Here is a 54,700-nt window from a genome sequence, read left to right on the forward strand (position 1 = left end):
CCCGCAGCACAGCCTGACCCGCAGCACAGCCTGACCCGCAGCACAGCCTGACCCGCAGCACAGCCTGACCCGCAGCACAGCCTGACCCGCAGCACAGCCTGACCCGCAGCACAGCCTGACCCGCAGCACAGCCTGACCCGCAGCACGGCCTGAACAGACAGGTGAAAGCATCGAGGCAAGAACGCGAGGCGAAGACGAGGATGCAACCCGCAGTGTGGGCTCCGTCGGCGACCCAGGTCCGGGCGGTCATCGGCGTCGAGGGCGACCGGATCGAGGAGCTGGCGCCGGACCCGGCCCGGCCGGGCTGGTGGCAGCTGGACGCCGAACTGGTGCCAGGCACCCGGTACGGCTACCTGCTCGACGACGAGGACACCCCGGTGCCCGACCCGCGCTCGCAGCGGCTGCCCGACGGCGTGCACGGCCTGAGCGAGGTCTATGACGAGACCGCCCATCACTGGCAGGACGGCGCCTGGACCGGCCGTCAACTGCCCGGAGCGGTGATCTACGAGCTGCACATCGGCACCTTCACCAAGGGCGCCACCCTGGACTCGGCGATCCAGCGGCTGGACCACCTGGTGGATCTGGGGATCACCCATGTCGAGCTGTTGCCGCTGAACGCGTTCAACGGCGTCTGGAACTGGGGCTACGACGGGGTCGCCTGGTACGCCGTGCACGAGGCCTACGGCGGCCCGGACGCGCTCAAGCGGTTCGTCGACGCCTGCCACCGGCACGGGCTGGCGGTCATCCTGGACGTGGTCTACAACCACCTCGGCCCCAGCGGCAACTACCTGCCCAAGTTCGGGCCCTACCTCAAGAGCGGGCGCAACACCTGGGGCGACCTGGTGAACCTGGACGGTCCGGGCAGCGAGGAGGTCCGCCGCTACATCCTGGACAACGCGCTGCGGTGGTTGCGCGACTTCCACATCGACGGCCTGCGGCTGGACGCGGTGCACGCCCTGGTCGACTCGTCCGAGACCCACCTGCTCAAGCAGCTGGGCATCGAGGTGGCCGAACTGAGCGCCCAGCTCGACCGCCCGCTGCCCCTGATCGCCGAGTCCGACCTCAACGACGCGATGCTGATCACCCCGCGCGAGGAGCCCGGCGGTTCGGAGGAGCACGGCGGTTCGGAGGAGCACGGCGGTTCGGATGAGCCCGGTGGTTCGGAGGAGCACGGCGGTTACGGGCTGGACGCCCAGTGGGACGACGACGTCCATCACGTCCTGCACGCGATGCTCTCCGGCGAGCGGCACGGCTATTACGCCGACTTCGGCTCGCTGCCCAGCCTTGCCAAGGTGTTCACCCGGGCGTTCTTCCACGACGGCACCTACTCCTCCTTCCGGGGCCGCAACCACGGCAAGCCGGTGGACACCGAACGCGTCCCCGGCTGGCGGTTCGTGGTCTTCATGCAGGACCACGACCAGGTCGGCAACCGGGCGGCCGGTGACCGGCTCCCCGAGATCACCACGCCGGGCCTGCTCAAGGTCGGCGCGGTGCTGCTGCTCAGCTCGCCGTTCACCCCGATGCTCTGGATGGGTGAGGAGTGGGCGGCCAGCACCCGGTGGCCGTTCTTCACCTCGCACCCGCAACCCGAGCTGGGCCAGGCGGTCAGCGAGGGCCGGCTGGCCGAGTTCGCCGACCACGGCTGGGACGTCTCGGCCATGGTCGACCCGCAGGACCCGGCCGCCTACCACGACTCGGTGCTGAACTGGGAAGAGGCCGAGACCGGCGAGCACGCCGAGATGCTCGAGCTGTACCGCACCCTCATCCGGCTGCGGCGCGAGGAGCCCAGCCTGGCCGAGCCCTGGCTCACGTCGGTCAAGGTGGACTACGACGAGGGCCACAACTGGGTGGTGGTGCATCGCGGCCCGCTGCGGGTGGTGGCCAACCTGGCCAGCCAGCAGCAGAGCGTGCCGGTGCCCGGGGCCAGCGAGATAATCTTCGCCACCGACGCCGCCAACCTGGTTCCCGACACCGCGGATCCGGCGGCCGGTGGCCTGCGGCTGGCTCCGGAATCAGCGGCTATCGTCCGGGTCGGCTGAGTCGTCGCGGAGCCCGGTCGACCGGCCCGGGTGTGCCCGGCGTGAGCGCTTACAGCACGTGGCAGACTCGGTTCACAGGCTGAGGGGAGCCAGGCCGCACACAGCGTGCGGCTTTGTCAGCGGTAGGTCAATCGTGAGGAGCGTCGGCATTGGAAACCGAACTGAACCATCCCGTCTCCGACGTGCCTGATCCCGAATGGTTCAAGCGCGCGGTGTTCTACGAAGTCCTCGTCAGGGGCTTCGCTGACTCCAACGGCGATGGCACCGGCGACCTCAAGGGCCTGACCGGCAAGCTCGACTACCTGCAGTGGCTCGGGGTGGACTGCCTCTGGCTGCCCCCGTTCTTCCCCTCACCGCTACGCGACGGCGGCTACGACGTCGCCGACTACACCGACGTGCTGCCCGAGTTCGGAACCATCGAGGACTTCCGGGACTTCCTCAACGCCGCTCACGACCGCGGCATCCGGGTGATCATCGACTTCGTCATGAACCACACCTCCGACCAGCATCCGTGGTTCCAGGAGTCGCGCAAGGATCCCGAGGGCCCGTACGGCGACTTCTACGTCTGGGCCGACGACGACACCCGCTACCCCGAGGCCCGGGTCATCTTCGTCGACACCGAGCCGTCGAACTGGACGTTCGACCCGGTGCGCAAGCAGTACTTCTGGCACCGGTTCTTCTCCCACCAGCCGGACCTGAACTTCGACAACCCCGCGGTGGTCGAGGCGATCATGGACGCGCTGCGGTTCTGGCTCGACCTGGGCATCGACGGCTTCCGGCTCGACGCGGTGCCCTACCTGTTCGTCCGGGACGGCACCAACGGCGAGAACCTGCCCGAGACCCACCAGGTCCTCAAGCAGATCCGCAAGGAGGTCGACGCCAACTACCCCGACCGGGTGCTGCTGTGCGAGGCCAACCAGTGGCCCAACGACGTGGTGGAGTACTTCGGCGACTACTCGGTCGGCGGCGACGAGTGCCACATGGCCTTCCACTTCCCGGTGATGCCGCGGATCTTCATGGCGGTCCGCCGCGAGAACCGGTACCCGATCTCGGAGATCCTGGCCCAGACCCCGCCGATCCCGGACAAGTGCCAGTGGGGGATCTTTCTGCGCAACCACGACGAGCTGACCCTGGAGATGGTCACCGACGAGGAACGCGACTACATGTGGAGCGAGTACGCCCAGGACCCGCGGATGAAGGCCAACATCGGGATCCGGCGGCGGCTCGCGCCGCTGCTGGACAACGACCTCAACCGGATCGAGCTGTTCACCGCGCTGCTGCTGTCGCTGCCCGGCTCGCCGGTGCTGTACTACGGCGACGAGATCGGGATGGGCGACAACATCTGGCTCGGTGACCGCGACGGCGTCCGGACCCCGATGCAGTGGACGCCCGACCGCAACGCCGGCTTCTCCAGTTGCGACCCGGGACGGCTATACCTGCCGGTCAACCTCGACTCGATCTATGGCTACCAGGTCACCAACGTCGAGTCCCAGACCCGCAACACCTCCTCGCTGCTGCACTGGACCCGGCGGATGATCGGCCTGCGCAAGGCCAATCCGGCCTTCGGCCTCGGCACCTTCACCGACCTGGGCGGGTCCAACCCGTGCGTGCTGTCCTTCGTCCGGGCCTTCGGCGACGACGTGGTGCTGTGCGTGAACAACCTGTCCCGGTTCCCGCAGGCGGTCGAGCTGGACCTGCGGGCCTGGCAGGGCTCCGAGCCGATCGAGATGACCGGCGGCAGCCACTTCCCGGCGATCGGCGAGTTGCCCTACCTGCTGACGGTGGCCGGCCACGGCTTCTACTGGCTGCGCATTCCGGTGCACCAGCTGCCCGGCGGCAGCGGCCTGCCGGCGGCTGCCGGAGTGCTGGACTGGCCCCAGGAAGGCGTGGAGCGGGCCCGCCGGGAGTGGGAGCAGCACGGCGACGCCAGATCGGGCGGCTCGGGCGAGAGAGGGGATGACCGATGAGGGTCGAGACCACCGAGGTGAGCCGGGTGTTGCGGGACTGGCTGACCCACCAGCGCTGGTTCGCGGGCAAGTCCCGGGAGTCGACGGTGCAGGCCCGGCTGCTGGCCACCCTGGCCGATCAGCCGCACCTGGTGCAGATCTGGCTGGCCGACGTCAGTTACGCCCAGGGCGTCGAGCATTACCAGGTGCCGCTGGTGCTGCGCACCGAGGCGGCCGAGCAGCTGAGCCATGCCTTCGTCGGCTCGGTCCCCGACGCCGACGGCGGGCGGCCCATCGAGCTCTACGACGCCCTGCACGACAAGGAGGTCACCGGGCTGTGGTTGCGGGCGATGGCCCAGCAGAGCACGGTGGACGGGGTGAGTTTCGTCCGGGTGGTCGAGCCCGAGGAGATCCCGGTTAGCGAGTGGAGCCTGGCGCTGAGCGCCGAGCAGTCCAACACCTCGCTGGTCTTCGGCGATGTGGCCATCATGAAGGTGTTCCGGCGGCTGGAAGCCGGCTTGAACCCCGACATCGAGATCCACGCCGCACTGGGCGAGCTGGGCGGCCGGCACGTGGCCAAGCTGATGGGCTACGTCACCGCCGAGCTGGACTCCGAGACCTGGAGCCTGGCGATGCTGCAGGAGTTCATGACGACGGCTTCGGACGGCTGGCAGCTGGCCACCAGCAGCGTCCGCGATCTGATGGCCGAGGCCGACCTGCACGCCGAGGAGGCGGGCGGTGACTTCGCCGCCGAGGCGAACCGGCTCGGGATCTCGACCGCCGAGGTGCACGCCGACCTGGCCGCCGCGTTCGGCATCACCGAGTTGGACCAGGCAGAGCTGGCCGACCGGGCGGCCGCCATGAACGCCCGGCTGATCGCGGCGCTGTCGGAGGTGCCGGAGCTGGCCGAGGTCGCCGACGGCCTGCGGCAGGCCTACGCCGAGTTCGCCGAGCTGCCCGGCAAGGTGCTGGCCCAACGGGTGCACGGCGACCTGCACCTCGGACAGGTGCTGCGGACCGCCTACCGCTGGGTGATCCTGGACTTCGAGGGCGAGCCGGCCAAGGCCATCAGTGACCGGCAGGCCCCCGACTCCCCCATCCGCGACGTCGCCGGCATGCTGCGCAGCTTCGACTACGCGGCCCGGCACCAGCTGATCGACATGGGCAGCACGCCGCAGTCGGAGTTCCGCGCCGCCGAGTGGGCTGAGCGCAACCGCGCCGCGTTCTGCGCCGGCTACGCCCAGGCCGGCGGCCAGGACCCGCAGGAAGCGGCCGTGCTGCTGCGCGCCTTCGAAGCCGACAAGGCCGTCTACGAGTCGGTGTACGAGGCCCGCAACCGCCCGAACTGGCTGCCCATCCCCCTGGCGTCCCTGCACCGATTGGCAGGCAAGGCATGAGCAAGAGGCAGAACCCCGCCGGCGGAGCCAAGAAGCCCGGGGCCTCGCCCGGGTCCGGCGCGGGGCCGAAACCGCCTCCCGCCACCGGCATCCCGCCCACCGCCGAGATCCCGCCCGCCGCCGCTGAGACGGCAGCCGCCGCCCAGGCGCCAGCCGCTGAGATCCCTCCCGCCGAGGCGCCAGCCGCCGAGATCCCGGCCGCCGAGGCGCCGGCCGCCGAGATCCCGACCGTCACCGGGCCGGCGACCACCGACATCTCCACCCCGCCGCAGCGGCCGGTCCCGAGCCCGAGCCCGGCCCAGACCCAGGGCACCGCGCCGGCGCCCGAGGAGCGGCCGGCCCCGGAGCCCAGCCAGCACGACCTGGAGCGGGTCGCCACCGGTACCCACTCCGGCCCGCATTCGGTCCTCGGCGCACACCCGGCCGGCTCGGGCAAGACCGCCATCCGCACCCTGCGCCCGGAGGCCAGCGCGGTCAGCGCGGTCATCAAGGGCGAGCGCTACCCGCTGGAGCAGCTGCATCCCGGCGGGGTCTTCGGCGCGGTGCTCGACGTCAGCCCGACCGACTACCGGCTCGAGGTCAGCTACGGCGACCAGAAGATCATCGTCGATGACCCGTACCGGTGGCTGCCCACGCTGGGCGAGCTGGACCTGCACCTGCTCGGCGAGGGCCGTCACGAGCAGCTGTGGGACGTCCTGGGCGCGCATGTGCGCAGCTACGACACGCCGTCCGGCCAGGTCACCGGCACCTCGTTCGCGGTCTGGGCGCCCAACGCGCGGGCCGTCCGGGTGGTCGGTGACTTCGACTACTGGTCGGGCCGGGCGTTCCCGATGCGCTCGATGGGCGGCCCCGGCATCTGGGAGCTGTTCGTGCCCGGGGTGGGCGACGGCTGCCGCTACAAGTTCCAGATCCTCGGCGCCGACGGCGAGTGGCGCGACAAGGCCGACCCGATGGCCTTTGCCACCGAGGTGCCACCGGCCACCGCCTCGGTGGTGTTCACCTCCTCCTACGTCTGGGGTGACAGCGACTGGCTGGCGGCCCGCGCGCAGACCGCCTGGCACGCCGCCCCGATGTCGATCTACGAGGTGCACCTGGGCTCGTGGCGGCTGGGGCTGAGCTATCGCGAGCTGGCCGAGCAACTGGTCGACTACGTCCGCGACACCGGCTTCACCCACGTCGAACTGCTGCCGGTGGCCGAGCACCCGTACGGCGGCTCGTGGGGTTACCAGGTCTCCTCCTACTTCGCCCCGACCTCTCGGTTCGGCAATCCGGACGACTTCCGCTACCTGGTCGACGCGCTGCACCAGGCCGGCATCGGCGTCATCGTGGACTGGGTGCCGGCGCACTTTCCGAAGGACTCGTTCGCGCTGGCCCGCTTCGACGGCACCCCGCTCTACGAGCACGCCGACCCGCGCCGGGGCGAGCAGCCGGACTGGGGCACCTACGTCTTCAACTTCGGGCGCAGCCAGGTCCGCAACTTCCTGGTCGCCAATGCCCTGTACTGGCTGGAGGAATACCACATCGACGGCCTGCGGGTGGACGCCGTGGCCTCGATGCTCTACCTGGACTACTCGCGCAAGGCCGGCGAGTGGCTGCCCAACATCCACGGCGGACGCGAGAACCTGGAGGCGGTCGCCTTCCTGCAGGAGATGAACGCCACCGTCTACAAGCGGGTGCCCGGCGTGATCACCGTCGCCGAGGAGTCGACGTCCTGGCCGGGCGTGACCCGCCCGACCCACCTGGGCGGTCTCGGTTTCGGCTTCAAGTGGAACATGGGCTGGATGCACGACACGCTCGGCTACATCGAGCACCAGCCGATCCACCGGCAGTTCCACCACCACGAGATGACGTTCTCGATGGTCTATGCCTACTCGGAGAACTACGTGCTGCCGTTCAGCCACGACGAGGTGGTGCATGGCAAGGGCTCGCTGCTGAACAAGATCCCCGGCGACCGCTGGCAGCAGATGGCGACGCTGCGGGCGCTGTATGCCTTCATGTGGGCCCATCCCGGCAAGCAGCTGATCTTTCAGGGCTCGGAGTTCGCCCAGGGCGGTGAGTGGAGCGAGGGCCGCACCCTGGACTGGTGGCTGCTCGACGGCGCCGATCATGCCGGCGTGCGCAGGGTGGTCAGCGATCTGAACCGGCTCTACCGCGGCGAGCGGGCGCTGTGGTCCCAGGACACGCTGCCGCAGGGCTTCGGCTGGATCGACGCCAACGACGCCAGCGGCAACGTGTTCTCGTTCCTGCGCTGGGGTGACGACGGCTCGGTGCTGGCGTGCGTGGTCAACTTCTCGGCCACGCCGCACGAGCACTACCGGCTGGGCCTGCCCCGCGAGGGCCGCTGGGACGAGGTGCTCAACACCGACGCCGAGATCTACGGCGGCTCCGGGGTGGGCAACCTGGGCGCGGTCACCGCCGCGGGCGGCAGCTGGCACGGCCAGCCCACCTCGGCGACCGTCCGGGTGCCGCCGCTGGGTGCGATCTGGTTGCGGTACGACGCCGCCACGTCGTTGGCCGGGGCGGGGCTCGCCGAGGCAGGGGTGGCCGATGTGGCGCAGACCGGCGCGGCGCTGGCCGACGCCGGCCAGGCTGAGCTGGGCCACGCTCCCGCTGGTCAACCTGGCACGGCGCAGGCCCGCGCGGCGCAGGCTGACGAAGCGCAGGCTGACACCGCGCAGGCCGACGCGGCGCAGGCTGACACCGCGCAGGCCGACGCGGCACAGGCCGACGCGGCACAGGCCGACGCGGCGCAGGCCGACGCGGCACAGGCTGACGAAGCCCAGGTCGACGCGGCCCGGATCGCGGACGAGCTGCCCGACCTCGATCAGCCCTAGGAGCCGCTGCACGCGCGCTCACTCACGACTGGGCCGCACACCCGGCGCTCAGATCCGGCGGCTTCGATAGTCCGAATTGCTTGACCTCGCGCCGAATACCGAGTATGCATACTCAGTATTCATCCCCTGAGGAGACGCCATGTCGGTCAAGCACGCGCTGCTCACCCTGCTGGACCGCGCTCCCATGCACGGCTACCAACTGCGCGCCGAGTTCGAGGCCTCCACCGGGGCGACCTGGCCGCTGAACATCGGCCAGGTGTACTCGACGCTGGCCAGGCTGGAACGCGACGGTCTGGTGACCCCGATCGAGGGCGGTGACGAGTCACAGCGGCTGTACGCGATCACCGAGGCCGGCCACGCCGAGGTGGCGAACTGGTTCAGCACCCCGGTGGCCGGTGAGCCGGCCCGCAACGAGGTGGCCATCAAGCTGGCCTTTGCCGCCGGCACGGCCGGACTCGACGTCGCCGAGGTGGTGCAGATCCAGCGCCGGGCCACCATCAAGGCGCTGCAGGACTACACCCGGGCCAGGGAACGGGCCGGGGCGGACCTGGCCTGGCAACTGGTCGCAGACTCGCTGATCTTCGCGGCCGAGGCCGAGATCCGCTGGCTCGATCACTGCGAGACCAGGCTGGCTCGCGCCGCCCGGACCAGGCCCGAGAACGGCTCGGGCGCACCGGTGGCCGCTGTGAGCGTCGAGCAGCCGGGCAGCCGTCGATGAGCGGCCGGCGATGAGCGGCCGGCGCAAGCGGCGCGACCAGGCCGGACCGCCGGTGGCCACCTTCGATGAGATCGGCTCCGCCAGCACCGCGGTGCTGGCGCTGCGCGAGGTGACCCGCACCTACGGCAGCGAAGAACTGGCGGTGCACGCCCTGGGCGGGATCACCCTCAGCGTCGCCGCCGGTGAACTGGTGGCGATCATGGGGCCCTCCGGCTCGGGCAAGTCCAGCCTGCTCGCCATCGCCGGCGGCCTGGACCGGCCCGGTTCCGGCGACGTCCTGCTCAGCGGCGAGAGCCTGCTGAACATGAGCCCGCGGCAACTGGCCGCACTGCGCCGCCGGTCGATCGGCTACGTCTTCCAGCGGCTGAACCTGATCCCGTCGCTGACCGCCGCCGAGAACGTCATGCTGCCTCGCGAGCTCGACGGGGTTCCGACCCGGCAGGCTCGCGCCGAGGCGGATGCGGCGCTGGACGAGGTGGGCCTGGCCGGGCTGGCCGACCGGTTTCCCGACGAGCTGTCGGGCGGCCAGCAGCAACGGGTTGCCATCGTCCGGGCGCTGATCGGCGACCGGAAGCTGATCCTGGCCGACGAGCCCACCGGGGCGCTGGACTCCCAGACCGGCGAGGACGTGCTGCGGTTGTTGCGGGCCCGCTGCGACGCCGGCGCGACCGGCCTGCTGGTGACCCACGACGCCCGGCATGCCGGCTGGGCCGACCGGGTGGTGTTCCTGCGCGACGGCGTGGTGATCGATCAGACCGAGCCCTCTCCCGACTCGGACTCGCTGCTCAGTCAGACCGGTCGATGACTCCGATCAGCCCGGCCTGGACGGCGCTGCTGCGGATGGGGCACCGCCAGGTCCGGCGCAACCGGCTGCGCAGCGTCCTGATCGTGGCGCTGATCGCCTTACCGGTCGCCTCGGTCACGCTGGCCGATGTGCTGATCCGCAGCACTCCACTGGACGCCGGACAGCGTGCCGAGAAGTTGCTGGGCAACGCCGACGCCCGGCTGCACTTTTACGACGACGAAGCGATCGTGCAGAGCCTGGACGGCCTGCAAGGCGGCTTGAACCTGCCGGGTTTCGGCTTCGGCTCCGTCGGTACCGGGGTGCCCTACAAACCGCCGAGCACGGCACAGGTGAGATCCTGGTTGCCGCGCAGCAGCCTGGTCCAGCCCGAGCGGAGCGAGCCGGCGGTGCTGAAGACCAGGGCCGGAGCCACCACCATCCAGCTGACCGGCCTGGACCTGACGGTCGCGGCCACCCGGCCGGCACTCACCCTGGTAGCCGGCTCTTGGTCGGCCGGACCGGCAGAGATCAGCCTCAGCGAGGACCTGGCCCGCACCGCCGGCCTGAGCGTCGGCGACACGGTGACCCTGCGGCAACCGGCGGCGACCCTGAAGCTGGTGGCCATCGTGCATGACCGGTACGCCCACCACTACCGGTTCGCGGCGGTCTCGCCGGCCACGCTGGCCACCCTGGTCCCCGCCACCCGGTCGGGCAACCCGAACAGCTGGATGGATGACCCGACCAGCTGGATCGTCGTGCAGCCCGGCGGCGTCAGCTGGAGCGATGTCCTGGAACTGAACCGGCACGGCCTGCTGGTCACCTCCCGGTCGGTGCTGCTCGACCCGCCCCCACCATCAGCGGTCCCCCGCCACCACCAGCAGCCGGCGGGCGGCACCAGCAGGTCCACCGTCTTGATCGGGGCCGGGGTCGGGCTTGCCGTCCTGCAACTGGCGCTGCTGGCCGGCCCGGCGTTCGCGGTCAGCGCGCGCCGTCGCCAGCACGACCTGGCGCTGATCGCGGCCATCGGCGGTGACCGCAAGGTGCTGCGGCGCACGCTGCTCGTCGAAAGCCTGGTACTCGGTGCGGTGGCCGGCGGGCTGGGCTGCGCGTTGGGCATCGCGACCGCGGTGGCCTACCGCGGCTGGCACGACGGCATCCTCGGACCGCTGCGGCTGCACCCTGCCGAGCTGGCCGGCATCGCCGTGCTGGGCCTGTGCTCGGCCATGGCCGGTGCGCTGTTACCGGCCCAGTGGGCTGCCCGCCTCGATGTGGTGGCGGCCCTGTCCGGCCGGCGAGGGGTCACCCGGACACCGTGGCGGCTGTCGCTGCTCGGACTGCTGGCAGTGGGAGCCGGCTTGCTGGTATGGGCGATCGGAATGTCACGGGGCGAGGTGCTGGTGATCCTGCCCGGCCTGGCGCTGTGCGAGCTGGGCGTGCTCGCCCTCACCCCGGGCCTGCTGCGCCTGGCCGGCCGGCTGGCGCCCCGGTTGCCGGTGGCAGTCCGGATCGCGTTGCGTGATGCGGCCCGCAGCCGCTCGGCGGCGGTGCCGGCACTTGCCGCGGTGCTGGCGGTGACGATCGCCAGCACCGCCATCGCGATCTACCTCTCGTCGGTGTCGGCGCGGGAGCGGATGCTGTACCGCCCGCAGTTGCCCTCGGGGGTGGCGCTGGTGCGTATCCCCGTTGACCGGCCGGACGCCGCGCCGCCAGCCGGCAAGGCGTTGGCCACCCACCTGGACACGCGGCGAACAGCCGTCCTGAACACCCCCGGCGGCTGCTCCGACTGTGGCGGGGTGAGCGTCCTGCGGCCAGAGGTCAACCGGTGCCCGGAACCCTACAACCGGCAGGATCTCCGCTGCCAGGACGCGGAGGTGCAGGGCTACGTCGCGTTCGACAGCCCGGTGCTGGTGCTCGATCCTGATCAACTGGCGGTCCTGGTAAGTGGGCCGGACCCCGCCGACGTGGCCGCGCTACGGGCCGGCAGCCTGCTGCTCACCTCGGCGCTGGATCTCACCGGTCCTGACCACGCCGTCATCACCAGCCAGGCCGACACCGAACCCGGAACCCTCAGGGTGCCGGCGGCGGTGCTGCGTTCGGCCACCGACTTCCACTTCTCCGCCGTGATGTCATCGGCCACCGCGGCCAAGCTGCGGTTTCAGGTGGTGCCGATCGCGGTGATCGCCCAGCTGGCCGGTCCGGCCACTGGCAGCCAGGAGGAGGCATTGACTGCCGCCCTGGCCGACAACGACCTGCAGGTGCAGATCGAGCACGGCTATGTCGACGACTTCCGCGCCGGCCTGCTGGCGACGCTGCTTGCTGCGCTGATCATCGCCATGGGCGCCACCGTCCTGGCCACCGCGCTGGCGGTGGTCGATTCCCGACCGGAGCTGGCGACGCTGTGGGCGATCGGGGCCAGTCCCGGGCTCCGGCGCCGGCTGAGCGTGGCCCGGGCCGGCGTGGTGGCCCTGCTCGGGGTGCTGGTCGGCACTGCATTGGGTTTCCTGCCACCGCTGGTGGTGATCGACGCCCGCCGGCGCACTGCGGGCCCGCCCGTCGATGACCCGTATCCGCTGTCTATCCCATGGTGGCCGAGCATCATCGGCACCGCCGTGCTGATCCCGCTGGCGGCCATGCTGATCGCGGGCCTGATGACCCGGGCCAGGCCGCCCGAACCACTGCGCGCCGGCAGTGCTCCGTGACGGGCGACCGACGCGCATCGGCAGTGCTCTGGAACTGGCGGCGCGCTTCCGGCCTTGAACTGATCGCGCCCAATGTCACGGATTGTGACTAACGTCGAACCCCTCCTAGCCGATTGGTTACTAACCGTAATCGATATCTCATGGAGGAGTTCGATGAATCGCTTGTCACGACCGGTTACCGCCGGCGTTGCATTTCTTGTGAGCTGCACAGTTCTCGGAGCCGGGGGCAGCGCCGTTGCCGCCGGTGGCCATGGCAAGGCGACCAGCAAGGTCACCGCCCACAGCAAGGCCACCGCCCACAGCAAGGTGACCAGCAAGCCGACCGCGCGCAAGCCGGTGGACAAGCTGGCCGGCGTACGCAAGGGCGCCACCAAGGCGCTGGCCGCCGACGCTGCCCGGCTGCGTCGGATCGCCGCCGCCGAAGCCGCCTCGACGATGCTGTCCGCCGACGACAAGGCCGCCCTGCTGGCGGCCACCACCGCCGCCGCCGCGGCGTTGAGCGCCGATGCCGGCGCGGTTGCCGCCGCGACCTCGGCGAAGGCCATCCAGGCCGCCGCCCAGGCCGGCACCCGCACCGTTCAGGGAGCTGACCTGCAGTTCAAGCTGGTCACCGCCGTCGCGCGGGCTGAGGGCATGGCCGCCGCACTGACTGCCGAGGCCACCGCCCTCAACGACCAGGCGACGGTCTTGGAGGCAGCGGGTACCGACATCAGCACCGTGGCCACCCCACTGGCCGGCGTTGCCACCCAGCTGGAGCTGGCCCTGGCAGCCGCTGAGAGCGCACGGGCCGGCGCGCTGGCGGTTCCGGCCGCGCCGAGCGCCGCACAGCTGCGTACGAGCAACGCCGGCGCTCGCGCCAGCCTGGCCGAGGCGGGGCTGTCTCTGGCCGCCGCGGTCCAGGGTCTAGCCGACGCCACCGCGGCGCTCGCCGCGCTCGAGGCCGCGGAGATGGAGCCGGCCCCGGAGCCCGAGCCAGCTCCGGAGCCCGAGCCGGCTCCCTGAGCCACGCTCCTGGATCCACGGAACACCGCTGACCGCCGTACCCGGGCTACTGGCCGGGTGCGGCGGTCAGTCTGGTTCGGCACGGACCACGAGAGATACTTCGCCGTATGCGCTGGCTTGAAGAGAGCAAGCCGCACACGGGCCGCTGTCCGACTGCGGTCACGACTGGGCTGAGCACCTTCCTTCCGAATCCTGCTCGGAGTGCCGTTACGAGATCGAGCACCAGGATCCGGACGCGCCTGCCTCGGCGTGCGAGCGCCCGATCCCGGGTTAGGAGTGGATTTGGTCGGGGTAGCTTCCCGGCGCCATTCGGCCCGGCATTCAGTGCGGGGCGTCACAGCGCCCGTCGCTTAGCTGCCGGCCCTCCCGGTCGATACAGCTACCACACGCACTTGACCTGGAGGGTCTTTGATGAGTCGCTCGTTTCGCCCGGTAGCCACGGGAATCACCGTTCTGCTGACCTGTGGAATCCTCGGCAGCGCCAGTCCCGCATTCGCCGAGAAGGTCGCGAAGCTGGGCACCGACGACAAGGTCGCGGTCATCGCTGTGGTCGACGACAAGGTCGCCAGGACCGATGACAAGGTTGCCGGCACCGACGACAAGGTCGCTGGCACCGACGACAAGGTTGCCGGCGTCACCGGCACCGATGACAAGGTCGCTTGCACGGACGACAAGGTCGCCGTTGTCACCGGCACCGACGACAAGGTCGCCTAGGTAATCGCGATACCGGGTCGCTGCGCCTGACGCGGGCGCGGCAGCCGGCTGTACCAACCCACGCCGCACATTGGAGCCGTTGACGCGACTCCGGTGTGCGGCGTGACGCACTATGGAATACATCCCACCGGGCCCAGGTTTGAGCATGTAGTTGCAGATGCAACGAAGCTTAGGAGGCTTGAGAGATATGGCAGCCGTTACCGCTGACACCATGACCCTGCCCCGGGTGACCGGAGCCGCGCTGGGTGACGTCGAGCGCCCGGTGCTCGCGGTGTCCTCCGCACCGGCCGGCATCGAGGGCGAAGGCTTTCCGGTGCGCCGGACGATGGCGGGCATCGATTACCGCTACCTGGACCCGTTCATCATGATGGACCACATGGGCGAGGTGGACTACGCCGCCGGCGAGCCCAAGGGAACCCACTGGCACCCGCACCGCGGCTTCGAGACGGTGACCTACCTGATCGAGGGCCAGTTCATCCACCAGGACACCCACGGTGGCGGCGGCGTGATCACCGAGGGCTCCACCCAGTGGATGACCGCCGGCGCGGGCCTGCTGCACATCGAGACCCCGCCGGAGAAGCTGGTCGAAGAGGGCGGGCTGTTCCACGGCTTCCAGCTGTGGGTGAACCTGCCGGCCAAGGACAAGTTCCTGACGCCGAACTACCAGGGCATCGAGGCCGGTCAGATCACCCTGCTGGCCAGTGCTGACGGCGGCTCGCTGCTGCGGGTCATCGCCGGCGAGATCGACGGGCATCAGGGCCCGGGATCCACGCACACCCCGATCACGCTGCTGCACGCCTCGATCGCGCCCGGCGCGCAGCTGTCACTGCCGTGGCAGCCCACCTACAACGCGCTCGGCTACGTGATGGCGGGTTCGGGGACGATCGGCCCGAAGGCCGAACCGATCCACGCCGGCCAGCTCGCGGTCTTCGGCCCCGGCGACCGGATCACCGTCAGCGCCGACACCCGCCAGGACACCCGGACCAGCTCGTTGGAGATCATCCTGCTGGGCGGCGAGCCGATCCGGGAGCCGATGGTGCAGTACGGCCCGTTCGTGATGAACACCCGCGCCGAGTTGCAGCAGACGCTGGCCGACTACCAGGCCGGCCGGCTGGGCGTGATCCCGCCGAACGCGATCATGCCCCACGTCCCGCACGGCCAGCGCAACCCGCTGGAGGACTGACCCGCGGCGAGGCCCGCGACCGGGACGGCGTCCGCAACTGGGACGGCGTCCTGGTCGCGGGTCAGCCCGGGCTGCTTGCGCTGGCCCGGCCAGCTCGCTCACCGGCTCCACCGCACTGATCAGGCGGGCACCAGCACCGTCCGGCAGCCGAGGGTGGCGGTGCTGCCGATGCCGTAGATGTTGCGCGCGTAGGCACACACCTCGTGCAGTCCGGGGTTGGCTCGCATCAGCACCTTGAAGCCGTGCGCGGCGCCCCAGCGCGGATAGCGCTCGGCCACGTCCTGCCTGGGCTGGTTCGCCCAGATGCCGACCTGGCCCCCTGGCCGCTGGTACACCGCCACCGGCACCGGCCGGACGCTGCTGTCGGGGTCAAGTGCCCAGCCGGTGACGAGAATGCCCTGCCCGGACGGCACCACCGAGTCCAGGTGCCCGATCGGGGTGCCGCTGACCAGCACCGTCCGGCAACCCAGCAGCACCGTAGCGCCGGCCCCGGCGGCGTTGTGCGCACGTACGCACACGGTGTGCCGGCCCGGACTCGCATTCAGCGTCAACCGGTAACCATGGTTGCTGCCGTATCCCGGATGGCTGCGGCCGACGTCGTCGCGCCGGCTGTCGGCCCGTACCGTGATCGCGCTGCTGTCCAGTTGGACGGTCACCAGGGTGGGCGCCGAGGTGTCCGGATCGATCGCCCAGCCACGTATGAAGATCGCCGCCAGCCCCGGCACCACGTTGTCCACGCTGCCCACCGGGTTGCCGGTGCGGATCGGCACGCCGCGCGAAGTGGCCAGCCGCTGTCGCTCGCTGGCGGTCGGCCAGGAGTTCGGACGGCAACCCTGCATCGAGATGGACTGCTGCTGCATCACCGGCGCCAGCTGGCCCGAGCCGCCGCAGAACGAATGCCCGAAGCCGAGCCAGTGGCCGGTCTCGTGGTTGAGGACCATGTGCCGGTAGCCGGCCAGCGAGGCTCCGGTGGCGTTCCAGGACGGCGAGCCGGTCAGCCAGCGGGTCTCGTTGATCACGACGTTGCGGCCCACTCTGCAGGAGTAGCTGCTGTCGCAGGGCGACCCGAAGCCGGGCACCCGGTTGGCGGCGGCCAGCCAGAGCGTGAAGTTCCCACCCGAGGCGACCCTGCGGAAGGCGATCGAGCCGCCGAGGTTCCATCCGCGCGAGTCGGCGTAGTTGCTCGCCGCCGCGGCCGCGAAGGATTCCAGGTTGCTGCTGTTCGCCAACCCGCGCACCTCGTAGGTGTAGACGATCTGGGGCGCGGCCGCGGCCGACGGCTGGCTGAAACCGACGAGGCAGCCGGCTACGCAGAGCAAGGCCACAGCCAGGGTTCGGATGGGTTGACGGTGCATCGACTACTCCTGCCGCCTCGAAGGCCTCGTGGGATCAGCCCGATGCTGCCAGCCGGGCCCACGCAGCTGCCAGGCGAACGAGGCCGACGTTGCCAATCCGTTGCCCAGCCGGCTGGGCGTCATCCCGCCGGACGATCATGCCGCAGGTGCCGCGCGGCAGCCTCACCGCCGCATGGCGGACAGGACATGGTCCGTCCCCCCATAGCTGATCGTCATGCGGCTCCTTTCGCGCCCGAGCCATGATCGTCCGGCCTCTAGTGAGAATTTTCCTTGCAGGTAGGTCGTTGCCAACCCCACCAGCTCTTCGAGAAGTCCTGCCTGTTCCGACGCCCCCAGCTCCAAGGAGAACAGCTGGTACCCGCGATCGACGTTGAGGGAGAAGACCTCGTCGCCCAACGTGATCCGAGCCCAGTGATCTGACCCGGAGCCTTGGGAGATGATCACCGCTGGGTACCTGCGCGATAGATCGACGTCAGCCCTGAAATCTCCATGCGGTCGAACAGCAGCTGCTATGAAGCTGCACATGGCCGATACAGGCATCGGCAGCAGCTCGTCATGCATCGTTCAGAACAGGGCGTTGGCCAGCTCGCGACGGGTCGGCGGCACCCGCGGGTCGTCCGGGCCGAGCAGTTCGAAGTACTCCACCAGCCGGTCCCGGACCGGCATCCGATCCTCGCCGCGCAGCCGCCGCACCAGCCCGACCAGCCGGCTGAAGGCAGCCTCGATCTGGTTGTTCGCCAGCTCGGCGTCGGCGGCGGCCAGCTGGGCCTCGACATTGTCCGGCTCCGCGGCCGCCACCTGCAGCGCGTCCCGCGGCAGGGCCGAGAGCCGGCGCAGCAGCCCGACCTGGCGCAGGGCCAACTGCGCTTCGACGTTGGCCGGCTCGGCGTTCAGGATCGCCTGGTAACGCTCGGCGGCCAGGTCGAAGTTCCCGGCCTCCAGCGCGTCCTCGGCGGCGGTGAACCGCTCGTCCTCAGGCGGCTCGGGGGCGGCGGCCGGGCCCGCCGTGCCGTCCGGAGCCCCGGCCACGGCGCCAGGACCTGCCAGGCCGGCCTGGCTGGCAGCCTGCAGCAGCGCCGTCAGGAACTCGCGCACCTGCGCCTCGGGCAGCGCCCCCTGGAAGCCCGGCACCAGCTGCCCGCCGATCACCGCGAAGACCGTGGGGATGCTCTGCACCTGCAGCATCTGCGCGATCCGCGGATTGGCCTCGACATCGACGGTGGCCAGCACCCAGCTGCCGCCGAACTCCTGGGCGAGGCGCTCCAGCAACGGTGAGAGCTGCTTGCACGGCTCGCACCAGTCCGCCCACAGGTCCAGCAGCACCGGCACCTGGAAGGAGCGGTCCAGCACCTCGGCCTGGAAGTTGGCCTCGGTCGCCACTACCACGAACTGCCCGGCCGACGGCGGCGGAGCGCTCGCGGCCCGGGCAGCGGCCTCCGAACGTGCCTTCACGGCGGCCAGGTCGACCGCCCCGGACATCGCCGCGACGGCGGCCGGTGACGGGGCGGGCGCAGCGGACTTGGAGCGGGCGGGACGGGAACCAGGACGCATGGCACTCATTTTTCCAGTCGCGGCTCAGCGACCGGTCAGCGGCCCGGGCGCCTCAGCACGCCAGGGCATTGACAAGCCGTTCACCGATCAGGACGGGGGTGTCGGAAGCGGGCAGGCCCGCGGTGTCAGAACCGGGCAGGCTCGCGGTGCTCGCCCCACAGCGGCTTGAACGCGTTGCAGATCTCGCCCAGGCTGGCCTCGGCGCGCACCGCGTCCAGCATGGCCGGCACGGTGTTCTCATCCGCCTCGGCAGCGGCCACCATCCGCTTCAGCGCCTCCTCGACGGCGGCGTCATCGCGCTCGGCACGCCGGCGCTGCACCAGCTCGCGCTGCTCCAGCTCGACCTCGTGGGACACCCGCAGGATCTCCAGCGGCTCGCCGTACTCGCCCTGGTGGACGTTGACCCCGACCACTCGCTTGTCGCCCTTCTCCAGCGCGACCTGGTAGCGGAAGGCGGACTCGGCGATCTCGCCGGTGAACCAGCCGTCCTCGATGCCGCGCAGCAGGCCGGCGGTCATGGTGCCGTCGCCGCCCATCTCCTTGATGTGGGCGAAGATCTTCTCCGCCTCGGCCTCGATCTTGTCGGTCAGCGCCTCGACGTACCACGAGCCACCGAGCGGGTCGGCGACGTTGAGCACGCCGATCTCCTCGGCGATCACCTGCTGGGTGCGCAGCGCGATCTGGGCGGACTTGTCGGTGGGCAGCGCCAGCACCTCGTCCAGGGCGTTGGTGTGCAGCGAGTTGGTGCCGCCCAGCACCGCGGCCAGCGCCTCGATGGCGGTCCGGACGATGTTGTTCTCCGGCTGCTGGGCGGTCAGCGACACCCCGGCGGTCTGGGTGTGGAACCGCAGCTGCTGAGCTTTCACGGTCTTGGCGCCGTAGACGTCGCGCAGCCACCGGGCCCAGATCCGCCGGGCTGCCCGGAACTTGGCGATCTCCTCGAAGAAGTCCAGGTGGGCGTCGAAGAAGAACGACAGGCCCGGCGCGAACTGCTCGATGTCCAGGCCGCGGGACAGGCCCAGCTCGACGTAGCCGAAGCCGTCGGCAAGGGTGAACGCCAGCTCCTGCGCGGCCGTGGCCCCGGCCTCACGGATGTGGTAGCCCGACACCGACAGCGGCTTGTAGGCCGGAATGCCCTCGGCGACGAACTCCATCAGGTCGCCGATCAGCTTCAGGTGCGGCTCCGGTGGGTAGATCCACTCCTTCTGGGCGATGTACTCCTTGTAGATGTCGGTCTGCAGGGTGCCGTTGAGCCGGGAGATGTCCACGCCCTGGCGCTCGGCGGCCACCATGTACATGCAGAACACCGGCACCGCCGGGCCCGAGATGGTCATCGAGGTGGTGACCGAGCCCAGGTCGATGCCGTCGAAGAGGGTGTCCATGTCGGCGGCCGTGTCGATGGCCACGCCGCAGTGCCCGACCTCGCCGAGGGCCCGCGGGTCATCGGAGTCCCGGCCCATCAGGGTCGGCATGTCGAAGGCGACCGACAGCCCGCCGCCACCGGAGGCCAGGATCATCTTGTAGCGCTCATTGGTCTGCTGGGCGTTGCCGAAGCCGGCGAACTGCCTGATCGTCCAGGGCTTGCCGCGGAAGCCGCTGGCGTGCAGGCCCCGGGTGAACGGAAACTCCCCCGGCCAGCCGATCCGCTCGAAACGGGGGTCGGAGCTGCCCTCGGGGGGTCCGTAGACCGGTTGCACCTCGACGCCGGACAGGGTGGTGAAATCGCGCTCGGCGATGCGGGACTTCTCGTAACGCTGCTGCCAGCGGGCGCGGCCCGCCTCGATCTGCTCGGGATCCATGAGCTGATACTACTAGGACGTCCGACTAATATGCTAGGACGTCCTAGTAGTCCTCAGCGTTCTCTTCACTGGGACGACTAGCGCACGGCCTCGGTCAGTTCGGCGACCTGCTCGTCGGTCAGCCGCAGGCCCGCGCCACCGATGTTCTCCTCCAGGTGACTCACCTTGGACGTGCCCGGGATCGGCAGGGTGACCGGCGACGTGGCCAGCAGCCAGGCCAGCGCCACCTGGGACGGCGTCGCCCCGGTCGCCCGCACCACGTGGTCGACCGCGCCGCCGGGCTTGGCCAGGTCACCGGCGGCGATCGGGTACCACGGGATGAAGCCGATGCCCTCGGCCTCGCAGTAGCGCAGCACATCCTCGGACTGCCGGTTGGCCAGGTTGTAGAGGTTCTGCACGGTCGCGATCTCGGCTATCTCGCGGGCTGCCTCGATCTCGGGGACGCTCACCTCGGACAGCCCGATGGCGCCGATCTTGCCCTCGTCCTGCAGCGCCTTGAGCTCGCCGACCTGATCGGCCAGCGGCACCTCGGCGTCGATCCGGTGCAGCTGGAACAGCTCGATCCGCTCCAGCTTCAGCCGGCGCAGCGACAGCTCGGCCTGCTGGCGCAGGTAGGCCGGCCGGCCCACCGGAGCCCACTGGTTCGGGCCGGAACGGGTCAGCCCGGCCTTGGTGGCGACCAGCACGTTGCCGGCGTAAGGGTGCAACGCCTCGGCGATGATCTCCTCGCTGGTCCCGGGGCCGTAGGAGTCGGCGGTGTCGATGAAGTCGACGCCCAGTTCGACCGCCCGGCGCAGCACCGCGACGCACTCGGCGCGATCGGCCGGCTCGCCCCAGATTCCCGGGCCGGTGATCCGCATCGCCCCGTACCCCAATCGATGGACGCTCCTGCCGGCGATCTCGAAGACGCCGGACTGGCTCGCGGGCGCAACGCTGTTCTCTACTGACACGACTTCTCGGTGATGTGTGACGTGAGGGACCCAAGGGCCGAAAGAACCGGTCAGGTCCGGTCAGGTCCGGTCAGGTCAGACCGGAGAGGTTGTCCGCCTAGAGCGGACAAGGCTGCATACTGAGGGGGCACGTTGCGCAAGACTGCGCAGGAATGCGCACCCGATGACGAGGGAGGGCAGCCGGTGGCTAGCAAGGCAGCCCGACGCCAGAACCCCGACGACAAGCCGCTAGGCCGGGACGACCGGGTGTCCTTCTACCCGATGGACCCCGAAGACGTGCTCAAGAAGCTCCTGCGAACGCCGCCGTCTGGCCGTGTCCAGGACAAGCCGTCCGGCGACAAGGGCAAGAAGTAGCGGCCAGACCGATGCGGTGACATCGCCTCTAAGGCGGTTGGGGCTGAAGTTACCGTAATGAACTTGTGTCCCCTTTCCCCGAGCGAAACCCTCAATGCGAGGTATAGCCTCGTTCGATCTGTCATGTCTGCGCCAGTCGATGGGGGTGCGTTGTGGGTCGCTTGTCAGGCTCTCTCGATACCGGCGTTCTGTACTGCGGCGACAATTTGGTTCGGCTGTCGGCTCTCCCGTCTGATTCCGTGGACCTCGTTTACCTTGACCCGCCTTTTTTCAGCAACCGCTTCTACGAAGTCATTTGGGGTGACGAGGCGGAGGTTCGGTCATTTGAGGACCGCTGGGAAGGCGGCATCCAGGTCTATATCGACTGGATGCGTCACCGCGTCTTGGAGATGTACCGGGTACTGAAAGACACCGGCTCGCTGTACCTACACTGCGACCCGCACGCCAGCCACTACCTGAAAGTCATGCTGGACGAGATTTTCGGAGTGGGCAACTTCCGAAACGAAATCATTTGGCGGCGTACCGGCGCTCATGGCAAAGCCCGCCGATTCAGTCCGATCCACGACACGATCCTGTACTACGTCAAGAGCAATCAGGCGACGTGGAACACGATCCGGCGGCCCTACATGCGCGGCCACGTCGAGCAGCACTTCGTAGAGGACGCCCTGGGCTGGCGCACGAACTACTACGGCAACGTCCTGACCGGCAGCGGCCGGCGCGGCGGTGAGTCGGGCCTGCCGTGGCGCGGGTATGACCCCTCGGCCAAGGACCGGCATTGGGCGATCCCCGGCGCGTTGTTAGAGGACTGCGGTGAGGACTTCACCGGCATGACCCAGCATCAGAAGCTAGACCGGCTGGCCGAGCTGGGCTTCATCACCTTCGTTCCGGGCGCGGCATGGCCGGGATACGAGCACCGGGTTACCCCGGCCGACGGCACTCCCGCCCCCGACATCTGGGCCTATCAGCCCTACACCGAGAGGACGGTGTTCGGCACCGATGCAGGGGTGGATGCCGACGTGCGTTGGCTGTCCACCCGGGACCGGGAGCGGCTTGGATACCCGACTCAGAAGCCGGAAGCGCTGCTTGAGCGGATCATCTCAGCCAGCACCAAAAAGGGCGATGTGGTGCTAGACCCGTTCTGCGGGTGCGGGACCACGGTTGCCGTCGCGCAGCGATTGGGACGGCAGTGGGTCGGTATCGACATCAGCCCCACAGCGGTCAACCTGATGTACCGACGGATCTACAAGCAGACGAACGGCAATGTCCGGCCGATCACTGAGGGCCTGCCGGTCGATGAGGACGCGCTACGCGCACTCAAGCCTTTCGAGTTCCAGAATTGGGTAATTCAGCAGTTCTTCGGCACCGCCTCACCGCGCAAGTCGCGGGATATGGGCATCGACGGTTTCTCATTCATGGTGCACGACCCGATCCAGGTCAAGCAGTCGGAAAAGGTCGGCCGCAATGTCGTGGACAATTTTGAGACGGCGATGAAGCGCAACGGTAGCGATAAGGGCTACATCGTCGCTTTCAGCTTCACCCGTGACGCCCGGGAAGAAGTCGCCCGCGCCCGGGTCAAGGACGGCTTGGACATCACCCTGCTCCGGGTGGCTGACGTGCTCAACCCGCCACCGCAGCGTGACCCGCTCTACCCGGTGCCCGCCACCGTGGCACAGATACCCCTCGCGCCACCTCGCCTGCCCAAGCTCAACCCGAGGGCTCAACAGCTCATCGACAGCGAGCGCCGCCTCATCAGCGCGTAGGCAGCAGAAAGCGGCGGATCAGGCGTTGGCCTGACCCGCCGCTCTCGGTCGGGGAAGCTACTCGACCAGGGTGAGCCTGACCTGGCGCGGTGCCCGCCAACCGTCGCCCACGTTCGCAGTCTGCGTCAGGTGAGCGGCCAGGTTGCGGATGATCGTCGCCGGGACGGTGCACCGGAACAGCTCCCCGGCGTCGTCCTCGGCCGGGTCGAACTCGATAGCGAGCCGGGTCTCATCGACGGTGCTGCCCCGCTCCTGGCCGAACCGGAACGGGCGCATCAGGTACGCCGAGAGGTAGCCCGGCCGCCCGTCGTCGGACAACGCGCCGAACCAGCCGTCATAGCTCCGGCACTCGGTGCGGTGGTGGTTGAGCGACGGGTACCCGTCGTCTTGGAACTGCGGGTGGCTGGCCCGGTCGGCGCACCAGTCCGCGCCGTAGTCGAACTGATAAGGGGCTCCGCTGTCGTCACCGACGACAGGTCGCCACGGTTGCTCCGGTGTGGGCACCCAGTCGCCCGGGGTGTCGCCAAACTCGGACGCGGTTGGGCCGGTATTGCCGTTACTGTGCTGCATTGGGTCGTACTCCTAGTCCCGATAGGTAGTGCGATCAAGGCCCTGGCCGGTGTTAGCGCACCGGCCGGGGCCGCCTAAGTCACTGCTCCAGCCCGTCACTCGACAGGGCTGCCCGTCTCCCTTCCGTCAGGTCATCACCAATGCCCGGAAGCTAGACGCCACCTACGACAATTCCCGGAGGACCGCTGTGGAGCACGCCTTGCAGGAATCGCCCGCGCAGTTGGTCCGCTCAGCCGGTGAAAAGTTCGGCAAAGCGCAGCTTGCCTGTCAGAGCATCGACGTGACCGTGATCGGCGCACGTGCGGGCATCCAGTACGTGATCGCCCTACAGGACAGTGGCCTCGCGGACCTTCGCCGGGCGCTTGCTTACCGTGGTGATCCAGACGGGGACACCGGGGCTGAACAGGATGTGCAGCTCTCGGGGTTCCCCCCGGTCGTTGGTGGGCACCGTGACGAACCGGCCGCCGTCCTGGATGGCCATGTTGATTCCAATGGTTAGGTCCTCAACGGCGTCAGCGTCAGCTTCCAGGTCGAGAATGAAACTCTCGGTGCCGTAATGGAGCGTGGTCACGGTGTCGCTCATTGAAGTCTCCCTCTGACGGTGGCGGTTCTGAGGCACCGTATCGGAAGAACCGGCCTTGCCGTACCCCCTCAGATCAGCGGTTGCCGACAAGCGGCCGGTAGGTCAGTCGCCGCCCGCCGACGTTGCCCAGCAGGGTCCGCATCCGCTCCGTGTCGGTGGCGTTGCGGTTGCTGTACAGCCAGTCGAACTGCGCCAGATAGCGCGGTAGGTGCTCCTTGCTGACGTGATGGTGAGTGCCGTCGATGGAGCGCTTTAGCTGGGAGAAGAACCCCTCCGCCATGTTCGTGCTGACGCCGTTCCGGACGTACTCGCCCTGGTTGTGGTTCACCGACTCATGGCCCTTGGTGGTGGCCGCGATGCGCTTGTAGTAGGTGGCGGAGTCGGTGTGCAGGGTGGACGCGCCGAGGTTGACCGCCAGCTCCTGTTCCATCGCCTTGCGGAGGGTGGACGCGCGGACGTTGGGCACCACGGCGGAGCGTGCTTCGCCGGTCGCCTTGTCGATCACCGACAGGATCGTCGTCTTCTGTGTCGTCCAACGGTCCGGACCCATCGCCACCCGCTTACGGGCGTGCTGGTTGCCGGGGTCGCCGCCGATCCACGTCTCATCCGCGACGATGACACCGGACAGGAAGTCGGCGGTGTCGTCGCGGCGCATCCCCTCGCGGAGTCGGTGCACCATGAACCAGGCCGTCTTAGGGGTCAGGTTGTACTTGCGCTCAATCTCGCGGGCGCTGACGCCGTTCTTGCTGGCCGCTAGTTCCAGGGTGACGAACAGCCACGTCCTGATCGGGATTTTGGAGCCGTGGAACACGGTGCCGGTGAGCACGGAGAACTTCTTGCGGCAGGTGGCGCACTTCCACAACCGGCGCGCGGTGTCGGCTCCGGTGCGGGTCTTACGGACCTCGCCACCGTCCCTCGGTGCCAGGTAGTAGAACTTCTCACCCGCGCCGCACTGCGGGCACGAATCGGGCTGACCACCCGGCCAGCGCAGCTCCTCCATCAGCTTGTAAGCGTCCGCTTCCGTGGCGATCCGAGCGGCCAGCGACGGGATGGAGAACTCCTGTTTCATGCCTCAAATTGTCCCAAGGAGGTCTGACAGTTTTGGGTCCCTCACGTCACACATCACCGACTTCTCCCTGGTCTGGGCGGCTGGATCGTTTGGCGTCTGGCGGCTGGATCGTCTGGCGGCTGGATCGTCTGGGGGCTGGATCGTCTGGGGGCTGGGTCGTTCGGGTCGGGTCGTCTGGTCTTGATCGTCTGGGTCGCCTGGGTTGGCCGTCCGGGCTATCGCCGGCATAGCCGAGCCTCGTCAGCGACAACCGGCGATCCGGGCTGCCCATTCCACCGCGCCCGTGCCGCGCGCCCTGAATCCTCAGCCGATGCCGCGGGTGTTGCCGCCGTCAGCCATGATCACCGCGCCGGTGATGAAGCGTGCCTGGTTGCTGGCGTAGAAGGCGGCCAGGGCGCCGAAGTCGGACGGGTCGCCGATCCGTCCGAGCGGGATGTCCTCAGCAACCCGGGCAAGGCCGGCGTCGACATCGTCGCCGAACTGGTCGACCAGCATCTTGGTGCGGTGATATCCGGGAGCCAGCACGTTGACGGTCACCCCGCTGTCGCCGAGGGCGTCCACCAGCCCCTTCATGTAGCCGAGGATCCCCAGCCGGGCCACCGAGGACAGGCCATAGATCGGATTGGGCTGGCGCACCACTTCGGAGGCGATCATCAGGATGCGGCCCCAACCGCGCTGCCTGAGCAGCGGCAGCGCCGCCAGGGTGAGGCTCACGTGCGGCAACAGGCTGGTGTCGATCGCCCTGCGGTAGTCGGCGACCGCGAAGTCGTCGACCGGCCCACCCGGAACACCGCCGGAGTTGGTGACCAGGATGTCTAGTCCGTCCAGTGCCTCGGCGGCGTGCTCGATCCAGGCGGCCGCGGCTGCCTCGTCCGTCAGGTCCAGGGCCGTGCTGATGACCTTGCCGGGTCCGAGCGCGGCCACCTCGGCCTCGGCGTGGGCCAACTTGTCGATGTCGCGGCCGCAGATCGCCACGTGCGCTCCCTCGGCGGCAAGCGTCTTGGCCACCGCCAGGCCGAGGCCGCTGCTCGAGCCGGCCACCAGCGCCACCCGTCCGGTCAGCCCGAGATCCACGGTCAGCCTCCTTGCTTCGGTCGTTCTCAGTCGCGGTCGTTTCCCCGGCCCGGTCGTTTCTCAGTCCCGGTCGTTTCCCAGTCCCGGTCGTTCCCAGTCCCGGTCGTTGGCCCACCGTCGGCTGGTACTGCCGGCTCAGCTGTCGGAGCCGTTCCAGGTCAACTCGATCAGGTGCTGCGGCACGTGCACAGCCAGCCCCAGCCGGGTCCGCGCTTGAATGACGTCCTCGCCTCGGGCGCCGGCGCGGCGCCGCAGTGACAGCTCGTTGACGTGCGGCAGCAGCAGCGTCACGGCCGCCTGGAAGTCGCCCAGCAGCATCGTGTTTCTCGCGATCATCCGGGTTCGGGACACCACGACGCCGGCGACGCCCAGCCGGGCCAGCAAGCCCTGCCGCACCATCTCCCAGTAGACCGCCGGATGGGCGACGATGCCGTCGCAGGACCCACCCGTCTCCTCCACCTCGAAGGCCACCGCGGTGACCGCTTCGTCGAGGCTGCGCTCGCTGCTGCGCCGCCGCATCCCGGGCAGGGCGAGCAGGCCGGGGACCTTGCCGTCCTCGGAGCCGCGCAGCAGCACCTGGTTCTCCATCGTGGCCGTCCTGACCAGCACCCGGCGGTCGATGAAGGCGGTCAGCAGCGCGGCCCGGTCCAGGATCGTCGGAGGCAGCGACACCGACACGGTGAGGTCGCTGAGCTCGGCCTCCCGCAGCTCGGGCAGGAAGGTGGCCTCAGGCGTCGCGTCATAGGTCGTGCCCGAGTCCTCCCGCCGCTGCGCGGACGGCTCGTAGACATAGGCGGCCGGGCCGTCGGCGTCCACCGAGGCGGTGTTGAGCAGGTGCCGCACCGGGTATCGAGGGCGCGAGGCGAACAGCGGAAAGGCGCCCGGCAGATGGGCGTCGATGGCCACCGTGAGATCGCCGGACCCACCGGCCTGGGCAAGGGCGGCCACGAACTGCTGGCCCGGAGTGCCGCGGCTGTCCGCCGCATCGCCGGTGATGGTGGTGCTGGCGTCCGGCGTGGTCATGGCGCTCCTCTAGAAACGGTGCTTTGGCTGACCTAACGTAGCAATTACGCAGGTGGCGCCCCTTCGCGGCCCCGATCAGCCGCCGCGCCACCCTCGAACCATCCCAGGCCTCGAATGCGCTTGCCCGCTCGGTGAGAATGACCGGCATGGCCGCCTACGCATCGATCCTGCCGCCCGCGCTGCGGCCTGGCGATACCGTCGCCGTCGTCTCGCTGTCCTCCGGCGGGGCCGCGGCCTTGCCGCACCGCTACGCCACCGGTAAGCGGCAACTGGCCGAGACCTTCGGGTTGCGGGTGATCGAGGCGCCGCACGCCACCCGGGACTCCGACTGGCTGCGCGACAACCCGCGAGCGCGGGCGGCGGACCTGCACTGGGCGCTGGAGAACCCCGAGGTGCACGGCATCGTCTCGGCGATCGGCGGCTTCCACGCGCTCCGGATGCTCCCCTACCTGGATCTCGACCTGATCGCCGCGCATCCGAAGGTGTTCACCGGCTATTCCGACACCACGATCAACCACCTGGCCTTCGGCAAGGCCGGCGTGGGCTCGTTCTACGGCATGGCGGTGCTCAGCACGGCGGCCGAGAACGGCGGGATCGCCGAGTTCAGCGCCGAGTCCTTCCGCGCGACGGTGATGTCAGGAGAACCGGTCGGTGACCTGGCCCCGGCGGCGGAATGGACCGAGGAGCTGCTGGACTGGTCCGACCCCGAGTTGCAGAGCAGGCGGCGGCGCTGGGTGCCCAACTACGGCTGGCTGTGGCTGCAGGGCAGCGAGCCGGTTCAGGGGCCCATCATGGGCGGCTGCCTGGAGGTGCTGGCGCAGGCGATGGGCACCGAGATCTGGCCCGCCCTGACCGACTTCGAGGGCGCGGTGCTGCACCTGGAGATCTCCAACGAGCGGCCGCCACAACTGCAGGTTCAGGTCTGGCTGCGCCAGTTCGCCGCGCTCGGCGTCCTGGAGCGGATCTCGGCCCTGCTGTTCTCCCGGCCCGAGGCGATGTCGCTGCGCGAGACCCTGGCCCTCTACGACGCGATCCGCGACGAACTGGTGGTGGCTGGGCGTCCCGACCTGCCGTTCGTGGCCAACCTGGACTACGGCCACTCATCCCCGATGGGGGTGCTGCCGCTGGGACGGCAACTGCTGGTCGATCCGCGGCAGCGCCGGCTGAGCATCCTCGAGCCGGCGGTGCGCTGACAGCCCGTGCGCTGACAGCCCGTGCGCTGCCATCCGGTGCGCTGCCATCCGGTGCGCTGACGGCGCTGAGCGTTCTTCCGGCGGCCGGCGTTCAGACGGCGAAGTCGCCGGCCTCGATCCGCAGCCGGCGCAGGGTGGTGAACAGGCCCTGCAGGTCCTCGAGCGTGAGTCCCTGCAGCCCGAACTGGTTCTTGTGCAGCTCGCGGGTGGCCGCGTCGGCGACCCGCCGGCCCTCATCGGTGAGGACCGCCAGGGTGCCCCGGCCGTCACGCGGGTTGGGCTCGCGGCGCACCATGCCCGAGGCCTCCAACCGGTCGATCAGGTTCGTCACGCTGGTCGCGTGCACCTGCAACCGCTCACCGATCTTGGACAGCGGCAGCGCGCCGGTGGAGGAGAAGGTCAGCAGCACCAGCGCCTCGTAGCGGGCGAAGGTCAGGCCGAAGGGCCGCAACGAGGCGTCCAGGCCGGCGATCAGGATCTGCTGGGCACGCATGATCGAGGTCACCGCCCGCATCGCGGCGTACACCTGCTCGCCGGCTTCGGGGTAGTGCTTGGCCCACGAATCGCTGGCACGCTCGACCGGGTCGAAGGGCAGCGGTCCGGACATGTCCGACAGCCTAACGACTACCCCACACTCGCCTCGCAGCCCGAGGCGGCAAAGCACCCCGGGGACTATCGTGACGTCCATGACGATCGCACCTCAGGCCGACTTCAACGCTCTGGACCGGTTGGACCTGCTCGACCTCGACGACACCCTGGACAGCGAGGATCGGCTGCTTCGCGACACCGTCCGCAGGTTCGCCACCGAGCAGCTTCGTCCGCACATCGCCGAGTGGTTCGAGGCGGGCACCTTGCCGGCTCGAGACCTGGCGCTGGAGTTCGGCAAGCTCGGCGTGCTCGGCATGCACCTGCAGGGTTACGAGTGCGCCGGCGCCAAGGCCAGTCAGTACGCGCTGGCCTGCACCGAGATCGAGGCGGTCGATTCGGGCCTGCGGTCCCTGGTCAGCGTGCAGGGCTCGCTGGCGATGTATGCCATCCACGCCTACGGCAGCGAGGAGCAGAAGCGTGAGTGGCTGCCCAGGATGGCCCGCGGCGAGGCGATCGGCTGCTTCGGCCTGACCGAGGCCGACGCCGGCTCGGACCCGTCGTCGATGCGCACCTACGCCCGCCGCTCCGGCCCGGGCGAGGACGCCGACTGGATCCTGCACGGCTCGAAGATGTGGATCACCAACGGCTCGATCTCCGAGGTCGCCGTGGTGTGGGCACGCACCGACGACGGCGTGCGGGGCTTCCTGGTCGAGAAGGGCACCCCTGGGTACACCAGCTCCGACGTGCATCACAAGATCTCGCTGCGCGCCTCGATCACCTCTGAGCTGAGCTTCGACGAGGTCCGGTTGCCGGCCAGTGCCCAGCTGCCCGAGGCCCGCGGGCTGCGCGCGCCGCTGGGGTGCCTGACCGAGGCGCGGTTCGGGATCATCAGCGGCGTGGTCGGCGCGGCCCGCGACTCCCTGGCCAGCGCCCTGGACTACGCCAACAGCCGGGTCCAGTTCGGCCGGCCGATCTCGGGCTTCCAGCTGACCCAGCGCAAGCTGGCCGAGCTGGCGGTGACGGTGGCCAACATGCAGCTGGTGTCGCGCCGGCTGGGCGAACTCAAGGACGCCCACCAGCTCCAGCCACACCAGGTCAGCTTCGGCAAGTTCTCCAACGTTCGCTCAGCCTTGGAGGTCTGCCGGGAGGCTCGCAGCATCCTGGGTGGTTCGGGCATCACCACCGAGTACCCGGCGCTGCGGCACGCGGTGAACCTGGAGACGGTCTACACCTACGAGGGCACTCACGAGGTGCACACCCTGGTGCTCGGCGAGCGGCTCACCGGGTTCTCCGCCTACCGCTGAGCCCGCACGCGGAAAGTCTGCCGGCCGGCTCTGTGACAGCCGGATGTTGGTCCCTCGGCATCGGTCGTACGCGACCGATGTAGTCGCCACTCAGCGCTGATTCTGTTCCGGCGTAAGGCTGATCTCCCCCGTCTCCGGATTGCGATGCCCTCGGCGTCGGTTATGCCAGTCACAACATCGACGTCCACTGCATGGTCTACAACGGCAGCACCTACTGGCTCTACATCCGCGACCTGAGTACCGGCGTGAACGGCTGGTCCCGGCTCGACACGGTGAACTGGGACGAGTCGTCGGTCATCGGCGCCTGCCTGTACTCCTGAACCGGCTCCATCGCTGAACATCGGCCGCGCAGCAGGGTGACGCCCGGCTTGTCGCCCTGCTGCGCGGCCAGCGATCAGGTGGGAAGCCGCGACAGCGCTGAGCCCAGCTGAGTCGGTGAGCGGTTGGGCTGTGGATAACTCAGCGCACGGGTCGGGCCGATTTGCCTAGCGTGCTGCGGCATGGGGATGCGGGCCGGCCAGCGCGGTGGCTATGGCGATTAGCCGGTTCGAGCTGCCTGGTGAGGGTTTGCTGGCCGCGCAGGTCTGCTTGGATCAGCGGATGCCGGCCGGGGATCCGGTGGGCCTGCATTCCGCCGCGGCCCGGTCCGGCGCCTGGGCCGCTGAGCTGCGCCGGGTCGCCTCGGTGCTGCTGTCCAACGCCGACACCCCGCTATGGACCGGGCCGGCGCACCGGGCATTCGTCGAGCAGGTCCGCGCCAACGCGCCGTGCATGTCGGCCACCGCCGAACGCTATGAGCGCTACGCCAGCGCGCTACACGCCTACGCCGGCGCCCTGGACGAGACCGCGCCTCGGCTGCTGGCCGCCCGCAGCCAGCTGCGCCAGCGCTATGACGAGCTGATCCGGCAGCCGACCGACCCTGAGCAGGCGCCGGCCAGTTTCTGGGCCACTGCGCTGCCGGTCCGGCCGGTGGCGGACACGGCGGGCCTGCTGTTGATCGCCAGAGACTTCAAGGCCGGCTATGACCGATGGGCCGACGCCCTGGATCGCTGCGTCCGGGCGCTGTTCGAGGCCGACGAGGCCGACCCGACCCGGGACAAGCACGGCTTCTCCGCGCTTGGGCGGTCCCTGGCCGCAGTGGCCAAACGGCACCTCAGCCCGTACCAGCGGGCGCTGGCGCACCCGTCCCTGGCCAACATCTCCGACTGCCTGGGCACCCTGAATATCGACCTGACCGTGCTCGGCGTGGGCCTGCTGTTCATCTGCCCACCGGCCGGCATGGCGTGCCTGGCAGCGGCGACCGTTCTCGCCCTGACGCAGGTGGCCGTCGACGCCACCCGCCGGGCCCAGGGCGAGCAGGTCAGCAACACCCACCTGGGCCTGCAACTAGCCGCGGCGGTCCCGATCGGCGGCAGCGCCGTTCGCGGCTTGCGAGCCGCTGGCAACGTCACCCACCTGGTCCCCGGCGGCGGCCTGATGGCCCACGAAGGACTCGAGGGCGGCCACACCCTGGCCAAGCACGTCGGCAAAACAGAGGACTACCTACGCCACCGGCTAGCCACCGAACCCCAGCTCAAGGCTGCGTCCACCTTTTATGATCGCGAGATCGCAGAGAACACCATCGCACGGGTGCTGGATGCGCACGGTCCAAGGGTGAATCGTTGGCTAGAAGGTACGGGCAAAACCCATAGGCTCGTCGGCTCAATGCCGCAGCATGTCGGCGTTGTCATCACTCGAACAAGCACCGGACCCGTCGACGCTTCTGTGGTAAAGCTGGTTCTCAGACGAAGTTCAGCGATGCCGACGGGGTTTCGAATCCACACGGCTATGGTGATCGAATGAAGTTCGAAGCCTTGGAGCAATTTCTCGGCGGCTACCTGCACGAAGACTGGGCTGACGATTACCCGGATCTTTGGCACGCAGTCGACGACTTCACCGATGGCGAACCGCACTGGGCCCCCCGCTTTGGCACTGAGGTGCGCCAAGTGCTCGATCAATGCCACACCGAGCAAGAGATAGAGCAGTTATTGGACGAGCTCCACATCTCCTATTACCCGCCCGGTGATGGCTGGAAGAGTTACCGCGCCTGGTTGCTCGCCGTCGCAGCACACGTGGAAAAGAACCTGCACAAATCACCGGCCGCCTAGGACGGCGAAACAACTTCGTTCGCCCGATCAACCAGCCTCGCCCCGATCAAGCCGGCAGCACGATCAAGCAGCTCAGTGCGGCTGCGCCTTGCGTGCCCCGCGCAGCACCCGGGCCACCATCGCCGGCTTCAGCAGCACGGCCGGATCGGTGATCAGGTGCTGCACCGAGGTGAACGCCCGGCGCACTTGCGGGTCGACCATCGAGGCCAGCTGGACCCGCTTGGCGTAGGCGTTCTTCAGCCGGATGCCACGTGGGCGCTCTCCCCCGGTCTCGGGGTAGCTGAAGTCCCCGCCGGTCGCGAACTGCCACGGCGTCGCCACGATCTTGGCGGCCTGCTGGTAGTACCGGGTGGACAGCTCCTGACCCAGCGCCGAACCCGAGCCGGAGCCTGCGGAATCGTCCAGCAGCCTGCCCAGCTCGACGGCTTCCAGCGCCGCGCAGGTCATGCCCTGGCCATAGATCGGGTTGAAGCTGCAGATCGAGTCACCGAGTGCCAGGTACCCGCCGGGCACCTCGGTCAGCTCCTCGAAGTAGCGCCGCCGACTGGACGGGTACTGCACCACCGACAGCTCCGTCAGGGGCTCGCACCGCTCGACCAGCCGCGCGATGCCCGGATGCGGCAAGGCCCGGGCATGCTGCTCGAAGGCCGTCAGGTCGCGGGGGAAGTCGTCGTGCCAGCCGCCGAGCGAGATCAGCCACCGGTCATCCTCCACCGGCAGGGCCAGCCCGGCGCGCTTGTCCTGCGGAGGGCTCGGCAGCGAGAACACCGCGGAGCCCTCGACCAGATCTCCCGGTGAGCGGCGATAGAACCGGGTCGCGTACCCGACCCCGACCTTGACCTCGCTGACCCTCGGCGCCGGGAAGCCCAGCGCGGCCAGCCAGTGGTTGGACCGGGCGCCGCGGCCGGTGCAATCGATGATCAGGTCGGTCTCGATCACCTCGTCGTCGTCCAGCCGGGCGCCGGTGACCCGGCCGTCGGCGCCCTGCAGGGCCGCCACCGACACCGCCTCGCGAAAGCTCACCCCGGGCAGCGCAGCCACCCGGCGGCGGATCGCCAGCTCCAGCAACGGCCGGCTGAAGGTCACCAGCCGCAGCTCGGAAGGCACCCGGGGCCAGATCGAGCCGAACCGGTAGAAGGACAGCTCGGTCCCCGGGTCGAAGCGCACCCCGCCGGCCTCGACCAGCTCATCCATCAGCCCGGGGAACAGCTCGCTCAACGCCCGCTGCCCCGAGACCAGCAGGACGTGGCCGTGCCCGCCCTGGGTCACCCCGCGCCGCGGCACGGCGGCGTCCGGCAGCTTGTCGCGATCGAGCACCAGCACCTGCTCGAACCGGTCGGCCAGCGTCTGGGCCGCGCACAGTCCGGCGATCCCGGCTCCGATCACCAGCGCTGACTTTCCGACTGTCTGCATCCGGACATGCTATGCATGCCGGGTCCACTACGAGGGAGAACTCGAGAAGAATGACGCACCCGGTTCTGCTGCAGCGGATCCTGCGCTGGGCGCAGTCCGGTGAACGGGCCCGGGCGCTGATCCTGACCGGTTCGATGGCGCAGCCCGGCTCGCAGATCGACCCGCTGTCCGACCTCGACCTCGAGCTGGTCGTGCCCGATGTGGCGGCTCTGATGGCCAGCGGTCCCTGGTGGGCCGAGCTGGGCGAGGTGTGGGCCACCCAGGTGGTCGACGCCTTCGCCGCGGCCAGCACCCAGGCCTATCCGATGGTGGGGGTGATCTACGCCGGCGGGGCGATCGTCGACTTCACCGTGATCGACGCGGCGCGGTTCGCCGAGATGGTCACCACCCAGCAGCTGGACCGGGTCTACGCACCCGGCTACCGGGTGCTGTGGGACCCCGACGGGGTGACCGCCGGGCTACCGGCCGCCGCGCCCGGGCAGCCCGCTCAGCAGCCGTTGACCCAGCTGGAGCTGCGGGCGGTCGCCGACGCGTTCTGGTTCGAGGCGCTGCGGGTGCCCAAATACCTGATCCGCGGCGAGCTGTGGGAGGCCAAGTCACGGGAATGGACGATGAAGCAGCACCTGCTGCTGTTGATCGAGTGGCACGCCGCGGTGCTCACCGGCCGCCCGCTGGACGAGTACCGCAAGGGCCGGCACCTGAGCCGGTGGGCCGATCCGAGGGTCTGGCAGGACGCCCACGAGGTGTTCGGCCGGTTCGACGCCGCCGACTCCTGGCGGGCTCTGACCGCCAGCGTGTCGCTGTTCAACCGGCTGGCCGGCGAGATTGCCGGCGCGGCCGGCCTGCGGTATCCGGGCCCGGCCGACGAGGCGATCACCGAGCACCTGCTGAAGCTGGCCAACAGCTGACTGGCCAAACAGCTGACTGGCCAACAGCTGACTGGCCAAACAGCTAAAGCTGGCCAAACAGCTGACTGGCCAAACAGCTGACTGAGCAGCAGGCACGAATCGGCCCGCGGCAATCAGCCGGGCAGCCGCACTCCCAGCTCGCGGCCCAGCCAGCCGGCCAACGCCTGGCACAGCTGGTCCGGAAACCGCGCGCCGCAGAGCGTGCGAGCCAGCGGCAGGAACAGCTCGGCGCAGGCCAGCTGGGCGGCCCGGATCGAGTCCAGGTCGTTGCCGATCACCGGCAGCGCGAGCAGCGCGGCGCGCCGGTCCGCCGGCAGTCGCCGGTACTGGCTGCTGGCTCCACCAGGGTCAGCCAGCCGCAGGTCGCACAGCATCAGCTCGATCAGCGTCAGCCGCAGCACCTGGGCCAGCGACGCCCCGTACAGCACGTCCCCGCGCGCCAGCACCGCGGGCAGGTGGCCCAGCGTCCGCAGGAATTCCGACGTCAACCCGACGGCCTTGTCGACAGCGGGCGCCGGGGCCGGCGTCGCGGCCGGAAGCTCGCCGCCCACGCCGGCCCGGTCGAACAGCAACCGCACCGCGCCGGCGTCCCGGCTGTCGATCGCGGTCCGCGGGCTGATCCAGACGTCGAGGCAGGTCCAGTCCGGCAGCACGTGCCGGAAACCGGTCATGCCCCGCATCGGTTCGACGTGCGCCAGCGGCCCCAGGCCGGCGGCCAGCTCCGGCCACCTGGCGAGCAGGCCGGGGACGTCCTCGGCCACCACCCACACGTCCAGGTCGCTGTAGGCGTCGGCCTCGCCGCGGCCGTGACTGCCGTACAGCCAGGCCGCCAACACCAGCGGCTCGGCCCGCAGCAACTCGACCAGCCGGCTCAGCAGCAGCTGGCCGGCGGCGGTCACCGCCTCCGGCCGCGCCACTTCCGGCTCACCACCACAGCGGCAGCTCTTCCAGCCGCCGGACGACCAGGCCCTGCGTGTAGCGCAGCTCGGACTCGGGCACCGCCAGCCGCAGGTTGGGCATCCGGCGCAGCATCCCGCTCAACGCCTCCTGCAACTCCACCCGGGCCAGCTGCGCGCCGAGGCAGTGGTGCACGCCCGCGCCGAAGGCCAGGTGCGGGTTGGCCGGCCGGTCCAGGTCCAGCCCGTTCGGCTCGGTGAACACCGCAGGGTCGCGGTTGGCGACCATGAATGCCGGCAGCACGGTGGCGCCGGCCGGGATCAGGGTGCCGCTGAGCTCGACCGGCGCGGTGGTGACCCGGGGCAGCATCACGCCGGTCTCGCCGAGCTGGATGAACCGGCTGAGCTCCTCGACGGCGTCTCCGACCTTGCTCGGGTCGGCCCGCAGCGCGGCCAGCTGCTCGGGAAAGCGCAGCAGGGTCAGCACGAACAGGTTGAGCTGGGTGGTGGTGGTCTCGTGCCCGCCGATCATCACGCCGATGCTCACCATCAGCAGCTCCTGGTCCGACAGCCGGTCCTGATCGACATTGACCTTCAGCAATGCGGTGAGCAGGTCGTCGCCCGGGTGGTCCCGGCGGCTGTCGATCAGCTCCTTGAAGCTCTGGACGGCGGCCGCGGTGCCCTCGGGGTCGACCTGCCAGTCCCCCATCATGGTGTCCGACCATTCCTTGCACTTGTGCCGCTCGGATTCCGGGATGCCGAACAGCTCGCTGATCACCGCCACCGGCAGCGGGGTCGAGAAGTCCTCCACCAGGTCCACCGGTCCCGGCCCGACCAGCATCTTGTCCAGCAGCTCGTTCACCAGTTCGGTGATCCGGGGCCGCAGCTCCTCCACCCGGCGCGGGGTGAAGGCGTAGGAGACCAGCTTGCGCAGCCGGGTGTGGTACGGCGGGTCCATCCCGATCAGGGACTCGGTCTCCAGCGCGCCCAGCTCCTTGGCCGGCCCGCCCGGCTCCTTGACCGCCTCCCGGCTGAAGCGCCGGTCCACCAGGATCTTGCGGACGTCGTCATAGCGCGACACCAGGTAGGCCTCGGTGCCGTCAGCCATCACGACCGGCGCCACCGGCTGCTCGCGCTGGCACTCGACCAGCTGTGGCGGCGGCTCGTAGATCGAGGGCGGCGGCGGCAGCGGGTAGCTGATCGGTTGGCTCACGGGTGCGCTCCTGACAGGGGTCTGGTTCTGGTTGCGGTGGTGCTGCTGAGCCGTTCGAGCACGTCCACGATCTGCGACGGCGAAGGCATCGCCCGGATCTGGTCGGCGAGCTCGAGCGCCCGCTGCCGGTGCGGGTCGCCGCTGAGCAGCTCGGCGACCAGCCGCCGGACCTCCGCCGGGCGGGCGACGCCGTCGGGCACGCTCATCCCGGCGCCGACGGCGACCAGCCGCTCGGCGTTGAGGTGCTGGTCGCCGACCAGCGGCACCACCACCTGCGCGACGCCGGCGGTCAGCGCGGTCATCATGCTGCCGGCTCCGCCCTGGTGGACCACCGCGTCGCAACTGGGCAGCACCAACTGCAGCGCCAGCGGCGTCCGGGCCAGCCGGACGTTGCCGGGCAGGTCGGTCAACCCCGCATGCTGAGCCGGGTGCAGCGCCAGCACCAGTTCGACGTCGAGGCTGGCGACCTCGGCGATGATCGCCGCCAGGTCCGGCGCCGGGTCGATGCCCAGCGAGGCCATCACGGTGCCCCAGGTGAGGCAGACCCGGGGCCGCTCCGGCGGCGTGCGCAACCAGTCGGGCAGCACGCTGGGGCCGTTGTAAGGCACGAAACGGACCGGCTGGGACGGCCCGGCCAGCGGGACCTGCATGCCCGGCGGGCACGGGTCCAGCATCAGCGAGCCGGCCGGTTCGACGTCGTCGGCCGCCAGTCCGACCCGGGCGGCCAGCGGCCCGAGGATGGCGTCGCGGTCGAGGTGCAGCTGGGTGGTCTCGTCCGGGCCCCAGAGCTGGCGCACGCCGGGCACGCCCAGCGCCGCGGCGGTGATCGCGGCGGCGAAGTTCTGCGGCTCGAACACGACCAGGTTGGGCCCGAACTGGCGGCCGAAGGCGACCAGGTCCTCGACCATCGCGGCCGCGTACCGGACGACGCCGCCGTCGGTGGTCACCGCCGGCTGCCGAGAGCCCGGGGTGGCCACCCCACGGGTCCGCTCGGACAGGGTGGCCACCCGGCCGGACTGGCCGCGGAACACCTCGGCGAAGTCCAGGTCCTCACCGATCGCGACGGCCGGCAAGCCGGCGCCGACGATCACCTCGACCATGCTGGGCTGGCTGGCGACGAGCACCTCGTGGCCGGCCGAGCGCAGCGCCCAGGCCAGCGGGACCAGCGGGTAGAAGTGCGAACGCCAGCCCCAGCTCGAGACCAGCACCCTCATCCGGGCGCCACCACGCTGAGCAGTCGCTGGTTGGCCTCGTCGGTGCCGACGGTCACCCGCACGCCCAGGCCCGGATGGGCCCGGACCAGCACGCCGGCAGCCTGGCAGCGGGCGGCGAAGTCCTCGGCGCCTGCGCCCAGCGGCAACCACACGAAGTTGGCCTGCGAGTCCGGGACGTCCAGGCCGGCCGCCCGCAGGTCCTCGATGAACTGGGCGCGGATCCCGGCGAACTCGGCGCAGCGCTCGAGCACCTGCTTCTCGGCCGCGGGCTCCAGCGCGGCCACCGCGGCCAGCTGGGCCAGGCCACCGGGGTAGAACACCATGTTGGTCATCCGGGCACGCTGGGCGATGGACTCGGGCACCACCGCGTAACCGACCCGCAGGGTGGCCAGGCCATAGGCCTTGGAGAAGGTCCGCAGCACGCACACGTTGTCCCGGCCGGCCCGCAGCGCCATCCCGTCGGCGGCATCCGGATCGGTGACGAACTCCCGGTAGGCCTCGTCGATGATCACCGGCACCGACTCCGGCACCTGATCGAGGAAGGCGGTCAGCTCGGCGCGCCCGAGCACGACGCCGGTCGGGTTGTTCGGATTGCAGACCAGCACGCAGCGGGTCTGCGGGGTGACCGCCGCGGCCATCGCGTCCAGGTCGTGGGCCAGGCCGGCCATCGGCACCGGAACCGGCCGGCAGCCGGTGTTGAGCACCATCAGCGGGTAGGCCTCGAACGACAGCGCCGCGTACACCACCTCGGGGCGGTCCGGGCCCAGTGAGGCGATCAGGTTCTGGGTCAGCCCGGCCGAGCCGGGGCCGACCAGCACCTCGGTCGCGGGCACGTCCAGGTGGCCGGCCAGCGCGCTGACCAGCCCGGCCGCGGTGTGCGACGGGTAGCGGTGCAGCTGTGCCGCTCCCTGCTCGACGGCCGCCCGCACGCTGGGCAGCGGGCCGAAGCGGGACTCGTTCATCGACAGGTCGTGCACGCTCATCAGCCGGACTCCTCGCTGCTGGCCGGGCCGGCCGCGGTCACTGCCCGCGAGCCGCCGCCGGTCTGGATCTTGTGCTGGTACAGCCCCAGCGCGCGCAGCGCCAGGCCTCGGGTGATGGCGCCGTTGGGGTAGTACATGTGATGCCGGATGTAGGCGCAGATCCGGCTCGGCTGCCAGCCACCGGTGGGCAGTTGGGCGCTCACCAGCCAGTCCACGGCCTTGGCGACCGGCTCGGCGGCCGGGTCCAGGCCGGCCTCGAGCAGGGCGTGCAGAGCCCAGGCCGTCTCCTCCACCGAGCTGTCCGCCTCGGCCCCGTCACCCCACGAGCCGTCCGGGCGCTGGGTGTCGGTCAGCCACTGCCGGGCCCGGCCGGCCACCGGGTGATCGGCCTGCCCGGCCCGGCCCAGCGCGGCCAGCACCGCCGAGGTGCCGGTCGTGTAGTCGCGGTACCAGAGGTTGTCGAAGGTCCCGTCCGGCCGCTGCTGGGTGAGCAGCCAGGCCACCGCCTTGCTGACCTCGGGGCCGTCAACCGGCTCGCCGGCGTCCAGCAGCGCCGTGATGCCCTGGCTGGTGATGCTCGGGCACGGGCCGTCGTTGGCCAGCTTGGTGTCGCGGACCCACAGGCTCCACGAGCCGCGGCTGTCCTGCCGGCCGCGCAGCCACTCCAGCCCGGTGCGCAGCGCCGAGTCGCTCTGGTGGCCGGGCATCCCGGCCAGCGCTGCGATGATCTCGGCCGATTCCAGCGTCACCGGCCAGCCGCGCGCCCCGGAGAAGCTCCAGCCGCCCGGCGGGCAGGCCAGCACGGTGAACTCCTGGCGCTGCTGGCAGCGGTGGAACAGCTGCCGGGTCGGCTCCAGCCGCGGATCGGCGGCGTAGCCGGCCGCGATCAGGCCGGTGGCCGCGAAGCCGGACCGGGTCAGGTCCAGGTTGCTGACGGCGTCCCAGGAGCCGTCGGGACGGACCGAGCGGCGCAGGTAGCCCGCGCTGGCAGCGACCATGTCAGGCGCCAGGCCGGCCCTGGCCAGGCTCAGGCAGACCAGCGCGGACGGCCACGGGTCCTCGCTGAAGTCCCCGGTCCGCCCCTCGTGCTCGTAGACCTCTCTCAGTAGCTTCAGCGCCTTGCCCCGGGCCAGCCGCGAGGTCAGGCCGCGCAGCCCCGGGGCCGGGTCGGTGACCGACTGGGCCAGCGCCATCGCGGCGAACGGCGCGGTGCGGAACGAGACGTTCTGCCGCCTGGGCTTGTCGAACAGGACGATCTCCAGCGGCAGCCGGCGCAGGTCCGAGGGCTGCAGGAAGCCGGCCAGCATCAAGAAGGTCTTGCACAGCAGCAGCACCGCCGGGTCGGTCACCGCCGCGATGCCGCCGAACTGCTCCAGCCTGGCCCGGCCCGCGGCGATCGCCTCGGCGCTGGCGGCCGAGTCGACGATCTGCAGGGTCGCGGCGGCCACCGACGTCGCGACCGGCTCGCTGCCGGCGCCCAGGACGCCGCCCCAGCCACCGTCGGGCAGCTGCGCCGAACGCAGCCACCGGGCGCCGTCGGCGATCAGCTCCGCCGAGCCGGCGGGGTCGGCGAACTGCAGCGCGGTGATCGCCCCCGCCGTTCCCAGCACCGAGCTCGGCGGGTCGTCGCCGAAGGCGCCGTTCTCGCGCTGGCGGCCGAACAGCTCCTCTGCGCCCAGCCGGACGGCGTGCCCGGCCCGCTCGATGACCTCAGGCATAGGTGCTTCCTTTCTCCACGCTCGGCGGTGCGGCGCCGGGCGGGTGCTCGACTGCGCCGGTCTTGGAGCCGGCGCCGAATTCGTACCAGGTCCGCAGGGTGCGCTGCGACCACCAAGTCAGGATCAGCGCGGGCGCCAGCAGCAGCAGCGCCAGCCACGCCCCGAGTCCGAGCCCGATCACCGCCGCCGCCAGGCACAGCCGCTCCAGCACCAGCAGCTCGTGCGCGCGCAGCGCGTCCCGGGCCGGCAGCTGGTGTTGCCGGCTCAGCAGCGGCGCGAGGGCGGCCAGGCCGAACACCGCGACCCCGGCCAGCCCCGCCAGGTACCAGCCCCGCCGGCCGTCCGACTCGGCCAGCACGCCGCCCCAGCCAGCTGCCAGCAGCGTCAGGACGTAGAGGCCCAGCGCGGTCCGGACGCCGGTCGCGGTGCCGTGGGTGACCGGCAGGGTGCGGTAGCCGCCGGCCCGGTCGCCGTCCACGTCGCGCAGCGTGCCGACCAGGTTGGTGCAGGTGTCGTGCAGCCAGAAGGCGGCGACGAACGGCAGCAGCGCCCTCCAGTCCAAGGGCGGCACGGTGGCCGCCCCGTACAGCAGCGCCAGCGCCCCGAGCAGGCCCCGGACCAGGTTGCCGGCGATTCCCAGGGCCTTGAGCCGCAGCCCGTAGGCCAGCACCGCGGCCACCGCCAGCACCGCGATCAGGCTGGTGCGCCAGCCGGTGAGCACCGCCAGCGCCGCCACGCACAGCATCGCCAGCACGCCGCAGGCCAGCGCCACCCGGGCCGGCAGCCGGCCGGACGGGATCGGCCGGTGCGGCTTGGCGAGGGCGTCGAGCTCGCGGTCGAAGTAGTCACTGAGGTAGTGCCCGCCGAGCCAGCCCAGCGTGGGGACCGCCCAGGCGGCGAACAGCCGCAGGCCGTCGTGCTCGCCCGGGCTCAGGCCGGCGCCGGCCAGGCCGAGGAACCCGACGTACCAGAAGGTGTACAGCCGCCAGGTCTGCAGGTGCGCGATCACCCCAGCGCGCAGCCGGGTGGCAGCGGTGCCCGGTGTCATGGCCTGGTGGTGACTGCCCACCGGACGATGCCGGTCAGCAGGTCGACGCTGCGCGAGGGCCGCAGTCGGGAGAGCTCGTTCAAGGCGCGCTGACCATACTCGCTGGCGTGGTCCTGGCAACCCTGCAGGGCGCCGGTGGCCATCAGCAGCGACCGGAACTCGTCGAACTCGGCGCGCTCGGCCGAGCGGCGGGTCAGCGCGGCGCCCATCGCCAGCCGGGTGTCGGCGTCCGAGGTCTGGTAGGCCATCAACACCGGCAGGGTGGGCCGGCCGTTGGCCAGGTCGCTGCCGGTCGGCTTGTCGCTGACCTCGGGATCGGCGAACAGGATCAGGTCGTCGCGAATCTGGAAGGCCACCCCGAGGTCCGAGCCGTAACGGCCCAGCGCCGCGGCCTGCGCGCTGTCGGCGCCGGCCAGCAGCGCGCCGATCTGGCAGACCGCCCGGAACAGCGCGCCGGTCTTCAGCCGCGCCATCTCCAGGTAGGCGGCCGGCTCGGCGGTGATGTCGCCGACCAGCTGCGCCTCCAGCATCTGGCCCCGGCACAGGTCCGAGCCGGCCTCGGCCAGCACCGCCACCGACTCCACCACGGCCGGGTCCCGGGTGCCGGCTGCCCGGCACTCGGCGATCCCGGTGAAGGCGGCGAAGATCAGGTGGTCGCCGGTGACGATCGCGTGCGCCAGGCCGTGCGCGACATGCACCGTGGGGCGGCCCCGGCGCAGCATGTCGCCGTCGATGATGTCGTCGTGGGTCAGGGTGGCCACGTGCAGGTACTCCATCGCCAGCGCCGCCGGCAGCACCTGGCTCGGGTCACCGCCGACCGCTTCGGCCGCGATCATGGTCATCACCGGCCGCAGGAACTTGCCGGCCGGCAGCAGGGCGTACCGGGCGATGGTGTTCAGCTCGTCGGAGTCCGACGGCCACCGGGCCGCCAGCTCGTCGGTGAGCAGCTCGCCGGTGCGGCTACTGGCCAGATCGTCGAGCATCCCGGGTGGGACCGGTCCGGTAATGGTCATGGCCTGAGATCTCCAGACTGGCAAGCGGACAGCATCCGCGGTACGGGCAACGCCTCGAGGTCGCACACCAGCTGCTCGAATCCCGGCAGGGTGAGCAGTTCGCGTTGGATCGCGCGCGCGTTGCGGCGCGGCCCCGGGTCGGTGAGCACCCGGGTGCAGGCGTTGCTGAGGTCGGCGGCGGTGAAGGAGTCGATGTCGAGCCGCTCCCCCACCCCCAGCGCCACGATCTGATCGGCGTTGACCGGCTGGTCGGCGAACGAGGGCAGGGCGACCATCGGCACCCCGGCCGTCAGCCCCTCGCGGAAGGCGTTGAAGCCTGCGTGGGTGATGAACAGGTCGCACGCGGCCAGCAGCGCCGCCTGCGGGAGGTAGTCGGTGACGTGCACGTTGGCCGGCACCGGGCCCATGATCTGCCCCGACAGGCCGCCGAGGGTCAGGATCACCTCGCAGGACAGCTCGCCCAGCCCCTGCAGGATCGGCTCGAGCAGTTGCTCTCCCATGCCGCACAGGGTGAGGGCGAGCGAGCCCAGGCTCAGCAGCACCAGCGGGCGGTCCTCGGCCAGGTCGAGCAGCTCGGGCCGCAGCCGGGGCTGGTTCAGCAGCGGGCCGGGAACCCGGTAGTAGCCGCTGGCAGTGTCCGCGAGCTCGGCGGGATAGCACCGCTCGGGCAGCACGCCGGCCCGGCGTGGGGCGTCCAGCTCGCCGTGGTGGCCCAGCTCGACCAGCTGCTGGCGCAGCATGGGCTCGGTGACCTGGCGCTCCAGGGCGATCAGCGGGTTGTTGTCCAGGGTGACGTGGGCGATGCCCAGCACGCTGGCCACCAGCCGGCCGCCGTGTTCGGTCGGCTCGCTGACGATCACGTCCGGCTGCCAGTCCAGGGCCAGCACCGCGCGGGCCAGCTCCAGCGCGATCGGGCCCGCGTAGGCGAGGCTGAACTTCCGCCAGTTGGCGGCGTAGACGGTCCGCTTGCCCGGCCGCATCATCTCCGTCGGCAGCCCGTACCGGACGGTCAGCTCCGGGTCGGTCCGCATCGCCTGCTGATCGGCCACGCCGGGCAGTGCCAGGCAGTCCACCGAGTGCAGTGCCAGCTCGGCGGCCATCGAGCCTGCCGTGGCCACCGCGACCTCGTGCCCCAGCGCACGGGCGACCTGAGCCAGCGGGACCAGTCCCGTGACCAGGTGCGAGGAGGTGGGCTGGCTGGTCAGCAGGAGGCGCATGCGTATTCCAGTAGCACCAGCGCCTGCTGCCCCCGGATGACCCGGGTCGGCGCCAGGCCGGCGGCGGCGGCGATCGCGTTGAAATCCTCCAGGGTGCGCTCCCGGCCTCCGACGGTGACCAGCATCTCCAGGTCGAAGGAGGTCGAGTACGGGACCTGCGGGTCGGTGGGCAGCACCTCGATGATCAGCACCCGGCCCTTCTCGCCGGCGGCTTTCGCCATCTGGCCCAGGACCTGGGTGGCCTCGGAGTCCGGCCAGTCGGTGATCGCCCGCGAGATGGTGTAGACGTCGTGACCGGCCGGCAGCTCCTCGAAGAAGCTGCCCGTCACGATCTGGGTCCGGTCGGTGAGCCCGCGGTCGGCGAACAGCTGCTTGGCGACCGCCGGGGCGCTGGGCAGGTCCACCAGCACACCGCGCAGGTGCGGGTGCCTGCCCAGCAATTCGGCCAGCAGCCCGCCGCTGCCGCCGCCGACGTCGACCACGTCGGTGACTGCGCTCCAGTCGTAGAGTTCGGCGACCTGGGGAGAGGTCATCGCTGACTGCACCAGCATCAACTCGTCGATGAAGCGCCGGTGCGCCTCGATATCGAGGTCTTCCCAGAAGCTCCGGCCGTGCACGACCGGATAGGCCACCTCGCCGGTGCGCACCGAATGCAGCAGCCCCGCGAAGGCCAGGTCCATCCGGCCGCCGATGCTCTCCAGGTCCAGCCAGCGGCCCATGCCGCCGGGGCTGCGATCCAGCAGCAGCCTGCTGACCTCGGTCAGGCCGAAGTGGCCCCGGGGCTCCTCGGTGAACACCTCGCGGTGCACGAGGTAGCGCAGCAGCCGGGTGAGGGTGTCCGGATCGGCGCCCACCGCGGCGGCCAGGGCGTCCGCCTCGTGCACGCCGGCCGCCAGCTGCTCGGGCACTCCCAGCGAGACGACCACCCGGACCGCGTACGGGGTCGCCAGGTTGATCATGCTGGCGAGCCGGAGAGCGGGGTCCTGCAGGGAGGTGGCTGCGTCATAGAAGAAGGGCACCAGGCAGGCTTTCTGTTCGGAGCACAACGGCGTTCAGGCGGCTGGCGTGCTCATGACAGCCTCGTCCGGCGCATCGTGCTGAATCGTGCGGTAGCGCAGACACTAAGTCAAGGTTCGAATAGTGCGCTAGCCAATGGAAATAATCACCGGAGTCGACGATTCGTCTTGCCGAATAAGCGGCAGATACGTCGAGCTGTCTACGGTCTTTTACCCTTCGCATTTGTCGGATAATCGATGTTTCCTGGTCGATGCCGGCGACGGGCCCGCCGGGGCGCCACGGCCGGCGGCTACCAGGTCACCGGGAACTCCGCGAGCCCGCAGTTGATTCGCTCGTCGCGCCAAGGCAAATCCTGCAGGGGGGTCACCGGGGCCAGCCCGGGCATCCGGCGCAGCAGGGTGCCGATGGCGATCTCGACCTGCAGGCGGCCCAGCGCCGCCCCCAGGCAGAAGTGCGGGCCGAAGCCGAAGGTCAGGTGCGGGTTGTTCTGGGGCCGGTCCAGATCGAAGCGGTCGGGCTCGGCGAAGGCGGCGTCGTGCCGGTTGGCCGCCCACGGCACGGCCATCACGCCGTCACCGGCGCGCAGCTGATGCCCGCCCAGCTCGATGTCCTCGGTCACCGTCTGCACCAGGAACATCGGGCTGACCGAGGTGTAGCGCAGGATCTCCTCCACCGCCGCCGGCAGCAGCGAGGGGTCCTCGCGCAGCCGCCGCAACGCCGTCGGGTGCTGGAACAGCGCACGGATGCCGGCGCTGGTCGAGCTGATCTCACGGCCGCCGATCAGCACCGCGATGGCCAGGCCGACGATCTCGGCGTCGCTCAGGTCAGAACCGGCCTGGGTCGAGAGCCAGGACCCGAGCAGGTCCTCGCCCTGCTCGTTCCGCCGGGCGGTCAACCGCCGCAGCAGGTAGGCCCGCAGCTCGGCATCGGCCTTGGCGGCAGCGGCCTGGCCGTGCGCGGTCAGCGCCATGATGTCGTTGGCCCAGTCCGCGATCTGATCGCGGTCGGCGACCGGAATGCTCAACAGCTCGCAGGTGACGATGACCGGCAGCGGCACCACCAGTCCGGAGACCAGGTCTCCGGGTGGGCCGGCTGCCATCAGGGCGTCGATGAGCTCGTCGGTGATCGCCTGCACCCGGGGTCGGTAGGCCTCGATCCGGCGGGCGGTGAACGCCCGGGCCGCCAACCGGCGCAGGTCGTGGTGCGGCTTGCCGTCCATGCTCAGCTGGCGCTGGCCCGCCGGGCACTGCTCGGCATCGGCCGGCGGCTCCGGGGCCGCGCCGGCGTCCTGGACCGGGCAGCCCTGGGGCTGGGCGTCCGGCACTAGCTCGGCGTTGCGCCGGGCGAACCTCGGGTCCGAGAGCACCAGGCTGGCCTCGGGGTAACCGACCACCAGCCAGACCACCCGGCCGTCCGGGATCCGGACCCTCGACACCGGCTTGGTGTGCACCATCTTCAGCAACTCTTGGGGCAGCTCGCCTCGAAAGGGCTCGAACGGGTAGTCGCGAATCGGCTCTTCGGTGACGGTCAATTCCGGCCCCATTCTCTTTGCCACGACGCCTGACGTCTGGCGCCGCGTCAGTCTAGAGTTCGCAGTCGTTGAATGGCCATCGCCTTGCAGGAGTCGATCGGCGCGGTGAAAGGAAAGTCATGACTGAGCTGATCGTGCTGGTCGACGAGGACGGCGCCACGGTGGGGACGGCCCCGAAGGCGAGCAGTCACCACGACCGGACGCCGCTGCACCTGGCGTTCTCGGCTTACGTCTTCGACCCGCGGGGCCGGTTCCTGCTGACCCAGCGCGCGCTGTCCAAGCAAACCTGGCCAGGTGTCTGGACCAACAGCTGCTGCGGTCATCCGATGCCGGCGGAGTCCAACGAGCAGGCCCTGCACCGGCGGCTGGACTTCGAGCTCGGCCTGAGCGCCGACGAGGTGATCGAGCTGCTTCCCGACTTTCGCTACCGGGCCGAACTCGACGGCGTGGTGGAGAACGAGATCTGCCCGGTCTTCGGCGTCCGGGTCAGCGGCGAGCCGACGCTGCGGCCCTCGGAGGTCGAGCAGAGCCGGTGGCTGGACTGGGACGACGTGGTCTCGGGCCGGACTCCGCAGCTGTCGCCGTGGTGCGTGCTGCAGCTGCGAGCGCTGGTCGGCCATCCCGGCATCGAACGGCTGCGGACGCCGGCCTGAGCTCGTAGCCGCGCGATGGGACGGGCGCGACCTGAGCGTCAGACCGGCAGCGAGGCGACCAGCTCGTCGGCGGCGGCGTACGGGTCCAACCGGCCGGCGGCCACCCGGCCGGCCAGCTCGTCCAGCGCGGCCGCGCCGTGGATCTCGCTGAACCGGCGCCGCACGGTCTCCACCGCGATCGCCTCGATCTCCACGCCCGCCCGGGCCTGCCGGCGGCGGCCCAGCTCGCCGGTGGCCGTCATCCAGTCCCGGTGCTTGTCGATGGCGGCGACCAGCTCCTCCACGCCCTCGCCGCGCGCGGCCACCGTCTTGACGATCGGCGGGCGCCAGGCGCCGGCCTCGGAGTGCTTGCCGCCCAGGGACTGCATGTAGCGCAGGTCGCGCGCGACCTGATCGGCGCCGTCCCGATCGGCCTTGTTCACCACGAAGACATCGGCGATCTCGAGGATCCCGGCCTTGGCGGCCTGGATGCCGTCCCCCATCCCCGGAGCCAGCAGCACCACGGTGGTGTCGGCCAGCTGCACCACCTCGACCTCGGACTGGCCCACTCCGACCGTCTCGATCAGCACCACGTCACAGCCCACCGCGTCCAGCACCCGCAGGGCCTGCGGCGCCGCCGCGGCCAGGCCGCCCAGGTGGCCCCGGGTGGCCATCGAGCGGATGAAGACGCCCGGGTCGGTGGCGTGGTCCTGCATCCGCACCCGGTCACCGAGCAGCGCGCCGCCGGAGAACGGCGAGGACGGGTCCACCGCCAGGATCGCGACCCGCTTGTCGGCTGCCCGCAGCGCGCTGACCAGGGCCGACGTCGAGGTCGACTTGCCCACCCCGGGTGAGCCGGTGATGCCGACCACCTGCGCGTGGCCGGTGAAGGGCATCAGCCGCTCGGCGACCTCGCGCAGCGCGGGCGAGCCGTCCTCGACGAGTGAGATCAACCTGGCGACCGAACGCGGATCGGCCTTTCTGGCCCGCTCCACGAGTTCGCCGATGTCCTGCCTTGCGCGGCGTGAGGTGGGTCGCCCGGAGACCACCGATCAGGAATTCTGCGAGGCGGGGTCCTGGGCACTGGCGCGCTTGGGGACCCGCACGATCAGGGCGTCGCCCTGGCCGCCGCCGCCGCACAGCGCCGCGACCCCGATCCCGCCGCCGCGCCGCTGCAACTCCAGCGCCAGGTGCAGGGTGAGTCGGGCGCCTGACATCCCGATCGGATGGCCGATGGCGATCGAGCCGCCGTTGGGGTTGACGATCTCGGCCGGGACGCCCAGCTCCTTGGCCGAGGCCAGCCCGACCGCGGCGAACGCCTCGTTGATCTCGATCAGGTCCAGGTCGGCGACCGTGATGCCTTCCTTGGCGACTGCTGCCCGAATCGCCATGGCCGGCTGGTGCTGCAGGCTCGAGTCGGGCCCGGCGACCACGCCGTGCGCGCCGATCTCGGCCAGCCAGCTCAGGCCGAGCTCCTCGGCCTTGGCCTTGCTCATCACCACGACCGCGGCGGCGCCGTCGGAGATCGGCGAGGCCGAGCCGGCCGTGATGGTGCCGTCGGGACGGAACGCCGGGCGCAGCCGGGCCAGCGTCTCGACGCTGGTGTCGGCGCGGACGCCCTCGTCGAAGCGGAACTCCAGCGGCTCACCCTTGCGCTGCGGGATCGAGACCGGCACCACCTCGTCGTCGTAGATGCCGTTCTTCCAGCCCTCGGCTGCCAGCTGGTGGCTGCGGGCGGCGTAGGCGTCCTGCTCCTGGCGGCTGAACTCCTGGTCGCCGTTGTTGGCCGCCTCGGTCAGCCCGCCCATCGCCTGGTCGGTGAAGACGTCCCAGAGGCCGTCGTAGGCCATGTGGTCGGTCATCTGGACGGTGCCGTACTTGAACCCCTCGCGGGACTTGGGCAGCAGGTGCGGGGATTGGGTCATCGACTCCTGGCCGCCGGCCACCACGATCTCGAACTCGCCGGCCCGGATCAGCTGGTCCGCCAGCGCGATGGCGTCGATGCCGGACAGGCAGACCTTGTTGATGGTCAGCGCCGGCACGCTCAGCGGGATGCCCGCCTTGTGGGCGGCCTGGCGCGCCGGGATCTGGCCGGCGCCGGCGGTGAGCACCTGGCCCATGATCACGTACTGCACCTGGTCCGGAGCGACGCCGGCCTTCTCCAGGGCGCCCTTGATGGCCAGGCCGCCGAGCTCGACGGCGGAGAAGTCCTTGAGCGCGCCGAGCAGCTTGCCGACCGGGGTACGGGCGCCGGCGACGATGACCGAGGTGGTTGCTGACATGTCTGCCTCCTACAGCTGCGACGAGCAGCAGCGACGTGCTGCCCGGACGCCGCGGACCAGTGGGCTGGCGCGGCACAGTATGCCCACAATATCGAGCTTGGCGGCCGGAGCCAGCCCCGCCCGGCTATGAGCCGTGCCACCCGCTCTTCTCCCCCGGGGCCGTCGGCGGGACCATGTGCCATGACCATCCTGCGGATCGACCATGTGGGCATCGCTGTCGCCGACCTCGACGAGGCCATCGCCTTCTACCGCGACACCTTCGGCCTGTTGAGCGTGCACGAGGAGGTCAACGAGGAGCAGGGCGTCCGCGAGGCGATGCTGGCGGTCGGCGACGGCACGAGCCGGATCCAGCTGCTGGCGCCGCTGAACGACAGCTCGACGCTGGCCAAGTTCCTCAACCGCAACGGCCCCGGCGTGCAGCAGTTGGCCTACACCGTCGATGACGTGGCGGCGACCTCGGCCGAGCTGCGCGGCCGCGGGCTGCGGTTGCTCTTCGACGAGCCCAAGCGCGGCACCGCCGGCTCGCTGGTCAATTTCGTCCACCCCAAGGACGCCGGCGGCGTGCTGATCGAGCTGGTGGAGCCCGCGACACCCGGTGTGTGAACCGTCACCACGCTCGGCCGAAAGCGCTACCCGTCAGTAACCTGCTGGCACCGTCAAAGCCTGCGCGTCAACACCCGGAAGGGCCTGTGCCGTGGACCAGATACGTGCCGCCGTCAACGCTGTCAGCGACTCCGCCGCGCCCGGCCAGCTGACCGACCTGGCCGGGTTGGAAGTCCCTGACAGCTACCGCGGCGTGGTCGTGCGCGCCGACGAGACCAGCATGTTCGACGGCCTGAGCACCCGCGACAAGGACCCCCGCAAGTCCCTGCACCTGCAGGAGGTGCCGACCCCCGAGGTGGGACCGGGCGAGGCGCTGATCGCGGTGATGGCCAGCGCGATCAACTACAACACGGTCTGGACGTCCATCTTCGAGCCGGTGTCGACGTTCGACTTCCTGCGCCGCTATGCCCGCAGCAGCGAGCTGGCCCGCAAGCACGATCAGCCCTATCACGTGGTGGGCTCGGACCTCTCGGGCGTCGTGCTGCGCACCGGCCCCGGCGTGTCGCGGTGGCAGGTGGGTGACCGGGTGGTGGCGCACTGCCTCTCGGTCGAGCTGGAGGAGCCGCAGGGCCACGACGACACCATGATGGACCCGCAGCAGCGGATCTGGGGCTTCGAGACCAACTTCGGCGGCCTGGCCGAGCTGGCCCTGGTCAAGTCCAACCAGCTGATGCCCAAGCCCGAGCACCTGACCTGGGAGGAGGCCGCCTCCCCCGGCCTGGTCAACTCCACCGCCTACCGGCAGCTGGTCAGCCACAACGGCGCCAACATGAAGCAGGGCGACGTGGTGCTGATCTGGGGGGCCTCCGGCGGGCTGGGCGGCTATGCCACCCAGTTCGCGCTCAACGGCGGCGCCATCCCCATCTGCGTGGTCTCCTCACCGGACAAGGCGGAGCTGTGCCGCCGGATGGGCGCGGAGCTGATCATCGACCGGTCGGCCGAGGGGTACCGGTTCTGGAAGGACCCGCAGACCCAGGACCAGTCCGAGTGGAAGCGGCTGGGCGCCCGGATCCGGGAGCTCACCGGCGGCGATGACCCCGACATCGTCTTCGAGCACCCGGGCCGCGAGACGTTCGGGGCCTCGGTCTACGTCGCCCGGCGCGGTGGCACCATCGTCACCTGCGCCTCGACCTCGGGTTACCTGCACGAGTTCGACAACCGCTATCTGTGGATGAACCTCAAACGCATCATCGGCTCGCACTTCGCCAACTACCGCGAGTCCTGGGAAGCCAACCGGCTGATCGCCAGGGCCGCGATCCATCCGACGCTGTCACGTGCCTACCCGCTGGCCGAGACCGGGCAGGCCGCCTATGACGTGCACCGCAACGCCCACCAGGGCAAGGTCGGCGTGCTGTGCCTGGCCGAGGGCGAAGGCCAGGGCGTGACCGCGCCGGACCTGCGGGCCCGGCACCTGACCGCGATCAACCGGTTCCGCGACGCCTGAGGCGCGGACACGGCTTAACGCCCGCCAGGCCGGCGCCCGGCATGCGACCATGGTGGCATGGCAGCAGACGACAACAGCACAGAACTACTGCCGCTGCTCGACGAGGACGAGCCCATCTTCGACGTCGGCATCCGCGGCTACGACAAGCGCCAGGTGGACAGCTACGTCTCCCAGGCCGAGACCCAGATCGCCGAGCTCAAGGCAGCCCGTGACTCCGCCCTGGCGACCAGTGCCGACCGAGCCGCGCAACTGGCCAGCCGCGAGGCTCATATCGAGTCGCTCAAGCAGCAGGCCGCCAAGGCCGCCGACGCCCCGAGCCCGGTGGTGCACGTCTCGGACCGGATTCGCGACATGCTGCAGCTGGCCACCGACGAGGCTGCCCAGACCCGGCGCACCGCCGAAGAGGAGGCCGCCGGAATCCGGCGGGCCGCCGAGCAGCAGGCCGAGCAGGTGCTCTCGGCCGCTCGCGCCGACGCCGAACGGGTCCGGGCCGACGCCGCCGCCGCCCAGCAGCGGCTGACCGCCGGAGCCAGCCAGCGCTCGGCAGAGGCCGATCAGAAGCTCGCTCAGGCCCGGGTGCAGAGCGCGGCCGAGCTGGACAAGGCCCGAGCCGAAGGCGCCCGGATCGTCGATCTCGCCGCGGGCGAGCTGGACAAGGCGCGGGCCGAGGCCGCTCACATCCTCGACCTCGCCACCGCCGAGCTGGACAAGGCCGTCGCCGCCGCGGCCAGCATCACCGAGGCCGCCGAGGTCGAGCGGGACCGGCTCGACAACGAGGCCGCCGCGGCCCGCGCCGCGGCCGAGCGGGCCTCGATCGAGCGGTTGCGGACAGCGGAGCAGGACTTCGAGATCACCCTGCGGAGCCGGCGCAGCGCCGCCGAGCGGCAGGCCCAGGTCGATCAGCAGGCAGCCCGGGCCACCGCCGAGCAGCTGATCACCGAGGCCCGCGAGCGGGCAGCCGCGCTGGACGCCGAACGGGAGCAGACCCACCAGCGGCTGCGCGAGCTGCACCAGCAGCTCGGCGCGGTCATCGACGCCGCCTCGCCGTGAGCGAGCCGGCCCAGCCGTCTGATGAGCAGCCCGCCCACCCGCTGACCGCGCCTCCGAGGCGAAGCTTCGCCACCTACTCCCCGTTCCGGCTCGGCCTCACCGCGACGATCGGCTTCGGCCTGACCTACCTGCTCTTCCGGGCCCTGGACCAGAGCAAGGACACCCTGCTTCTGCTGGCGCTGTCGCTGTTCCTGGCCGCCGGGCTGGACCCCGCGGTGCGCCGGGTGGAAAGCGGCGGCCTCAAGCGCGGTCTGGCCGTGGCCATCGTGTTCGTGGGCGTCCTGGTGTTCCTGACCGGGATGTGCCTGGCGGTGGTCCCGCCGCTGGTCGAGCAGACCACCACCTTCATGCGCAACCTGCCCGAGCACGTCACCGACCTGCAGCAGAACCGCCGGATCGCCGACCTGGACCGGCGCTTCGGCTTGCTGGCCTCGCTGCAGAACCGGCTGGAGGGCTCCACCGTCGCCGAGCAGGTGGCCGGCAACCTGCTCAGCGTCGGCACCACAGTCGCCACGACCGTCTTCAAGATCTTCACGCTGGCCATCCTGACGCTGTACTTCCTGGCCTACCTGCGCGACATCACCGCCTTCGCCTACCGGATGACGCCGGCCTCCCGCCGGATCCAGGTCAGCGGGATCGGCGACAAGATCGTGGCCCAGATCGGCGCCTACGTCGTGGGCACGGTGGCCCTGGCCCTGTTGCGCGGCACCGTCACGCTGGTGTTCCTGTGGGCCATCGGGGTGCCCTACCCGTTCGCGCTGGCGTTCATCGCGGCGGTGCTGGACCTGGCCCCGGTGGTCGGGACCGTGCTGGCCGGGGTGGTGGTCTCGACCGTCGTCCTGCTCGAATCGGTGCCCCAGGGCCTGGCGGTGATCGCGTTCTTCATCGGCTACGAGGTGCTGGCCCGGTTGGTGTTCTTTCCCCGGCTGCTCGACCGGTCGGTCCGGATCAGCCCGGCAGCCGCCCTGGTGGGAGCACTGGCCGGCTACACCACGCTCGGCGTGGTCGGCTTCCTGATCTCGATCCCGCTGGTGGCGGTGCTCACCCTGATCATGCGCGAGGTGGTGCTGCCCCGCCAGGCCGCCCGCTAGGGCACTGCAGCCGGGCTCCCGCTAGGCCGTGTTGATCATCTCTGATGTGATCCAGATCAGGGGTGGCGGCGAGGCTGAGGGCGGCGCGGTAGCTGCGGAGGAGCTTGTCGGAGCGCATCGCGATTCCGCGCCACACCTAGGCCTCCTCGGCGCCCCAGCGTCCGAGCGCGACGATCGCCTCGCGCAAGGCAAGCCCGCGATCGGTCAGCGCGTAGGCCCGGGTGTTGTGCCGGAGCGGCAGACGGGTCAGTACGCCGGCCGCTTCGAGCTCGCGCAGGCGGGTCGCGAGCATGTTCGTCGGCACTCCGAGGTCGCGCTGCAGATCGCCGTAGCGCTGCGGCCCGTCGAGCAGCCGTTCCACGACCAGTAGGGCCCACCGGGCTCCGACGATGTCGAGGGCCGCGGCGAGGTCGCTCACGCGGTCGGATCGGCGTCCGGCTTCATCCAGAACGGCGAGTAGTGATAGCCGTCGAGGTCGTCGAACTGGCGCTGGTACATGAAGGGGTAGTCGTCGGTGTCACCGATGCGCCCGCCTGCGGCGCCGGCGCGCTCGGTGAGCTCGTCGACCGCCTCGCGACTGCCCAGGTCGAACGAGACGGTGACCTTCGAGGGCGTGTGGGGTCCGCCGACCAGCTCCTCGACGCCGCCGACGCTCGCGTACATCTCGCGGCTGCCGAGCATGACGTACTGCTCGGGCGCGATCGCGAAGCACGACACGTTGTGATCGGACATCTCGGCGTTGAGGGTCCAGCCGAGGGCGGTGTAGAAGGCGGTCGCGCGCTCGACGCTCT

49 protein-coding genes are annotated in these 54,700 nt (G+C 70.4%); 23 read left to right on the forward strand and 26 right to left on the reverse strand.

Translation table 11 applies throughout. From position 1 onward, the window contains the following. Window positions 1–200 precede the first annotated feature (200 nt). The 10 genes from VF557_13220 to VF557_13265 all read left to right on the forward strand — a co-directional run bounded on the left by VF557_13220 (window position 201) and on the right by VF557_13265 (window position 15,316). Window positions 201–2,039 carry a malto-oligosyltrehalose trehalohydrolase gene (locus VF557_13220; protein ID HEX8081164.1) on the forward strand — a complete coding sequence of 613 codons (1,839 nt, stop codon included), beginning with the start codon at window positions 201–203 and terminating at the stop codon, window positions 2,037–2,039. A gap of 149 nt (window positions 2,040–2,188) precedes the next feature. Beyond that, complete coding sequence (treS, locus tag VF557_13225) at window positions 2,189–4,006, forward strand: maltose alpha-D-glucosyltransferase (protein HEX8081165.1); 1,818 nt, start codon at window positions 2,189–2,191, stop codon at window positions 4,004–4,006. Continuing rightward, window positions 4,003–5,382: an aminoglycoside phosphotransferase gene (locus VF557_13230; GenBank protein HEX8081166.1), complete on the forward strand. Its 1,380-nt coding sequence runs from the start codon at window positions 4,003–4,005 to the stop codon at window positions 5,380–5,382. The genes treS and VF557_13230 overlap by 4 nt, the downstream gene beginning before the upstream one ends. Then, window positions 5,379–8,216, forward strand: coding sequence for a 1,4-alpha-glucan branching protein GlgB (gene glgB / locus VF557_13235; protein ID HEX8081167.1), 2,838 nt, complete (start codon window positions 5,379–5,381; stop codon window positions 8,214–8,216). Before VF557_13230 ends, glgB begins: the two co-directional genes overlap by 4 nt. Before the next feature lie 139 nt (window positions 8,217–8,355). Next, window positions 8,356–8,934, forward strand: a complete 579-nt coding sequence (locus VF557_13240) for a PadR family transcriptional regulator (GenBank protein ID HEX8081168.1) — start codon at window positions 8,356–8,358, stop codon at window positions 8,932–8,934. 10 nt (window positions 8,935–8,944) lie between these two features. Next, window positions 8,945–9,739, forward strand: a complete 795-nt coding sequence (locus VF557_13245) for an ABC transporter ATP-binding protein (protein ID HEX8081169.1) — start codon at window positions 8,945–8,947, stop codon at window positions 9,737–9,739. Continuing rightward, window positions 9,736–12,417, forward strand: a complete 2,682-nt coding sequence (locus tag VF557_13250; GenBank protein ID HEX8081170.1) for an FtsX-like permease family protein — start codon at window positions 9,736–9,738, stop codon at window positions 12,415–12,417. The genes VF557_13245 and VF557_13250 overlap by 4 nt, the downstream gene beginning before the upstream one ends. Before the next feature lie 198 nt (window positions 12,418–12,615). Then, window positions 12,616–13,419 carry a hypothetical protein gene (locus tag VF557_13255; protein HEX8081171.1) on the forward strand — a complete coding sequence of 268 codons (804 nt, stop codon included), beginning with the start codon at window positions 12,616–12,618 and terminating at the stop codon, window positions 13,417–13,419. Between the two features lie 411 nt (window positions 13,420–13,830). Beyond that, on the forward strand, window positions 13,831–14,133 hold the full coding sequence (locus VF557_13260) for a hypothetical protein (protein HEX8081172.1): 303 nt from the start codon (window positions 13,831–13,833) through the stop codon (window positions 14,131–14,133). Window positions 14,134–14,320: 187 nt separating this feature from the next. After that, a complete protein-coding gene (locus VF557_13265; protein HEX8081173.1) occupies window positions 14,321–15,316 on the forward strand; it encodes a pirin family protein in 996 nt (331 codons plus the stop codon). Between the two features lie 119 nt (window positions 15,317–15,435). Here VF557_13265 and VF557_13270 read toward each other — a convergent pair whose 3' ends face one another. The 5 genes from VF557_13270 to VF557_13290 all read right to left on the reverse strand — a co-directional run bounded on the left by VF557_13270 (window position 15,436) and on the right by VF557_13290 (window position 20,971). Next, the gene (locus tag VF557_13270; protein HEX8081174.1) at window positions 15,436–16,671 is read right to left on the reverse strand and encodes a DUF3152 domain-containing protein; all 1,236 of its coding nucleotides are present in this window, start codon (window positions 16,669–16,671) and stop codon (window positions 15,436–15,438) included. Between the two features lie 162 nt (window positions 16,672–16,833). Continuing rightward, entirely contained in the window at window positions 16,834–17,232 is a 399-nt protein-coding gene (locus VF557_13275) for a hypothetical protein (protein ID HEX8081175.1), read from the reverse strand. A gap of 3 nt (window positions 17,233–17,235) precedes the next feature. Continuing rightward, complete coding sequence (locus tag VF557_13280; GenBank protein HEX8081176.1) at window positions 17,236–18,222, reverse strand: tetratricopeptide repeat protein; 987 nt, start codon at window positions 18,220–18,222, stop codon at window positions 17,236–17,238. Window positions 18,223–18,347: 125 nt separating this feature from the next. Then, a complete protein-coding gene (locus VF557_13285) occupies window positions 18,348–20,021 on the reverse strand; it encodes a methylmalonyl-CoA mutase family protein (protein ID HEX8081177.1) in 1,674 nt (557 codons plus the stop codon). A 77-nt stretch (window positions 20,022–20,098) separates the two neighbouring features. After that, complete coding sequence (locus VF557_13290) at window positions 20,099–20,971, reverse strand: aldo/keto reductase (protein HEX8081178.1); 873 nt, start codon at window positions 20,969–20,971, stop codon at window positions 20,099–20,101. A 183-nt stretch (window positions 20,972–21,154) separates the two neighbouring features. Here VF557_13290 and VF557_13295 point away from each other — a divergent pair, with 183 nt between their 5' ends. Together VF557_13295 and VF557_13300 are read left to right on the forward strand one after the other, a co-directional pair. Beyond that, entirely contained in the window at window positions 21,155–21,325 is a 171-nt protein-coding gene (locus tag VF557_13295; protein ID HEX8081179.1) for a hypothetical protein, read from the forward strand. Between the two features lie 239 nt (window positions 21,326–21,564). After that, entirely contained in the window at window positions 21,565–23,085 is a 1,521-nt protein-coding gene (locus VF557_13300) for a DNA methyltransferase (protein HEX8081180.1), read from the forward strand. 57 nt (window positions 23,086–23,142) lie between these two features. On the opposite strand, the gene VF557_13305 is transcribed toward VF557_13300, so the two are convergent. The 5 genes from VF557_13305 to VF557_13325 form a co-directional block, all read right to left on the reverse strand. Then, window positions 23,143–23,655 (reverse strand): hypothetical protein, encoded by a 513-nt coding sequence (locus tag VF557_13305; GenBank protein ID HEX8081181.1) that lies wholly within the window; start codon window positions 23,653–23,655, stop codon window positions 23,143–23,145. 325 nt (window positions 23,656–23,980) lie between these two features. Then, window positions 23,981–24,238, reverse strand: a complete 258-nt coding sequence (locus tag VF557_13310) for a hypothetical protein (GenBank protein HEX8081182.1) — start codon at window positions 24,236–24,238, stop codon at window positions 23,981–23,983. Window positions 24,239–24,311: 73 nt separating this feature from the next. Beyond that, a complete protein-coding gene (locus VF557_13315; GenBank protein ID HEX8081183.1) occupies window positions 24,312–25,307 on the reverse strand; it encodes an IS1595 family transposase in 996 nt (331 codons plus the stop codon). 303 nt (window positions 25,308–25,610) lie between these two features. After that, window positions 25,611–26,381, reverse strand: a complete 771-nt coding sequence (locus tag VF557_13320; GenBank protein ID HEX8081184.1) for an SDR family oxidoreductase — start codon at window positions 26,379–26,381, stop codon at window positions 25,611–25,613. 135 nt (window positions 26,382–26,516) lie between these two features. Further along, a complete protein-coding gene (locus tag VF557_13325; protein ID HEX8081185.1) occupies window positions 26,517–27,404 on the reverse strand; it encodes a family 3 encapsulin nanocompartment shell protein in 888 nt (295 codons plus the stop codon). A 146-nt stretch (window positions 27,405–27,550) separates the two neighbouring features. On the opposite strand from VF557_13325, the gene VF557_13330 reads away from it, so the two are divergent. Further along, entirely contained in the window at window positions 27,551–28,597 is a 1,047-nt protein-coding gene (locus tag VF557_13330) for a S66 peptidase family protein (GenBank protein HEX8081186.1), read from the forward strand. Between the two features lie 91 nt (window positions 28,598–28,688). Here VF557_13330 and VF557_13335 read toward each other — a convergent pair whose 3' ends face one another. After that, window positions 28,689–29,204: a MarR family transcriptional regulator gene (locus tag VF557_13335; GenBank protein HEX8081187.1), complete on the reverse strand. Its 516-nt coding sequence runs from the start codon at window positions 29,202–29,204 to the stop codon at window positions 28,689–28,691. Window positions 29,205–29,283: 79 nt separating this feature from the next. Between VF557_13335 and VF557_13340 the strand changes: the two genes are divergently transcribed. The 4 genes from VF557_13340 (at window position 29,284) to VF557_13355 (ending at window position 32,636) form a co-directional block, all read left to right on the forward strand. After that, a complete protein-coding gene (locus VF557_13340) occupies window positions 29,284–30,489 on the forward strand; it encodes an acyl-CoA dehydrogenase family protein (GenBank protein HEX8081188.1) in 1,206 nt (401 codons plus the stop codon). 191 nt (window positions 30,490–30,680) lie between these two features. Continuing rightward, window positions 30,681–30,809, forward strand: a complete 129-nt coding sequence (locus VF557_13345; GenBank protein ID HEX8081189.1) for a hypothetical protein — start codon at window positions 30,681–30,683, stop codon at window positions 30,807–30,809. Between the two features lie 211 nt (window positions 30,810–31,020). Then, a complete protein-coding gene (locus VF557_13350) occupies window positions 31,021–32,331 on the forward strand; it encodes an RNase A-like domain-containing protein (GenBank protein ID HEX8081190.1) in 1,311 nt (436 codons plus the stop codon). Then, the gene (locus VF557_13355) at window positions 32,328–32,636 is read left to right on the forward strand and encodes a contact-dependent growth inhibition system immunity protein (protein HEX8081191.1); all 309 of its coding nucleotides are present in this window, start codon (window positions 32,328–32,330) and stop codon (window positions 32,634–32,636) included. Before VF557_13350 ends, VF557_13355 begins: the two co-directional genes overlap by 4 nt. A 72-nt stretch (window positions 32,637–32,708) precedes the next feature. Here VF557_13355 and VF557_13360 read toward each other — a convergent pair whose 3' ends face one another. Then, window positions 32,709–34,049 carry a tryptophan 7-halogenase gene (locus VF557_13360; protein ID HEX8081192.1) on the reverse strand — a complete coding sequence of 447 codons (1,341 nt, stop codon included), beginning with the start codon at window positions 34,047–34,049 and terminating at the stop codon, window positions 32,709–32,711. A gap of 50 nt (window positions 34,050–34,099) precedes the next feature. On the opposite strand from VF557_13360, the gene VF557_13365 reads away from it, so the two are divergent. Beyond that, complete coding sequence (locus VF557_13365) at window positions 34,100–34,957, forward strand: aminoglycoside 6-adenylyltransferase (GenBank protein HEX8081193.1); 858 nt, start codon at window positions 34,100–34,102, stop codon at window positions 34,955–34,957. A gap of 113 nt (window positions 34,958–35,070) precedes the next feature. Here the strand turns inward: VF557_13365 and VF557_13370 are convergent, their stop codons facing one another. The 10 genes from VF557_13370 to VF557_13415 form a co-directional block, all read right to left on the reverse strand. Next, complete coding sequence (locus tag VF557_13370; GenBank protein HEX8081194.1) at window positions 35,071–35,874, reverse strand: nucleotidyltransferase domain-containing protein; 804 nt, start codon at window positions 35,872–35,874, stop codon at window positions 35,071–35,073. 7 nt (window positions 35,875–35,881) lie between these two features. Beyond that, window positions 35,882–37,066 (reverse strand): cytochrome P450, encoded by a 1,185-nt coding sequence (locus VF557_13375; GenBank protein ID HEX8081195.1) that lies wholly within the window; start codon window positions 37,064–37,066, stop codon window positions 35,882–35,884. Next, window positions 37,063–38,280 carry a nucleotide disphospho-sugar-binding domain-containing protein gene (locus VF557_13380; GenBank protein ID HEX8081196.1) on the reverse strand — a complete coding sequence of 406 codons (1,218 nt, stop codon included), beginning with the start codon at window positions 38,278–38,280 and terminating at the stop codon, window positions 37,063–37,065. The genes VF557_13375 and VF557_13380 overlap by 4 nt, the downstream gene beginning before the upstream one ends. Continuing rightward, window positions 38,277–39,263: an aminotransferase class I/II-fold pyridoxal phosphate-dependent enzyme gene (locus VF557_13385; protein ID HEX8081197.1), complete on the reverse strand. Its 987-nt coding sequence runs from the start codon at window positions 39,261–39,263 to the stop codon at window positions 38,277–38,279. Before VF557_13385 ends, VF557_13380 begins: the two co-directional genes overlap by 4 nt. Next, entirely contained in the window at window positions 39,263–40,981 is a 1,719-nt protein-coding gene (locus VF557_13390; protein HEX8081198.1) for a prenyltransferase/squalene oxidase repeat-containing protein, read from the reverse strand. The genes VF557_13385 and VF557_13390 overlap by 1 nt, the downstream gene beginning before the upstream one ends. Continuing rightward, the gene (locus tag VF557_13395) at window positions 40,974–42,029 is read right to left on the reverse strand and encodes a UbiA family prenyltransferase (GenBank protein HEX8081199.1); all 1,056 of its coding nucleotides are present in this window, start codon (window positions 42,027–42,029) and stop codon (window positions 40,974–40,976) included. The genes VF557_13390 and VF557_13395 overlap by 8 nt, the downstream gene beginning before the upstream one ends. Further along, window positions 42,026–43,042 (reverse strand): polyprenyl synthetase family protein, encoded by a 1,017-nt coding sequence (locus tag VF557_13400; GenBank protein HEX8081200.1) that lies wholly within the window; start codon window positions 43,040–43,042, stop codon window positions 42,026–42,028. The genes VF557_13395 and VF557_13400 overlap by 4 nt, the downstream gene beginning before the upstream one ends. Further along, window positions 43,039–44,259, reverse strand: a complete 1,221-nt coding sequence (locus tag VF557_13405) for a glycosyltransferase (protein ID HEX8081201.1) — start codon at window positions 44,257–44,259, stop codon at window positions 43,039–43,041. The genes VF557_13400 and VF557_13405 overlap by 4 nt, the downstream gene beginning before the upstream one ends. After that, window positions 44,244–45,278 carry a methyltransferase gene (locus VF557_13410; GenBank protein HEX8081202.1) on the reverse strand — a complete coding sequence of 345 codons (1,035 nt, stop codon included), beginning with the start codon at window positions 45,276–45,278 and terminating at the stop codon, window positions 44,244–44,246. Before VF557_13410 ends, VF557_13405 begins: the two co-directional genes overlap by 16 nt. Before the next feature lie 287 nt (window positions 45,279–45,565). After that, the gene (locus VF557_13415; protein ID HEX8081203.1) at window positions 45,566–46,807 is read right to left on the reverse strand and encodes a cytochrome P450; all 1,242 of its coding nucleotides are present in this window, start codon (window positions 46,805–46,807) and stop codon (window positions 45,566–45,568) included. 119 nt (window positions 46,808–46,926) lie between these two features. Between VF557_13415 and idi the strand changes: the two genes are divergently transcribed. Continuing rightward, a complete protein-coding gene (gene idi, locus VF557_13420; GenBank protein ID HEX8081204.1) occupies window positions 46,927–47,460 on the forward strand; it encodes an isopentenyl-diphosphate Delta-isomerase in 534 nt (177 codons plus the stop codon). A 38-nt stretch (window positions 47,461–47,498) separates the two neighbouring features. Here the strand turns inward: idi and meaB are convergent, their stop codons facing one another. Next, window positions 47,499–48,434, reverse strand: coding sequence for a methylmalonyl Co-A mutase-associated GTPase MeaB (meaB, locus tag VF557_13425; GenBank protein ID HEX8081205.1), 936 nt, complete (start codon window positions 48,432–48,434; stop codon window positions 47,499–47,501). A gap of 57 nt (window positions 48,435–48,491) precedes the next feature. Continuing rightward, on the reverse strand, window positions 48,492–49,721 hold the full coding sequence (locus tag VF557_13430; GenBank protein HEX8081206.1) for an acetyl-CoA C-acetyltransferase: 1,230 nt from the start codon (window positions 49,719–49,721) through the stop codon (window positions 48,492–48,494). 180 nt (window positions 49,722–49,901) lie between these two features. Between VF557_13430 and mce the strand changes: the two genes are divergently transcribed. The 4 genes from mce to VF557_13450 all read left to right on the forward strand — a co-directional run bounded on the left by mce (window position 49,902) and on the right by VF557_13450 (window position 53,909). Beyond that, window positions 49,902–50,324, forward strand: a complete 423-nt coding sequence (mce, locus tag VF557_13435) for a methylmalonyl-CoA epimerase (GenBank protein HEX8081207.1) — start codon at window positions 49,902–49,904, stop codon at window positions 50,322–50,324. A gap of 91 nt (window positions 50,325–50,415) precedes the next feature. After that, complete coding sequence (gene ccrA / locus VF557_13440) at window positions 50,416–51,768, forward strand: crotonyl-CoA carboxylase/reductase (protein HEX8081208.1); 1,353 nt, start codon at window positions 50,416–50,418, stop codon at window positions 51,766–51,768. A 57-nt stretch (window positions 51,769–51,825) separates the two neighbouring features. After that, window positions 51,826–52,818 (forward strand): hypothetical protein, encoded by a 993-nt coding sequence (locus VF557_13445; GenBank protein ID HEX8081209.1) that lies wholly within the window; start codon window positions 51,826–51,828, stop codon window positions 52,816–52,818. Next, on the forward strand, window positions 52,815–53,909 hold the full coding sequence (locus tag VF557_13450; protein HEX8081210.1) for an AI-2E family transporter: 1,095 nt from the start codon (window positions 52,815–52,817) through the stop codon (window positions 53,907–53,909). The genes VF557_13445 and VF557_13450 overlap by 4 nt, the downstream gene beginning before the upstream one ends. A 136-nt stretch (window positions 53,910–54,045) precedes the next feature. Here the strand turns inward: VF557_13450 and VF557_13455 are convergent, their stop codons facing one another. Next, on the reverse strand, window positions 54,046–54,327 hold the full coding sequence (locus tag VF557_13455) for a helix-turn-helix domain-containing protein (protein HEX8081211.1): 282 nt from the start codon (window positions 54,325–54,327) through the stop codon (window positions 54,046–54,048). Next, a partial coding sequence (locus tag VF557_13460; protein ID HEX8081212.1) for a hypothetical protein occupies window positions 54,324–54,700 on the reverse strand: 377 nt, incomplete at its 5' end. The genes VF557_13460 and VF557_13455, both read right to left, overlap by 4 nt.

Origin of the sequence: Jatrophihabitans sp. (genome assembly GCA_036389035.1) — a bacterium.
Taxonomy (GTDB): domain Bacteria; phylum Actinomycetota; class Actinomycetes; order Mycobacteriales; family Jatrophihabitantaceae; genus Jatrophihabitans_A.

What these genes read in the sequence shown, in the direction of transcription:
- VF557_13220 (HEX8081164.1), top strand. Translation starts at nt 201, where the DNA reads ATGCAACCCGCAGTGTGGGCTCCGTCGGCGACCCAGGTCCGGGCGGTC.
- VF557_13230 (HEX8081166.1), top strand. Translation starts at nt 4,003, where the DNA reads ATGAGGGTCGAGACCACCGAGGTGAGCCGGGTGTTGCGGGACTGGCTG.
- glgB (HEX8081167.1), top strand. Translation starts at nt 5,379, where the DNA reads ATGAGCAAGAGGCAGAACCCCGCCGGCGGAGCCAAGAAGCCCGGGGCC.
- VF557_13240 (HEX8081168.1), top strand. Translation starts at nt 8,356, where the DNA reads ATGTCGGTCAAGCACGCGCTGCTCACCCTGCTGGACCGCGCTCCCATG.
- VF557_13245 (HEX8081169.1), top strand. Translation starts at nt 8,945, where the DNA reads ATGAGCGGCCGGCGCAAGCGGCGCGACCAGGCCGGACCGCCGGTGGCC.
- VF557_13250 (HEX8081170.1), top strand. Translation starts at nt 9,736, where the DNA reads ATGACTCCGATCAGCCCGGCCTGGACGGCGCTGCTGCGGATGGGGCAC.
- VF557_13260 (HEX8081172.1), top strand. Translation starts at nt 13,831, where the DNA reads ATGAGTCGCTCGTTTCGCCCGGTAGCCACGGGAATCACCGTTCTGCTG.
- VF557_13265 (HEX8081173.1), top strand. Translation starts at nt 14,321, where the DNA reads ATGGCAGCCGTTACCGCTGACACCATGACCCTGCCCCGGGTGACCGGA.
- VF557_13270 (HEX8081174.1), bottom strand. Translation starts at nt 16,671, where the DNA reads ATGCACCGTCAACCCATCCGAACCCTGGCTGTGGCCTTGCTCTGCGTA.
- VF557_13275 (HEX8081175.1), bottom strand. Translation starts at nt 17,232, where the DNA reads ATGCATGACGAGCTGCTGCCGATGCCTGTATCGGCCATGTGCAGCTTC.
- VF557_13280 (HEX8081176.1), bottom strand. Translation starts at nt 18,222, where the DNA reads ATGCGTCCTGGTTCCCGTCCCGCCCGCTCCAAGTCCGCTGCGCCCGCC.
- VF557_13285 (HEX8081177.1), bottom strand. Translation starts at nt 20,021, where the DNA reads ATGGATCCCGAGCAGATCGAGGCGGGCCGCGCCCGCTGGCAGCAGCGT.
- VF557_13305 (HEX8081181.1), bottom strand. Translation starts at nt 23,655, where the DNA reads ATGCAGCACAGTAACGGCAATACCGGCCCAACCGCGTCCGAGTTTGGC.
- VF557_13310 (HEX8081182.1), bottom strand. Translation starts at nt 24,238, where the DNA reads ATGAGCGACACCGTGACCACGCTCCATTACGGCACCGAGAGTTTCATT.
- VF557_13315 (HEX8081183.1), bottom strand. Translation starts at nt 25,307, where the DNA reads ATGAAACAGGAGTTCTCCATCCCGTCGCTGGCCGCTCGGATCGCCACG.
- VF557_13325 (HEX8081185.1), bottom strand. Translation starts at nt 27,404, where the DNA reads ATGACCACGCCGGACGCCAGCACCACCATCACCGGCGATGCGGCGGAC.
- VF557_13330 (HEX8081186.1), top strand. Translation starts at nt 27,551, where the DNA reads ATGGCCGCCTACGCATCGATCCTGCCGCCCGCGCTGCGGCCTGGCGAT.
- VF557_13335 (HEX8081187.1), bottom strand. Translation starts at nt 29,204, where the DNA reads ATGTCCGGACCGCTGCCCTTCGACCCGGTCGAGCGTGCCAGCGATTCG.
- VF557_13340 (HEX8081188.1), top strand. Translation starts at nt 29,284, where the DNA reads ATGACGATCGCACCTCAGGCCGACTTCAACGCTCTGGACCGGTTGGAC.
- VF557_13345 (HEX8081189.1), top strand. Translation starts at nt 30,681, where the DNA reads ATGGTCTACAACGGCAGCACCTACTGGCTCTACATCCGCGACCTGAGT.
- VF557_13350 (HEX8081190.1), top strand. Translation starts at nt 31,021, where the DNA reads ATGGCGATTAGCCGGTTCGAGCTGCCTGGTGAGGGTTTGCTGGCCGCG.
- VF557_13355 (HEX8081191.1), top strand. Translation starts at nt 32,328, where the DNA reads ATGAAGTTCGAAGCCTTGGAGCAATTTCTCGGCGGCTACCTGCACGAA.
- VF557_13360 (HEX8081192.1), bottom strand. Translation starts at nt 34,049, where the DNA reads ATGCAGACAGTCGGAAAGTCAGCGCTGGTGATCGGAGCCGGGATCGCC.
- VF557_13365 (HEX8081193.1), top strand. Translation starts at nt 34,100, where the DNA reads ATGACGCACCCGGTTCTGCTGCAGCGGATCCTGCGCTGGGCGCAGTCC.
- VF557_13380 (HEX8081196.1), bottom strand. Translation starts at nt 38,280, where the DNA reads ATGAGGGTGCTGGTCTCGAGCTGGGGCTGGCGTTCGCACTTCTACCCG.
- VF557_13385 (HEX8081197.1), bottom strand. Translation starts at nt 39,263, where the DNA reads ATGAGCGTGCACGACCTGTCGATGAACGAGTCCCGCTTCGGCCCGCTG.
- VF557_13390 (HEX8081198.1), bottom strand. Translation starts at nt 40,981, where the DNA reads ATGCCTGAGGTCATCGAGCGGGCCGGGCACGCCGTCCGGCTGGGCGCA.
- VF557_13395 (HEX8081199.1), bottom strand. Translation starts at nt 42,029, where the DNA reads ATGACACCGGGCACCGCTGCCACCCGGCTGCGCGCTGGGGTGATCGCG.
- VF557_13400 (HEX8081200.1), bottom strand. Translation starts at nt 43,042, where the DNA reads ATGACCATTACCGGACCGGTCCCACCCGGGATGCTCGACGATCTGGCC.
- VF557_13405 (HEX8081201.1), bottom strand. Translation starts at nt 44,259, where the DNA reads ATGCGCCTCCTGCTGACCAGCCAGCCCACCTCCTCGCACCTGGTCACG.
- idi (HEX8081204.1), top strand. Translation starts at nt 46,927, where the DNA reads ATGACTGAGCTGATCGTGCTGGTCGACGAGGACGGCGCCACGGTGGGG.
- VF557_13430 (HEX8081206.1), bottom strand. Translation starts at nt 49,721, where the DNA reads ATGTCAGCAACCACCTCGGTCATCGTCGCCGGCGCCCGTACCCCGGTC.
- mce (HEX8081207.1), top strand. Translation starts at nt 49,902, where the DNA reads ATGACCATCCTGCGGATCGACCATGTGGGCATCGCTGTCGCCGACCTC.
- VF557_13445 (HEX8081209.1), top strand. Translation starts at nt 51,826, where the DNA reads ATGGCAGCAGACGACAACAGCACAGAACTACTGCCGCTGCTCGACGAG.